Source organism: Mycolicibacterium brisbanense (assembly GCF_001570425.1).
GTDB lineage: Bacteria > Actinomycetota > Actinomycetes > Mycobacteriales > Mycobacteriaceae > Mycobacterium > Mycobacterium brisbanense.
On record NZ_BCSX01000006.1, the window covers coordinates 1 to 46,352 of the forward strand.

The following is a 46,352-nucleotide window of genomic DNA, read 5'->3' on the forward strand; positions in this document are numbered from 1 at the left end:
CGGCCTGCAGGTGCACCCACACCCCGGTGGCCTGCGAGATCAACTGAATCCAGATCCAACAAACCCGACTCTAAAACCGGGTGGACTCAGAAACGGGGACTCGCCATCGGCAACACACAGGTCACGGTCAATCCCCTTGATGAACTCGACCATGTCTAGAAGCAGAGCTGTCGGTATCTCGGTGTAGCTCATCGGGCAGCCCCGATTGCGGCCTTCTTGAGCAGCCTGCCCAGCTGATGGGCGCGAAGCGAAGAAAACTCAATGGTTGCTTCCTGTTTCCCGTCGCGGAAGAGGTGCAGGTAGACCTGGCCCTCATCGACGGCGTCGGCTTCAAACCGGATTTTGTCGCCGTACTTGAAGATCACAGGCTCTTCCAGCTCGATATAGCTGCCAGTGCATTCGATTTTCATAGCGTCCCTTACGGGTCGATACGGGCACAGTTCACCGGTCGGTGAATGTGGACCGCGTTCCCCGCGCGTGCCTCCCGAAGGGCCGTGACGTTAACGCCTGGACTGTTTGCCCTGTCAAGTGCGTGCCGAGTCGTCAGGCCGTTACTTGCAGAGCGCGCCGTTTCCTGCGCCTAGGTGCCGTGTCACCGGCACGCCGCCACGGTACACCGGGTTGACGGCTTTTGCCGTACCCGTGGAGCCCGGGGCAGCTGCCCGTGACAGCAGCGTGGCCCGACGTTCAGCCATCCCGTACCCGACCGAATATGGACGCGGGATGGACGTGGCGGCCTGCTGCGGTGGTTTGCCCGAGTCGCAGCTAGCGCCGGAATAGCCATCTAGCTGGGAAAACAGATGGTGGGGCGGGCGGGGCTCGAACCCGCGACCAATGGATTATGAGTCCACGGCTCTAACCGACTGAGCTACCGCCCCGGGCGCAGTTGCGCGGCCCCTATGGTCCCACACCGTCGGCAGACGGTGAGCGCAGGCCGGTGTGAATCGCCATTCGCCCTCGTCCGGCGCGACGACGCGCGACCATGATGCATGACGGTGTGGCGGCTCGTCCTGGCAGCGTGGCTGACCGTGGCAATGGCTGGGTGCTCGGCGGCCCACACCGCGGCGCTCAAGACCATCGACCCGGCCCAGTTCCAACGGGTCGTGCAAGACGCGGCGGCCAAGCTTCAGGTGCCCGGCGCACTGGTGCTGGCGCAGACTCCGCAGGGCACCTTCGCCGCGACGGTCGGCACCACCGAACTCGGCGCACAGAAACCACCGCAACCCGATACGCACTTCCGGATCGCCTCCAACACCAAGACCATGACGGCGGCACTGATCGTGCTGCTCGCGCAGGACGGGAAGCTCACCCTCGATGCCCCGATATCGGCCTACGTCGAGGGTGTGTCCTACGGCGAGAAGATCACGCTCGCAGACCTGTTGACCATGCGCAGCGGGCTCTACTGCTACACCGACGCGCCGGAGCTCTCGACGGCGCTCGACCAAGACCCGTCGAAGGCATGGACAACGCAGGAGGTGCTGGCGATCGCCTTCGCGCACCCACCGACCGCCTCGCCGGACAGCACGTACGAGTACTGCAACACCAACTACGCCCTGCTGGGTCTGGTTGCCGAGAAGGTCGGCGGGCGCCCGCTGGCCGAGCAATTGCGTGATCGCCTGTTCGCTCCACTCGGTATGCGGGGCACCACGCTGCCCGCGACGAACGACACGACGCTGCCCGAACCGTATGCGCACGGCTACATGTACGGCACGACGCGCTACGCCATGGTCGACGAGGCTTACCCGGCCGACATGGTCGCCGCGGCGCGAGCCGGCACCCTCAAGCCGATCGATTACACCCGCCAGAATCCGTCGTATGCCCAAGCGGCCGGCGGTGCCATCTCCACCGCCACCGATCTGGCCAGGTGGATGCGTGCTTTGGTCACCGGCAAGGTCTTCGACGTCGACCACCACCGGCAATGGCTGAACAGCCTGCGGCCCGAGGACCCGGCCAAGCCGGACGGTCAGCGATACGGCTACGGCATCAGCTACCAACGCTACGGGCCCCAGGCCGCGATGTACTACCACGGCGGGGAGATGCCCGGCTTCAACTCGTTCATGGGGTTCGACCCGGATAACGATGTGGCGCTGGTCATTTGGTCGAACCTGACACTGTCGCCGGACGGCAGGACGACGGCCAACGCACTGGTACCGACCGTACTGAACGAGATCTACCCGGGGCTGGATCTCGGCTGAACCCCCACCTGGCTGCGCCGACACTACGGTTTATGGCGCGGAATCGTCGAAATCACGCCATAAACCGTAGTGTCGGCCTTCAACCGTAGATCGGTTGTCCGTCGTCGCCGAGTCGATACTGCTCGGTGCCGTCGGTCACGCGGGCCCCGTCGGCTCCGAGCGCGACAGCCACCTTGTTGTATCCGTTGCGCATCACGTCGAGGGTGAGCTCGATGGCCTCCTCGCGGGAGAAGTGTTGCAGCAGTTCCTCTCCCGACACCTGAGACGGCGTCCAGATCAGCGCGTCGACATACCGCAACGCGGCCTTGTGCCGGGCCGACAGATCGGACTGCTCGTAGTGGTCGATCTCGTCGTACACCGACTCGCTGCCACCGGCCTGCAGCGCACCGCTATCGCGCAACGACTGGCACAGCCGGCAGTTGTGCTGACGGGCCCCACGCAGCCGAACGATCTCGGAGGTCACCGGATCGACCGCGCGCATGCGTCCCACCGCGGGCAGGAAGACGTTCATCACGAAGTCGGCCGGTTGGGTGTCGTGGTCCCAACTGGCCGGCTCAAGCGCCACGTCCACCCCGAATGAGCGCAGCCCGGCGTGCACGCGGGGCACGAAGTCCGCGATGTAGATCAGGGTGGACACGGTGAAGACGTCGGAGCCCAGCAGGTCCACGATCGCGGCGCGCTGGGCGTTGCTGATCCCGGTCACGTCCATGCTGAACTGCTCGGCGAACTCGCTCACCATGGGATCGACGGCACCGCCGGTGGTTTCGGCGGGCAAGGGCGCCAGCCCGGTGGTCGTGGCGCACACGTCGCGGATATCGGCGTTGATATCGGCCCATTTCGGCGGCGACAGCGCCACCAAACGTGTCAATTCAGTGCACACACCGGCAGTATCCACCACCGGTGCCGCCGCCACGGGGTATTTACTGAGCCTGGCTTACTGACGACATGTGGAAGTCGGGGATCCGCAGTGTCGGCATCGCTGCCCGAGTGGCCCAATCGCCCCATTCGCGTGGCAGTGTCACCTCGCTGACGCCGGCCTCGGTGGCCCGCCGCAGCAGGTCGAGCGGGCTCTCGTTGAAGCGGAAGTTGTTGACCGCCGCGGTGACCTCGCCGTCCTCGATCAGGTAGACGCCGTCGCGGGTCAGGCCCGTCAGCAGGAGCACGGTCGGATCCACCTCGCGGATGTACCACAGCGTGCTGAGCAAGAGTCCACGCTCGGTACCCGCGATCATGTCGGCCAGCTCCGCCGATCCACCGGTCATCAGCAGGTTGTCGGCGGGCGCGGTCACCGGGACGCCGTATTCGGCCGCGACGGCACGCGGGTACGCCAGCGCGTCGATCACGCCGTCGCGAACCCAGTCGACCCGGCCGATGTCCATCCCGTTGTCGAAGATCGACGTCCGTTCCGACGAGCTGGGGACCGCCACAAACGGTTGGCACGCCAGCAGTTCCGCATACGGATCGGAGTACAGCGTCAGTCCCAGGTCGGTGAGTCGCTCCCCCACCCGAGTGCCTCCCGGCGCCGAGAGTGCCGTGCGGCCCTCCTGCGCCCCGCGGCCGTCCATGGTCCAGTTCAGGTAGATCATCATGTCCGCCACCGTCGACGGCGGCATGATGGTCTCGTAGCGCCCGGCCGGAAGCTCGACGGTCCGGGACGCCCAGCCGAGCCGCAACGCCAGGTCGTCGAGTAGCGAATCGACCGGAACCGCAGTGAAATCCGGCGTGCTGAGGCCGGCCCAGGCACTGGCCCCGTCCCGCTTGGCGTTGATCTCCACCGAACCGGTCGGCTGGGTGTAGCGGCGGCGCAATCCCGCCGAGGTCGCGACGAATGTCGTCTCCACGATGTGCCGGGCGTAGCCGTAGAGCCGGTCGGATCTGCCGAAGCCGCGGGCCAGATCGGCGGCGACGCCGGCGAACACCTGCGCACCCGTGCCCGGCACGGGCTCATCCCAATCGGCTGGACCGCCGTCAGGCGGCAACGGCGGGGCCGCGTCGCGGGCGGGAGGCGCGGCCGCCGCGGCGGCTTTGGCCGCGGCCACCAGATCAGGGATCACCGCCGGATCCACCTCACTGGACTGCACCGAGCCGACGTGCGCCTTGTCTCCTTGGCGCACAATCGATATCACGGTGGTGGTGCGGCTGATCGACTCCCCGTTGGTGGTCATCGAATTGCCCGCCCAGCGCAATGCGGCATCGGCGCGGTCGGTGACCAGGACGATGGTCTCGCTGCCGGAACCCGCTGCGGCCAGCGCGATATCGACGACCTGTTGTGCGCCGATCATCGGCCTGCCTCCGTCCGGGTGTTGAGCACGTTGATGCCACGGAACAGCGCACTGGGGCAGCCGTGACTGACCGGCGCGACCTGACCGGGTTGAGCCTTGCCACAGTTGAACGCCCCGCCCAGACGCCAGGTCGACGGTCCCCCAACGGCTTCCATCGAACCCCAGAAGTCGGTCGTGGTCGCCTGATAGGCCACGTCACGCAGTTGTCCGTCCAGCCTGCCGTCGCGGATCCGGTAGAACCGCTGCCCGGTGAACTGGAAGTTGTACCGCTGCATGTCAATTGACCAGCTCTTGTCGCCAACGACGTAGATGCCGTCGGATACCCGGGAGATCAGGTCGGCTGTGCTGAGGTCCTCGGCGCCGGGCTGCAGTGACACGTTGGCCATCCGCTGGATCGGCACATGATGGGGTGAGTCGGCATACGAGCATCCGTTGGACCGGGCCTGGCCCAGCCGAGGCGCGAACACGCGGTCCAGCTGATAGCCGACGAAGATCCCGTCGCGCACCAGATCCCACGATTGCGCCCGCACGCCCTCGTCGTCGAAACCCACTGTCGCCAAGCCGAATTCCACGGTGCGGTCGGCCGTCACGGTCATCACCTCGGAGCCGTAGCGCATGGCGCCGAGCTTGTCCGGGGTGGCGAACGAGGTTCCGGCGTAGGCGGCCTCGTAGCCGATGGCCCGGTCGTATTCGGTGGCGTGCCCGATCGATTCGTGAATGGTCAGCCACAAGTTGGACGGATCGATCACCAGGTCGGTGGGACCGGCGGCAACCGACGGCGCCTCGGTCTTCTCGGCGAGCAGTTCCGGGAGCTCGGCCAGTTCGCCGGTCCAGTCCCACACCTCGTCGCCGGCCACCGCCTCCCACCCACGCGCGGTGGGCGGCGCCAGGGTGCGCATGGTCTCGAAGGAGCCGACGGCAGCGTCGACGGCGATGGCTTCCAGGGTGGGCAGCACCCGCACCCGCTGCTGGGTGATGGACGAGCCGAAGGTGTCCGCGTAGAAGGTCTGCTCCTTGACCGCGTGGACTCCCGCGGACACGTGGTCGACGCCGTCGGCGGCCAGCAACCTCCCGGAGTATTCGTCGAGCAGCGCGATCTTGTCGGCGGACGCCACGAGGAATGGGTCGACTCCGTAGCTGGACACCCACGTCACGTCGCTGTAAACGGGTTCGGGTGCCAGCTCGATGCGTTCGGCGTTCAGTGGCGCGAGCGTCGTCGCCACTGCCACCGCCCGCCGCGCCGTCTCGGCCGCCACCGCGGGATCCAATTCGGCGTGCGCGGCGAAGCCCCAGGTACCGTCCACGATCACCCGCACCGCCAGTCCGACCTCACGGTTGACCACCGCAGTCTCCAGCTCTCCATCGCGAAGCTGGATGATCTCTGTGGTGATGCGGTGGATCCGCAGATCCGCGTAGGTAGCACCGGCGGCCAGTGCCGCTGAGAGCGCGGCATCGGCCAGCGCGAACCGGGGCAACTCCAGGAAGTCGGCATCGACACGTCGCTGAGCTGTCACGTCTCCACGGTATCGACCCGCTCCGCCGTCCAGGATCGGCCCCTAATGTGGCCTCTATGGCAAAAGTCAGTCGGCGGGCGGTTCTGGGTGGCGCAGCGGTCGCCGGGGTGGCCGCAGCGGGATTGGGAGGATACGAACTGTTGCGCAGGCCGGACGCCGTCTCAGGCGGCCGGCCCAACATCTTGGTCATCGTGGTCGACCAGATGCGCGCACCGCAGTGGTTCCCCGACGTTGCGCAGCTCGCAGCGTTGCTGCCCAACCTCGATGACCTGCGAAGGCGCAGCACATCCTTCGGTTCACACTACAGCGCGTCCAATATGTGCACACCGTCGCGGGGCGTGCTGACCACGGGGCTGTACTCGCACCAGACCGGGTGTCTGTACACCGGAGAAGGTCCCACCGAGTCGACGCTGGCGGCCCGGTTCCCGACCTGGGGAACGATGTTGCGCGACGCGGGATACCGCACCTGGTGGTGGGGCAAGTGGCATCTCGGTCATGAAGCCGACAACACACCCGACGGGCTCGACGTTCACGGATTCTCCGGCGGCACATACCCGTCGCCCAACGGAGCGCCGAATCAAGGTCTACAGCAGGACCCTTCGATCGTCGACCAGTTCACGGGCTGGTTCGACGACCATGCCACCGACGGACCCTGGTGCACGACGGTGTCGCTGGTGAATCCGCACGACATCTGCTGGTGGCCGAAAAACCCTCTGCCCGCCGATATTCCGCACTACTTCAGTGCCAAGCCTGCCAATTTCGAGACCGCCGACGATCTGCGGCGCCGCGGCAAACCCCAATTGCAGATCGACTACATGAACTTCATGTCACCGTTGATGACCGGTGCTCTGGACTACACGGGGCCCGACGCCGCGGCGCAGTGGGCCCGGTGCCTCGACATGTACCTATGGCTGCACCAGCAGGTGGACATCCAGATCGGCCGGGTGCTCGACACGCTTGCGGCCCGGCCGGACATCGACAGCAACACCGTCGTCGTGTTCACCTCCGACCACGGGGAGTACGCCGGCTCACACGGTCTGCGCGGCAAAGGCGCCGCTGTCTATGACGAGAGCATCCGGGTGCCGCTCTACATCAGGGATCCGTACGGGCACCTCACTCCGAGTGCGGGCCAGGCACGGACGCAACTCACGTCCAGCGCGGACCTGGCTCCGCTGTTGCTGACCATCGCACACGGCGGGTCAGGCTGGCGTTCTGATTCCCGGTACTCGTACCTGGCGAGCCGTGCCGACATCGCACGCATCGCCGCCGACGCCACCGCACCCGGCCGGCCGTGGGTCGCGCACGCCACCGACGACATGTCTGTCGAGGAGATGGCGGCGCTGCTGAGATCCCCGCTGGCGCAGAAGGTTTTCGGCGCCAGCGGGCCCCCGACGAACATTCCCACCTCGGCGCCCAGCCACATCGTCGCCGTGCGCACGGCCGACGCCAAACTCGGCATGTACACGTACTGGAAGCCCGGCAGCATGGACATCGACACATCCCGGCCGATCCATCACGAGTTGTATGACTATGCAACACTTTCGGGGCTTCAGGAACTCGACAACCAGGCAGGCCGCAGCCCCAGACAGGCGGCGCTGCAAGGTCTGCTCGATCACGAGGTGCTCCCCGAACTCCGAGCCCCGTTGCCCGACTTTCTCGACGACGCGCAACAGCAAGGTTTGGCGAACATGAAAGAACTTGCTGCCCTGCGGGGAGGCTGACGCGCAAACCGCTTCCCGGCAGCGTCGGACGTACTAGCGTCGTTGCGGCAATCGTTGCTCGCTAGGAGGTTGGCGCATGCGCGTGTTGGTCACCGGCGGCACCGGTTTCGTGGGTGGATGGAGCGCGAAGGCGATCGCCGACGCCGGACACTCCGTGCGGTTTCTGGTACGCAAACCCGAGCGTCTGCACACCAGCGTCGCGCAACTCGGCGTCGACGTTTCCGACTACGCCGTCGGCGACATCACCGACCGCGAGTCGGTCCTGCGCGCTCTCGACGGCTGCGACGCCGTCCTGCACAGCGCCGCCCTGGTCGCGACCGACCCCAGCCAGACCGACCGCATGCTGACCACCAACATGGCCGGTGCACGCAACGTGCTGGGCGGGGCCGCCGAACTCGGCCTGGATCCGATCATCCACGTATCGAGCATCACCGCGCTGTTCAACCCCGACGTGGACACCCTGCATGCCGACCTACCCGTCTTCGGCGGAAGCGACGGCTACGGCCGGTCCAAGGCACAGGTCGAGATCTACGCCCGTGGAATGCAGGACGGTGGCGCACCGGTGAACATCACCTACCCCGGCATGGTGATGGGTCCACCGGTCGGCGATCAGTTCGGCGAAGCCGGTGAAGGGGTGGCCGCGGCCCTTCATCTCGGCGCGATCCCGGGCCGCAGTGCAGCCTGGACGATCGTCGACGGTCGAGATCTGGCCGCCCTGCACGCCGCGCTGTTGCAACCGGGGCACGGGCCACGCCGCTATATGGCCGGAGGCCATCGCATTCCGGTGGACCGACTCGCGAAACTGCTGACCGAGGTCAGCGGCAAGACCATGCTCGCCGTCCCGGTTCCCGACACGGTGCTGCGCGCCGCGGGCCAGGTGCTCGACCGGCTCGGCCCGTTCCTTCCGTTCGACACTCCCATCACCGAGGCAGGCATGCAGTACTACACCCAGATGCCGGCGTCCGACGACTCGCCGAGCGAGCGCGAGCTCGGCATCACCTACCGCGATCCACGTACCACCCTCGCCGATACGGTCGCCGGGTTGCGCAGCCTCAACCGGTGAGTCGTCCAGGAATTGTTGCTGAGCGTCCCGGTACGCAGATAGCGCGGCAGGCTGGGCACATGCGCTGCCGCGATCCGGCGTTTGCCACAGCACTTTGGACCGCGGGGCACCTCTGATCGGCGATTGGCGCTCGTTGCCTCGTCACAATATGTTTCTGGGGTGATTTCCTCTGCTGCCGGTTCAGTTGCGCGTTGGATAGTCCCCTCCCTGGCAGTTGCGGCCGTGGCGTGCGCGGGTATCGCGGCCGAGACGGCGCCGGTCAGCAGCCCGGCGGTACGCCTGGCGAGCGACGGCAACCCGCTGGCCGGGCAGACCTTCTACGTCAATCCCGACTCCAAGGCGATGCGCGCCGCCAAGGGCGCGGGCAGTCCCGAACTGGACGCCATCGCCAACACGCCGACGGCGTACTGGATGGACAACGTGTCGAGCCTGGCGGTCGACTCGAAGTACATCGCCACGGCGCAAGCGGCAGGCACCATGCCGATCCTGGCCCTCTACGGAATCCCGCACCGCGACTGCGGCAGCTACGCCGCGGGCGGGTTCGGCTCGGCGGATGCCTACAAGGGCTGGATCGACGGCGTCGCGGCCGCGATCGGCAGCGGGCCAGCCGCGGTCATCCTCGAACCCGATGCGCTGGCCATGGCCGACTGCCTGTCCGGCGCCCAGCGCCAGGAGCGCTTCGACCTGATGAGCTACGCCGTCGATACGCTGACCCGCAACCCGAACACCGCCCTGTACATCGACGCCGGCCACTCGCGCTGGGTGAGCGCTCCGGAGATGGCCAACCGGCTCAACCAGGTCGGTGTGGCCAAGGCCCGGGGCTTCAGCCTCAACACCGCGAACTTCTTCACCACCGATGAGGAAATCGGTTACGGCGACGCGATTTCCGGAGCCGTCGGGGGCAAGCCGTACGTCATCGACACCTCGCGCAACGGCGCCGGGCCCGCAGGCGGCGACATGTACTGGTGCAACCCCAGCGGTCGCGCGCTGGGTGTCGCGCCCACCACGGCGACCGGAAACGGAAACGTCGACGCCTTCCTGTGGGTGAAACGGCCCGGTGAGTCCGACGGCTCATGCGGCGCCGGAGAACCGTCCGCGGGCACCTTCGTCAACCAGTTCGCCGTCGACCTGGTGCGCAACGCGGGCCGCTGAGAACCTCGGCACGGCATGGCACCATCGATGAACGTGACGTCGATGGAGCGGCCCATGCCGCCACTGAATGCCGATGAACGCACCACGCTGGAGAGCTGGCTGGACTTCTACCGCGCGACGTTGGCCGCCAAATGCGAAGGCCTCGACGACGAGCAGTTGCGGGTCGCCTCGGCGCCACCGTCCGCGTTGACCCTCCTGGGCTTGGTGCAGCACGCCGCGGAAGTGGAACGGAATTGGTTTCGCCGGGTGCTCACCGGCGAGGACGCGCCTGGAATCTTCGGCCCGCGAGATCATCCCGAGGGGCATGACGGTGGTTTCGACGTATCTCCGGAGTCGTCCTACCGCGCGGCATTTGAGATCTGGCAGGACGAGATCCGGCATGCACGCGCCAACTGCGCGAGGCGTGCGCTCGATGACACCAGCCCGTTCATGGGCAGCGAGGTGAGCCTGCGCTGGATCTACACCCACATGATCGCCGAGTACGCCCGCCACTGCGGACACGCCGACCTGATCCGCGAACGTATCGACGGGGCGGCCGGAGTCTGAGGTTGGCCGCGCTCAGCCGATCGGCGGCTGCACCATCGCGCTGCACTCGCCGAAGCCGATGGTGACAAAACCCTGCCGGCGGGCGCGTGCGGTCAGCGTGATCTCGTCACCGTCCTCGAGGAAGGTGCGGGTCTCGCCGTTCGGCAGGGTGACCGGGTCTGCGCCCCCGTGGCTGAGCTCCATCAAGCTGCCCTCGGAGCCGGGGTGCGGACCGGACAGGGTGCCGCTGCCGAACAGGTCGCCGGGCCGCAGGTCGCATCCATTGCTGGTGTGATGGGTGATCATTTGCCCTACGGCCCAATACATGTGCCGGCTCGACGAACGTGCGAGCACGGCAGGCGCATCTCCGCTCTCACGCATCCGTGCGGTACGGATGCGGACCTCAAGGTCGACGTCGAGGCCGCCGTGGTCACGGTGCGCCGGACTGTCGAGATAGGCCAGCGGCGGCGGATCGTCAACGGGCCGGCGCATCGGAATCCGGAAGGGCGCCAACGCTTCCGGGGTGATCACCCACGGCGATACGGTGGTGCCGAAGCTCTTCGCCAGGAACGGGCCCAGCGGCTGGTATTCCCAAGCTTGGACGTCGCGCGCCGACCAGTCGTTGAGCAGACAGTAACCGGCGACATGGGTTTCGGCGCCATCGAGCGGCACCGGCTCGCCGAGCTGGTTGCCCGGTCCGATCCACACCCCCAGTTCCAGTTCGAAATCCAGCCGGCGGGTCGGAGCGAACACGGGTGTCTCTGACAGCTTGAGCTGACCGTGCGGGCGGACGACCGGCGTGCCGCTGACGCGGACACTGGATGCCCGCCCGTGATAGGCGATGGGGATCCACTTGTAGTTGGGCAACAGCGGCGCGTCGGGCCTGAACTGCGCGCCGACGTTGCGTGCGTGGTGGATACCGACGTAGAAGTCCGTGTAGTCCCCGATGCGGGCGGGTAGCAGGACGTCGACTTCCCTTACCGGAGTGAGGAACTCGGTGACGGTCCGCTGATATGGGGCACCGTCGACGAGCAGTGCCTGAAGGTCGTTGCGCAGCGCGATGCGCGGTGCGGCACCAAGGGCGAACAACTCGTTGAGTGTGCCGCCCGCCGCGGCGCGGGCGGCGTCGCGGGCCGGCTCGGTGAGCAGTCCCGACGCCGCGAGGGCGCGCAGGTCGAGGACGGCGTCGCCGATGCGGACCACACCGTGAGGTTCGTCGCCCGCGCTCACCACACCGAAAGGGAGGTTCTGCAAAGGGAAATCACTGTCGGGCCCCGCGGAGGGGACCCAGCTTCTCGGCGGTGTCACGGCCGGCTGGGATCGAATCGCTTGGTCAGCCCGCTCCAGCAGTCCGCATAGTCCAGCTGGCGCTGCGGAACGTCGGCGGCGTAACGCGTAACCCTCTGCGGGAAGCGGGTTTCGAACATGAACGCCAGCGTGTTCTCCTGTTTCACCGGCTTCAGCGTGGCGGTGCTGGCGGCTTCGAAGGCCTGGGCATCGGGCCCGTGCGGCATCATGCCGTTGTGCAGGCTGAAGCCGCCCGGCACAAAGCCGTCCGGTTTGGCGTCGTATACACCGTGGACGAGTCCCATGAACTCACTCATGACGTTCATGTGGTACCACGGCGGCCGGAACGTGTCCTCGGCAACCATCCACCGTTCCGGGAAACAGACGAAGTCGACGTTCGCGGTTCCCGGGGTCTCGCTCGGTGAGGTCAGGACGGTGAAGATGGACGGGTCGGCGTGATCGAACAGCACCGGACCAACGGGCGAGAATCGCCGCATGTCGTACTTGTACGGTGCGTAATTCCCGTGCCAGGCAACGACATCGAGCGGCGAATGGCCCAGTTCGGTCTGCCACAGCGTGCCGCCCCACTTGACGTACAGCGTCGTCGCCACGTCGCGGTCCTCGTAGGCCGCAACGGGGGTCAGAAAATCGCGGGAGTTGGCCAGGCAGTTCGCACCGATCGGGCCGCGCTCCGGCAGGGTGAACGACCCGCCGTAGTTCTCGCACAGGTAGCCCCGGGCCGGGCCGTCGGGCACCTCGACGCGCAGTTTGACGCCGCGCGGGATGACGACGATCTCGGCGGGCTCGGCATCGATGATGCCGAATTCGGTGCAGAACCGGACCGTCCCGTGTTCGAGGACGAACAGCATCTCCGCGTCGCCGTTGTAGAAGCAGCTGTCCACCATCGAGCCGGTGATGCAGTAGACGCTGCACGCGAAACCCGTGCGGGTGCCGACGTCGCCACCGGTACTGATGGTCCGAATACCGGTGATGAATGTGGTGGTGGTGTCATCGGGTATCGGCAGTGCGTTCCACCGCATTTGAGCGATGGGCACGGGCGGGGCGTCATCCGGCGCCGAACGCCAGTGCGCGACTCCCCCGGTGCGGCCACCGGGATCGGTGGCCACGGCCGTGAACCGGCCCGAGTGCGCCACGCTGGGCCGGATCCGATACAGCCAGGACCGCTCGTTGTGGGCCCGCGGCGCGGTGAACGGTGATCCGCTGAGCTGCTCGGCATAGAGCCCGTAGGCACAATGCTGCGGCGAGTTGCGGCCGACCGGCAGTGCCCCGGGCAGTGCTTCGCTTTCGAAGGCGTTACCAAAGCCGGACTGGTAGTCGGTCATCACAGATTGCCGCGCTTTTCCTGCTCACGCTCGATCGACTCGAACAGAGCCTTGAAGTTGCCCTTCCCGAAGCCGAGAGATCCGTGCCGCTCGATGAGTTCGAAGAAAACCGTCGGCCGGTCCCCCAGCGGCTTGGTGAAGATCTGCAGGAGATAGCCGTCCTCGTCCCGATCGACGAGGATGCCGCGCTTGTGCAGTTCTTCCACGGGGACCCGTACTTCGCCGATGCGGGCACGCAACTGCGGGTCCTCGTAGTAGGCGTCGGGCGTATCGAGGAATTGCACGCCTCGCTTGCGCAGTACGTCGACGCTGCGCACGATGTCGTCGGTCGCCAGCGCCAGGTGCTGCGCCCCGGGGCCGCGATAGAACTCCAGGTACTCATCGATCTGCGACTTGCGTTTGGCGACAGCCGGTTCGTTGAGCGGAAACTTGACCCGGTGGTTGCCGTTGGCGACGACCTTCGACATCAGCGCCGAGTACTCGGTGGCGATGTCATCGCCGATGAACTCCGCCATGTTCACAAAGCCCATGACCCGTCGGTAGAAGTCGACCCACTCGTCCATCTTGCCGAGCTCGACATTGCCGACGATGTGGTCCAGCGCCTGGAACAGCCGCTCGGATGCGGCGCTGCCCTCGACGTGGGTGCTGGTGGCCGGTTGGTATCCCGGCAGATACGGACCGCGGTACCAAGTCCCGTTCACCTCCCGCTGGACGAGGGTGTGCCGGGTTTCCCCGTACGCCGCGATGGCGGCAACCCGCACAGTGCCGTGTTCGTCGGACATGTCATGCGGCTCTTCGAGCACCGTCGCGCCGGCCCGGCGGGCCTGATTTATGCACTTGTCGACGTCCGGGACCTCGAGTGCGATGTCGACGACGCCGTCACCGTGCTTGGCCTGATGGGCCACCAGGGGGCTGTCGGGGCTCACCGCTCCCTTGAGCACAAACCGGATGGAACCCGACCGCAGGACGAACGCCTTGTGGTCGCGGTTGCCGTTCTCCGGGCCCGAATAGGCGACCAACTCCATGCCCCAGGTGGACTGGTAGTAGCTGGCGGCCTGAGTGGCGTTGCCGACGACGAAAACGATGGCGTCCCAGCCATTGACGGGGAAAGGGTCGTTGCTCTGGTCGTAATCGACGAGGCCCACGAGCTGTCTGAGCTGGTTGAGGTCGAGCTCAGCCTGCTTTTCCTGCTCACTCAAATCGATCTGGTCGGTCATGATGGCATCCGTTCCATGCACCATGGTAGTTCCGGAACTACCCGTGCGGGCGCAGGCGCGGCCGGGATGGACGGCACGCTGCCTCACCCGAGTGGCGGTCTCCACATCGGGTAGAGCACCGGGCAATCTGAGACGATCAATTCACCGATGGTTTGGTAGCCGTGCCGTTCGTAGAGCTTGCGGCTCTGCGGCGATGACGCCTCGAGATATGCGGGCATCCCGTCCCGATCCGCCTGCCCTAGTACCGATGCCAGCAGCGCAGACCCGAGCCCCTGTCCCTGCGCCGCGGGATCGATCCCCATGAAATTCAGATACCAGCAGGGTTCGGTGGGGTGGTGCGCGTCCAACGCCGCGAACACCTCGGCCATTCTCGCCATCGACGCTGCATCGCCCACCGTCGCCAGCAGTCGTGCGGTGTGTGCCTCGGCGTCAGCAGGGGGAACCAAGGACACGCCAGGAGGAAGCCACAGTGCCGCCCCTTTGCCGGCCCCGGCCACCCATATCTCTCCGTTACGCCAGAACGCCTCGACGACCGCCTCATAGAAGTTGTGACCGCAGCGGCGCCGTTGTTGGTCGTCGGGGACGATCCAGCGGAAGGTCCGGTCGGCGAAGAATGCGCCGGACATGACATCCACGACGGCTGGAAGCTGATCCTGCGTCGCCCGGTGCGGTTGGGGCGAATCCTTCGGCGTCACAGCTGATCCTCCGACCCACGCCCCCGGTCACGTGCACAATCAGCGTATCGACTGAGCGCGCTCAGGGGCGCGGATTCACCGCGGCTCCCTCCGATGCCGACGTGAGTTCGCCACTGATCGGGTCGGGTTCGACGAGGGGCGGTACTTCCTCGCCGGCGAGGACACGGCGCATCCGGTCCTTGTCCAGCTGGCCCTCCCAATTGGCGACGACGAAAGTGGCCACACAGTTGCCCAGCAGGTTCACCGATACGCGCATCGAGTCCATGATGCGGTCGGCGCCGAGCAGCAGCGCCACCGCGGCAACCGGGATGGCGCCGTGCCCGATCGCCGCGACGGTCGCTGACAGCGCCAGGAACGACGAACCAGGAACCCCCGCCATTCCCTTGGAGGTGAGCATCAGGACCAGAACCGCGGTGATCTGCTCACCCAGGCTCAGGTCTACGCCGAGCGCCTGAGCAAGGAACAGCACGCAGATCGACAGATACAGCGTCGCGCCGTCCAGATTGAACGAATATCCGGTCGGCACAACCAGACCCGTGGTGGTCCGCGAGCAACCGGCGTTCGTGAGCTTGGTCATGATCCGCGGTAACACCACCTCCGTCGAGGCGGTACCCAACGCGAGGAAGAACTCATCTTTGATATAGACGAGAAATCTCCACAGGTTCACGCCGGCAAAGACCTTCGCGATCACCGCGAGTATGACGATGAACAGCACCGCCGCCAGGTAGCAGGCGGCGATCAACTTGCCGTAGCTGGCCAGCGAAGCGATGCCGTATTGCCCGATGATGTAGGCCATCGCACCGAAGGCGCCGAGCGGGGCCAGCCGCATCACCCAACCGACGATGGTGAAGAAGATATGGCTCATGTGATCGACGAATTCGAGGATCACGGGTGGACCGGACTCTCCGAACTTGGCCAGTGCCAGGCCGAACAGCACTGCGAAGAAGAGCACCTGCAGCAGCGCGTTCTCGGCGAAGGCTGAAACGACCGAGGTCGGGATGATGTTGAGCAGGAATTCGACGGTGTGCGGCAGCTCGCCGTTACTCGTCTTCTTGGCGACCGCTTCGGCTCCGGTCACCAAGGTTTGCGGATCGATACTGAATCCGGCGCCCGGCTTGACGAGATTTCCGACAACCAAGCCGAATACAAGCGCGAAGGTCGTCACCGCCTCGAAGTAGACGAGCGCCTTCACTCCGATCCGGCCCACCGACTTGAGATCTCCGACGTGAGCGATACCGAGCACGACCGTGCAAAAGATGATCGGCGCGATGAGCATCTTGATCAGCTTGATGAATCCGTCGGCCAGTGGTTTCAGCGCGCCACCTGCTTCGGGCCACAACCAGCCCAGGAGGACACCTGCGACGATCGCTACCAGCAACTGGAAGAACAGCGACGTGTACCACGGCGGCTTGTTCGCCAGCCGGATCATCTCACTGCTCGGCGGATCGATCGTATGTGTCATTCGCGAAAAGCTAGGGCCGCGTTGTTATCCCGACGTTAAGCCGTCGCTACCCCGCTGTATCGATCAAGAGATACTCCGCCAGGGGCGGCGGCCAGACTGAAACGTCGGCGACCCCTTGCCGCAACATCGTGGAACTAGCCTCGCGATCAAGCGGCCTCGACGCCGTCATCTCGACCCTGCCGGCGAATACCGGGCTGCTGGCCTGAGTGCCGAATATATCTTTCCCGCAATTGCGGCATAGCGCAGTGGAAACAGCAGGGAAACAGTTCATTCCTACCGTCGGTCCATGACTGAAACCGCTGTACCTCAGATGACAGGCGCAGTACCGCCCGGCACTGCGGTGGGGTCCGGGGATCTCGTTGAGGCGGCCGGGCATCCGGTCGGCAGCGGTGAGATCAAACCGGGCTACGACCCACGGCTCACCAACGAGGACCTCGCACCGCTGCGCAAGCAGACCTGGGGTTCTTACAACATCTTCGCGTTCTGGATGTCCGACGTGCACAGCGTCGGTGGCTATGTGACCGCCGGCAGCCTGTTCGCGCTGGGTCTGGCCAGCTGGCAGGTCCTCGTGGCGCTGTTGATCGGCATCACGATCGTGTACTTCCTGTGCAACCTGGTCGCCAAACCCAGCCAAACCGCAGGCGTTCCGTACCCGGTCATCTGCCGGACGGTATTCGGTGTGCTGGGGGCCAACATCCCGGCCATCATTCGTGGCCTGATCGCCGTGGCCTGGTACGGCATTCAAACATTCCTGGCGTCAGCTGCGCTGGACATCGTTCTGATCAAGTTGTTCCCTGCGCTCGCGCCGTACGCCGTGGTCTCCGACTATGGATTCGCCGGACTGTCGTTGCTGGGCTGGGGCAGCTTCCTGCTGCTGTGGGTACTACAGGCCTGCGTGTTCTGGCGCGGCATGGAGGCGATCCGCAAGTTCATCGACTTCTGCGGCCCGGCAGTCTATGTCGTCATGTTCCTGCTGTGCGGGTACCTGATCTTCAAGGCCGGCTGGGGCGCCATCGATCTCAACCTCGGTGGGGTTTCCTACACCGGCTGGGCCTCGGTGCCGGTCATGCTCGGCGCCATTGCCCTGGTGGTGTCGTACTTCTCCGGCCCGATGCTCAATTTCGGTGACTTCTCCCGCTACGGCAAGTCGTTCGAGGCGGTGAAGAAAGGCAACCTGTTGGGGCTGCCGGTGAACTTCCTGGTGTTCTCGGTGCTGGTGGTGGTTACCGCGTCGCTGACGCTGCCGGTGTTCGGCGAGCTGATCACCGACCCGGTGCAAACCGTGGCCCGCATCGATTCCACGTTCGCAATCATCCTGGGCGCGTTGACGTTTACGATCGCCACTATCGGCATCAACATCGTCGCCAACTTCATCAGCCCCGCGTTCGACTTCTCCAACGTCAGCCCACAGCGCATCAGTTGGCGTGCCGGTGGCATGATCGCGGCGGTCGGTTCGGTGTTGATCACACCGTGGAACCTCTACAACAACCCCGAGGTCATCCACTACACGCTGGAAACCCTCGGCGCGTTCATCGGGCCGCTGTTCGGCGTCCTGATCGCCGACTACTACCTGGTGCGCAAGCAGAAGGTGGTTGTCGACGATCTGTTCACCATGGACTCGTCCGGAAAGTACTGGTACCGCAGCGGTTACAACAGAGCCGCAGTGATTGCGACCGTGGTGGGTGCCGTGTTGGCGGTCATCCCGGTGCTGCTCGGCGGGCACCTCGTCGGTATGCACACCGCCGCGCAGTACAGCTGGTTCATCGGCTGCGGTGTGGCGTTCGGGCCCTACTACCTGTTGGCCAAGCGGGATGCGGTGGTCGCCGCGTCGGTGTAGACGGTGACATTGCGCTCAGGGTCGTGAGTTCTCGAAAATCACAGCCCTGTGCGCAATCTCATCGTAGCTGCCGTCATACGATGCGGTTCTTGAGGTTTCGCAACACGTCGAGCGTGGCACCTGGCGCCAGGGCCACCACGTCGGCAGCGGCGAAGGCGCCGCAGTCCAGTCCGCGCAGCACCACTGCGGCCAGCGCCTCGGCGGTCGCCGGCTCGTCGACGATCGACCCGCCGCGTCGGTCCAGATAGGCCTGCAACCGCGGTGCCGCTGCTGTCATCGCGGCGCGGAAGAAGGCGAACGTCGCGAGCCAGCGGGTCACCAGGTGGCCGGGATGCATGTCCCAGCCCTGGTAGAAACCGCGCGCCAGCGAGCGGGTCACCAGGCGGTGATGACGCCGGATCGCCTCGGCCACTTGGTCGTCGGAACCCACCGGGGCGACCTGGGTCGAGCCGTCGCATACCCACACGCCGGTCTGTGCCGCCGCGACCTGCATGACGGCCTTGGCATGGTCGGCCACCGGATGGTCGAGCGCCTGATGCTGGGGCGCTATGCCACAGGCCGCGCTGTAGTCGTAGGTGCCGTAATGCAATGCGCTGCAACGGCCGTCGGCGCGCTGGATCGCCTGGGCCACAGTGGCGGCTCCGTCGGGGCCGAGTACTGCCTGGGGACTCTCGATCTGCAACTCGAAGCGCAGTGCGCGCTCGGGCAGACCATGCGCTGATTCCAGGGCCTCGCACAGCCATACCGCCGCGGTAACTTGCTCGGCCGCACGAAGTTTGGGAATCGTGAACACGAACCCGTCGGGCATGCCGCCGTCGAGCACGTGCTCCAGGGTGCGTACGGAACGCGGGCGCTCGCTGACGGTCAGCCCCTTGATCCGGATCCCGGCGCTGTCCAGGCCGAGCGCATGCAGCGTCTGACCGGCCCGCACCGCGTCGGCGTCCTCGGTGTCATCGGGGCGGCGGCCATAGCCGTCCTCGAAGTCCAGCCTCAGATCCGCGATCGGAGCCTCGGTGAGACGCTGCCGCACCAGTGCCAGTTCGTCGGGGTCGCCGAGGTCGGCGAACACCGTCGCATGACGGTCCATCAGGTCGAGCGCAGCCGCACCCCACTGACGCGAGGTGTCCGGTGAGGCATCCGCCGCGCTCACGTAGACGGTGTGCACCGGCTGGATGTCGCTCCGGTCACCGGGAAACCGGCTGGCCAGATCCGCGTCGACCGTGGTGAGCAGCTGGTCGACGCGGGACAGCGTGTCCTGGTCGATTCGTGGACGATGTTGTGCTGGCACCGTCATATCGTTGCGCTTAGACGCGTTTGGTGATGCGAGAAACGCCGTATCGCCCCTGACGCTGTCGGGTCGGTTACTGTACCTGGTGCCCGCCGACGCCGGCATGGTGGCGAAGTAGCTCGACAGCAAGGGAGCGTGAGACCGATGTCGTTCACCCATATCGTGACGTTCAAATGGCAGGCGGATCAGTTCGACGACCAACCGATTGCCGATGCACTCAACGCGCTCGTCCCCAGCCTCGCGGGAGTGCAACGCTACGTGTGCGGGGCGGATATCGGTCTCTCCCCCGGCAGCTACGACTTCGCGGTTGTCGGCACCTTCGACAGCCGCGATCACTTCATCGCCTACCGGGATCATCCGGAGCACCGGCGCATCATCGACGAACTGATCGCGCCGAATGTCGACACGAGAACCGTTGTGCAGCTGGAAGATTGACCCTTGAGGTAGCACGCCTGCCGGGTAACCGGGGCACCAGCATGGGCACCGTCTCACGGTAAGCCGCGTAACGCGCACCCAGCGTTGCCAGCAGGTCGCGTTCCTCCAGTTGTATCGCCAGGAGAATCCAGCCTGTCGTCACGGTGGCGAAGAGCAGATGCGCCAGCGTCATCGTGGGCGCCGCCCAGAACGCGACGATGAAGCCCAGGTTCAGCGGATGCCGGACGACGCGATAGAACAGCGTGGTGCGGAACCCGGTCTCTGAATGTGGCCGCGCGGTGTTGAAAACCTGTCGCAGCCCGAACAACTCGAAATGGCTGATCATGAACGTCGACGCCAGCACGATCCCCCAGCCCAGCCAGAACAGCGTCCACACTGTCATGCGGGCCGGCCGCCAGTCGATGTCCCACACCACGGCCGGTATCGACCGCCACTGCCACATCAGCAACGCCAGTGTCGAGCTCGCGCAGAGCACGTAGGTGCTGCGCTCCACCGCCGTGGGCACGTAGCGGCCCCACCACCGTTTGAACCCAGGACGTGCCATCACGCTGTGCTGGGCGGCGAACAGCGTCATCAGGAGCACATCGACGACGACCGCGACGCCCACCGGCGCTGAGGTGGCGTCATCGACACTGCGCGGGGTCAGGCCACCCACGAAGCCGATTGCGTAGACGAATACGGCCAGGAACAGGACGTAGCTGATCGCGCCGTAAGTGATTGCGAAATAACGGTTCATGGCCACAAGCGTGACGCCGGCAGCGCACCCCGAAATGGGGCATTTGCCTCAACTTTCGAGTCCGCCGACCAGACCGCGCTCCAGCGCATACATACTCGCGCCGATCCGGTTCGAGACGCCGATCTTGGCATATGTGCGCTCGACGTGATTGCGCGCCGTCTTTTCGCTGATCACCAGTTTCGCGGCGATCTCCTTGTTGCTCGCCCCTTGGGCGACCAGCCGCAGCACCTCGACCTCACGCGCGGTCAGCCCAGCGGGACGCAACGCGGTACGTCGTCCGCGATGCCCGGCTGCATGCAGGACCGCGTCGACGGCGACCTGGTCGAGTTCGCCGTCGCGCACCCGGGTGTGCAGTCGGCGGGCCGCGCCATGCGTCGACAGCGGCTCACGATACGGTCTGGGCTCGACCGCCGACTGATACGCGACCGCGGCGGCCACCAGCCGGTCGGGCATGGTCAGCTGCCGCGCGGTCAGCCCGCGCGGATAGCCGCGGCCGTTGAGGTACTCGTGATGGTTGGCGGCTACGGAGGCTACGCGCCGCAGACCGGGAATGCGGTGCAGGATCCGCTCGGTCAGGTACGGGTGCAGACGCACCCGCTCGAACTCGGCCAGCGTCAAAGCGCCTGGCTTGGACCAGATTTGATTGGACACGCCGATCCGGCCGATGTCGTGGATGTGCGCCGCCCGACGGGTGAGCGTGACCTCTTCGGCGCCGAGTCCCACGGTGGCGGCGGCATCCGCCGCCAGTTGCGCTGCGGCCCGCGAATGACCAAGCGTGAAAGGGCATTTCAGGTCGACGAAATCGCCGAGCGCCGTCAGCAGCGCGTCGAGCGCGGCCTCATCGAGCCGCGCGTTCCGATCCGGCGCCTGGTGCAGTGCCATTGCCCAGACATCCCCGTTCGCCGGGACGGCCAGCAGCGCATCCGGGTCCGCGACGAACGCGTCGACCACGGCCGGATCGAACTGGCCGCCGCGGCGGCTCCGGGCCATCGACACGGCTCCGCCGGCACCGTACTCGCGGTCGTGCACCTCCACCATGTCGGCCAACTGCGCGACCCGCATCTCGATCGGAATCGCCTCGCCCGATACGCCGCCGGGAAGGCCTCCGCCGTCGAACCGCTCGAAGGTGTACCGCAGTGCCGTCTGCACGTCGTCCGCCAGTCCGATCTGCTGCGCCAGCAGCGCAGCGGATGTGCAGTGCGAGTGGATCAGCTGCGAGATGTGGCCTCGGGCATGAAGATACAGCACAAATCAGCACGTGACTGCCGACGGTCCGGATGAGCTTCCGACGCGAGCCGCCGCCAACGTCTGCCGCATAGCTGCCCGTGGTCAGTCGTCGACAGTCGACAATGCCAATTGTAGAGTCACCAAGTCATGGCCGAGTTGGAGTGTGAGCTCTACGTCGAGTCCGGTATCGAGGATCGCATCGACGTCGGCCTGATCCTGAGAGGCGATCATGGAGACAAACTTTCCATCTGCATAAACAGCCAGCGGCTCGGGGGCGGCTCGCCGGCGACTGGCAAGAGCCTGAGCGGCATTCCGTGATCGGTCACGTTACTGGGATGAAGGGGAAAATCCACAGTGACACTGCCTTTTTCGAGGAGCATCTTGAGCAGGCTGCGACTACGTGGTCGCGTGAACTCAAGCAGATCAAGCACTTCTGCAGACGAGGCGCTGAAGTCGTCGCGCCACATCGAAATTGACATCAGCCCTGACCATTCGCGCAATCCACCCACTCCTGGAGCCAACCCTTCAGGGAGATGGGAGGTCACAACGTGGGCTAAACGACGAGAGCGTACGCCCGACGTCATCAACATCAAAGCTTGGGGATTGTTGACGCCGTGCCGTATGTATCCACCGAGTTCTGGGCACAACTCCACATGGCATTCGTCGTGCGCTAGGCGCGCGTTTACTAGCTCAACCAATGCGCCGACAGTCCAGGACAAGTAGTGCTCGAAATGGGTGGTGACCGCCGAGTGGAAGCGCGTACAACGCCCGCTCATCAAACCGTCAGATCGCTGAGCTTCAGCGCAGTAGCAGAGTATCCACCAGCACGTAGGCCGCGACCGCGAAGACCAGATAGGCGAACCAGTGTTGGAGTCGCCGGTGGTCGAGCCGGGTGCCGAGATGCCCTGCGATCAGGGACCCGACGATCGCGGTGCCGACAAACGCCGCGGCGATCGTCCAGTCGATGCTGGTGCCACTCAGGTGGGAGAGGATTCCCGCGGCCGAGTTCACGACGATGATCACCAACGATGTTCCGATGGCGACCGGCATCTCGACCCCGAGCATCAACACCAACGCAGGAATGATCAAGAAGCCGCCACCGACGCCGAAGAGGCCGGTGAGCAGGCCGACGAGGAATCCCGCCGGAATGGACCGCGTGGCGCAGCGGCGCCAGTTGATGCCCGAGTCGCCAACCCTGCATGCGGTCCCGGTCGACGCGTTCTCCTGCAGCATGCGCACACCGGCCAACACCATCACGGCGGCGAAACCCGACAGCAGCACCGATTGCGGCAGCTGCTTGCCGATGAGGCTGCCGATGAAGGTGGCGGGAATGCCGGCCAGTGCGAACACCGCGGCGAGTCGCCACTGCACCTGCCCGGCTCGGATCTTCGGCAGGACGCCGACCGCCGAGGCGGTTCCGACCACGATGAGCGACATCGGAATTGCCTGCTCGATGCCGAGTCCCAGCACGTACACCAGGGCGGGTACCGCCAGGATGGAACCGCCTCCCCCGAGCAGGCCCAGCAGCACCCCGATGACCGCTCCGAGGGCGAGGGCAAGGGCGATGTTCATCGAGTCCTACCCTGTTCCGTCGGGGCGGGACAGTGCGTCGGCGACGGCGTGCAACCGCGCCGCAGCCTCCTCCGCGACCGCGTGAAGTGCCGGCTGGTCGGCCAACTGCACCATCATCTGGGGGTCCGCGATATCGACGATCACGACGCCGTCGTTCTCCGGATCTGATCGCAGGACCACGTTGCACGGCAAGAACACTCCGACCCGGCGATCCGCGTCGAGCGCCCGGTGCGCCAGCTTCGGGTTACACGCTCCCAGGATCAGGTAGTCCTCCATGTCGGTGCCGAGCTTCGATTTCAGCGTCGCCCTGATGTCGATCTCCGTCAGCACACCGAATCCCTGATCGGACAGCGCGCGTCGCGTCCTGTCCACGGCGTCCTCGAAGGACGACGTGATCCTGGTGGAGATACTCGATGCCATCAGGCATTTCACCTTCTCGAATTGACCGTGACATGATTGGAATTCACTGGTCTGTATGGATTTCGGTCAGCGTCGCGCGGCAGCCTTGGCCCACACGTCGGCCATGTCCAACGCCTTGACCCTGGTGATGAGATCCTCGAGCGCCGCGGCCGGCATCGCGCCCGGTTGCCGGTAGACCAGGATGCCGTCGCGGAACGCCATGATGGTCGGAATGGCCTGGATCTCCAGGGCGGCAGCCAACTGCTGCTGCGCTTCGGTGTCCACCTTGGCGTGCAGGACGTCCGGGTGCGTCTGCGATGAGCGATCGAAGACCGGGGCGAACGCGCGGCACGGGCCGCACCACGACGCCCAGAAATCCACGATCACAATCGGGTTCGCCGAGATCGTCGCCTGGAAGTCGGCGGCGGTCAGGTTCTTGGTGGTCTTGTTGATGGTCATTGTTGTCTCCTTTCGGGTCGGGATGTTCAGGCCAGGCCCCGCAGCATGAGGTTCCAATACATGAACGGCAGTCCGTACTTCTTGAGGTACCAGTACGCGCGGTGCGGTGTGGTGGGGTTGAGCAGCGGGAACGTGGGCTCCAGGTTGAGGTCGTAGTCGAACTCGGCAAGCAGCATCGAGTGCGACGAGGTGACGATCGGGCACGACGAGTAGCCGTCGTAGGAGGCCGGAAGCGGCCTTCCGTTCAGGTACGCGTCGATGTTGTCGACCACCGCCGGCGCCTGCTTCCGGATGGCCGCACCGGTCTTGGAATTCGGTGACGAACCGGCGTCGCCCAGGCTGAACACGTTCGGATACCGGACGTGCTGCATGGTGTGTTTGTCGATGTCGACGTAGCCCGTGGCGTCGCCGGTGGACAGCGGACTGTGCTTCACCCAGTCGGGTGCGGATTGCCGTGGCACGGCGTGCACGATGTCGTACGGCAGCATGGTGTCGGTACCGCCCGGCCCCACACTGCTGATTCCGACCTTTTGGGCGGCCCCGTCGACCGAGGTTACTTCGGAGTTGGTGTGCAAGGTGATTCCGTAGTCGGCGATCACCTTGTCGAGGCTGTCCGCGATCGCCGGAATCCCGAACGGCCGGGCGCCGGGCATGACCAGATGGATGTCGATGTCCTTCAGCACACCTTCCGAACGCCAATGGTCGGCCGCCAAGTACGCGATCTTCTGTGGAGCGCCGGCACATTTGATGGCGCCCGAGGGGACCGTGAACACGGCGGTTCCGGAGCGGAGGCCGCGGATGAGGTCCCAGGTGCGGGGCGCGAGATCGAACCGGTAGTTCGATGAGACCCCATTGCGCCCAAGGGTTTCCTCCAGGCCTTCGGTGCGGTTCCAATCGAGTTGGATACCCGGGCAGACGACCAGCACCTCGTATTCATAGGTGGCGCCGTCCACACAGGTCACCGTGTTGGCGTCCGGATCGACCGTGGCTGCGGCCTTCTTGATCCAGGTGGCGGCCTTGGGCATGACCGATGATTCGGCGCGTTCGGTCGTCGATGCCTTTGCCTGACCACCGCCGACGAGCGTCCACAGCGGTTGGTAGTAGTGCTTGTCCGACGGCTCGATGACGGCGACGTCGGTGAGACCCTTGCGCAGCAACCGCGCCGCGACGGTGATGCCGGCGGTCCCGCCGCCGACGATCACGATCTGATGTTTGGCAGAGATGGTCATGGTGTGTCCTCGATTTCAGGCGTTCTGGACGGCTTCTTCCCAGGCGCCGTACCCGCCCAGGATGTCGCTCACGTCGATGAATCCGTTGTGCCGCAACAGGCTGGCGGCGACCGATGACCGGTAGCCACCCGCGCAGTACACGACGGTCGGCTTGGCGGAGTCCAACTCCCCCAACCGAGCCGGCAACTGGCCCACCGGAATCGGGATCGCGTTCGGAACGGCCCCGGCCTCGACCTCGCCCGGATTGCGGACGTCGACGATCTGCAGGTCTTTGATCCGGGCCGCGCGCTCGTTGAACGCCTTTGCCGTCAGCCGCGACGCGACGACGACCTCGTCCTGATGGGTGAACATCGTCCGGTACGGGTCGGCCAGGTAACCGACGACGCGGTCGAAGCCGATCCGGCCCAGCCGGTTCTTACCCTCCAGCTCCTGGCCGGGTTCGGTAAACAGGACGATGTCGACATCGGACCGCAGCACCGAACCGGCGAACTCGGCGTAGCGGCCTTCGAGCCCGATGTTGATCGCCTGGCGCAGGTGGCCCTGCGCGAACTCCTCAGGCGTGCGCCCGTCGACCAGGACGGCTCCTCGATCGATCGCTTGCCGGGCTTGCTCATAGGTCATCGCGGCCGGCATCTTGGTCTCGTCCAGCAGCGCACGGTCCTTGCGGTTGAGGATCGCGTCGTAGACGAAGTACCCAGGCGCTGGGGGTTGCCCTTCGGTGACGAGCTTCATGAAGGTCGCCTTGTCGGGGGCCCGCAGCGCGTAGTTGGTGGCCTTCTGATCGCCGATAGTCGACCACAGGTCCGTCGACAGGTTCTTGCCACAGGCCGAGCCCGCACCGTGCGCCGGGTACACCCGGGTCGCATCGGGCAAGGTCATCAACTTGTTGTGCAGCGAGTCGTAGAGTTTGTCCGCCAATTCCTCGCGGGTGAAGCCGATCGAGGCCAGCAGGTCCGGGCGGCCCACGTCACCGATGAACAACGTGTCCCCGGTCATCACCCCGTAGGGCACCTGGTCGTCGGCGTGCTCGTAGACGACCACGCTCATCGACTCGGGGGTGTGTCCCGGGGTGTGCCGGAATTCCAGCGTGACGTCACCGAGTGAGTAGCGTTCGCCGTCGCGGACGCCCATGGATTCGAATTCGGTCTCGGCGACGGAGGAGTAGACGATCTTCGCGCCGGTGGCCTTGGCGAGCTCGAGGTGGCCGGACAGGAAGTCGGCGTGGAAGTGGGTCTCGATGACCAACTCGATGGTCAGTCCCTGTTCTCTGGCATCGGCCACATATTCGGACACATCGCGCTGCGGGTCGATGACGACCGCGCGACCGGTGGTCTCGTCGCCGATCAGATAGGACGCGTGGGAAAGACAATCCAGGTAGTACTGATGCAGGATCATTGACGTCTTCTTTCTCGTTGGTAGTAATACCCCTACGGGTATCTACAAGTACCCCCCTGGGTAAATTATTCCGAGCTTTGGGCCATGCAAGAGGGGGCATCGCTCATATGCTGAACAATACCCCCTCCCGTATTTCTCGCTAGAGGCTTTGGTCCCCTGAGGAGGGGACAACCAGCCAGGATCCGCGCTAGGTCTTGTCTTGCGCAGTCTTACGTCGACCGAACCAGCCCCGCCGGACCGACTCAGTGGCGTCACCCGACGCGTGCCCGGCACACCACTGCCCGGCCGGCACCCCCCGCCGAACCGCGTCGACGTGCATCCCACAACCGGCCCAGGTGGTCTTTCCACATACCCGGCATGTGACAGCGCGACACATCGCATACTCCTTTCCTTGGCGAGCGGAACTCAGGCCAGACTCAAGAAAAGCTTCTCCAGCTCTTCGGCGGTGAGGGCGCCCGGACGGCCGCCCGGACCATCGGCGGAATCCATACAGTTGCGCAAACCTGACGCGATGATCGCGAAGCCGGCCCGGTCCAACGCCTTGGATGCGGCGGCGAGCTGAGTGACGACATCCTTGCAGCCACGACCCTGTTCGATCATCGAAATCACGCCGCCGAGTTGCCCTTGCGCGCGGCGCAGGCGATTGAGCACGGCGGTCATATCCGCCTCGTTCTCTGTGGTCATGTTGTCAACATACCATACCCCCTATAGTATCTATGGAGACGATTGCGCTAGGCTGCGATTCGAAAGACTGATACCGTACGGGGTATAAATCCGGACGGCGGTCCTGCGCGATGCGCGGGAACCGGTACACATCTGCGATAGGGCGAAACGATGAAGATGCCGTCGTTGTTCGGCTGGTTACAACGGTTTTGGGTGGTCGCGGTGGTGGTGCTGACCCTCATGGCCGCCGTGGCGGTGGTGAGCCGGCTGCGCACGTTCTTCGACTCGGATCTGCCATTCGTCGCCGGGTCGGAACGTGTGGACGCCATCGTGCCGTTCAACACCAAGCGCGTCACCTATGAGGTCGTCGGCCCTCCGGCCACGAGCGGCCAGGTGAGTTTCCTCGACGCCAACGGAAAGACCCGGGAAGCGACATTCACCGCACTGCCGTGGTCGGTCGACGTCGTCACCACAGCTCCCGGCATCTTGGCGAACGTGGTTGCCCAGGGCGACAGCACATCACTGGGCTGCCGCATCTTGGTCAATGACAAGGTGGTCGCCGAGCGCCATGCCGCGGGGCGCGACGCCCAGGCATTCTGTCTGGACAAAGCCGCATGAGCGACCGCGCCGCACGCCCGTTCATCGCCCGCACCATCCGCGCCGGCGCCGTCCCCATCATCGTGGTGTGGGTCGCGATCACCGCCGGGCTGAACCTTCTTCTCCCCCAGGTCGAATCGGTCAGCAAGCACAATGCGGTATCGATGTCCCCACAGGACGCCCCCTCGGTCATCGCGGCCAAGAAAATGGGCACGAAGTTCGCCGAATCGACCTCCGACAGCATCGCGATGGTGGTGCTCACCGGCGACGACCCGCTCGGCGAGACGGCACATCGCTACTACGACCAACTGATCGCCGGCCTCGAACGCGACAGCGTGCATGTCGAGCACGTGCAGAACTTCTGGGGTGATCTGATCACGGCGGCCGGCGTGCAGAGCGCCGACGGAAAGGCCGCCTACGTCCAGCTCAACCTTGCCGGGGACCAGGGCAGCACCCTGGGCAACGAATCGGTCGGAGCCGTACGCGACATCGTCGACCGCACCCCGGCACCGGCCGGATTGCACGTCTATGTCACCGGTCCCGCCCCGTTGACCACCGACTCGCTGGAAACCGGCGACAAGAGCATGGTCAAGATGACCGTGGTGACCATGGTCGTGATCACGATCATGCTGCTGCTCGTCTACCGTTCGATCAGCACCGTTCTGCTGATCCTCGCCATCGTCGGGATCGAGATGGGCTCCGCGCGAGGAGCCGTCGCCCTGCTGGGCCACTTCCGGGTGATCGACTTCTCGACCTTCTCCGTCCCCCTGCTGACGGCCCTGGCCATCGCGGCCGGGACCGACTACGCGATCTTCCTGATCGGCCGCTACCAGGAGGCCCGCCAGAATGACGAAGACCCGGAATCGGCCTATTACACCGCCTTCCACGGCGTCGCTCACGTGATTTTGGGCTCGGGCCTGACCATCGCGGGTGCGATGTTGTGTCTGCGCCTGACCCGCTTGGCCTATTTCAAGTCGCTGGCCTTTCCGTCGGCAGTCGCACTGATCGTCGCCGTCGCGGCGGCACTCACCGTCGCCCCTGCCATCCTGGTGCTGGCAAGCAGATTCGGCCTGCTGGACCCGAAGCGAAAAATGAAGACCAAAGGATGGCGCCGGATCGGCACCGCCACCGTCCGCTGGCCCAAACCGATTCTCGCCGTCGCGACCGCCGTCACCATTCTCGGCGTCCTCGCCGTGATCGGGTACCGGACAAGCTACAACGACCGGCACTACATTCCCGCCGACGTGCCGGCCAATATCGGTTACACGGCAGCCGAGAAGCACTTCAGCGCGGCACGGTTGAACCCCGACATCCTCATGGTCGAATCCGACCACGATATGCGAAATTCCACCGACATGATCGTCCTGGACCGAATCGCCAAGGCGCTGTTCCGAGTTCGTGGTATCGCCATGGTCCAGAGCATCACCCGGCCGCTGGGCTCGCCGATCGCGCACAGCTCCATTCCCTATCAGGTCAGCATGCAATCGGTACCGATCACCCAGAATCTGCAGTTCCTGAAACAACGAGTGGGCGACATCGACTCGATGTCGGTCAACCTGGGCACGATGATCGACGCGATGACCCGGATACAGAATCTGATGGTCAAGTTCTCCGACGCCATGCACCGCACCACGGCCTCGGCCGACCGCACGGTCGAGGACGCAAACACCCTCAAGGCGTCCGTCGACACGATGCGAGACCATCTTGCCGATTTCGATGACGAGGTTCGGCCGATCCGCAACTACTTCTACTGGGAGCCAAACTGCTTCAACATCCCGGCATGCTGGGGCGTGCGGTCGGCATTCGACGCCATCGACGGCGTTGCCACCCTCAGTGACAACATGGGCGTGCTGCTGAAGGACATGGACGCCATGACGAACGGGATGGGCGACATCGACGCGCTGGTCCCGCAGATGGTCAACCAACTCCCCCCGATCATCTCGACGGCAACCTCGATGCAGCAGACGCTGCAGACCATCCACAGCAGCTTCGCCGGGCTGATCGACCAGATGCAGCAGATGACCGACACTGCCACCGCGATGGGCGAGGCGTTCGACGCCTCCAAGAGCGACGACTACTTCTATCTGCCGCCCGAAGTCTTCGCCAACCCCGACTTCCAGAAGGGACTCGCGCTGTTCCTGTCCCCCGATGGCAAGGCCGCGCGTCTGATCATCACCCACGACGTCGATCCGGCCACCGAACAAGGGATCTCGACCGTCGACGACGAACTCGTCGCCGCACACGAAGCGGTGAAGGGCACCTCGCTGGCCGATTCGGAGATCACCCTGACCGGGACCGCCGCGACCTATCGGGACATCCAATCCGGCGCCAAATACGACACCATGATCGCCGCGTTCGCCGCGCTGACCCTCATCTTCCTGGTCATGATCGTGATCACCCGGGCATTGGTCGCATCGCTGGTGATCGTCGGCACCGTGGTGTTGTCGCTCGGCGCCGCGTTCGGACTGTCCGTACTGGTCTGGGAGCGGGTGGTCGGCATCGAACTGAACTGGATCGTGCTCGCGTTCGCCGTCATCATCCTGATGGCCGTGGGCAGCGACTACAACCTGCTGCTCGTCTCACGGTTCAAGGAAGAGATCGGTGCCGGTATCAAAACCGGGATCATCCTATCGATGGGCAGTACGGGCAGTGTCGTGACCGCCGCCGGGCTGGTCTTCGCGTTCACCATGGGCTCGATGGTGTCCGGCGACCTGCTGAATGTGGGGCAGGGTGGCACCACGATCGGGATCGGTCTGCTGCTCGACACCCTGATCGTGCGCTCGCTGATGACCCCGTCCATCGCGGCGCTCCTGGGCCCCTGGTTCTGGTGGCCGCTCAAAGTCCGCTGGCGCCCCGCGGTCCGCAACACACCACCGCCGGCACCGGACCCCGACGGAAACGAACAACGACACCAGGAGGTTTCGGCATGACCCGATCGGACAACTCAGGACACGGGGTGAAGGTCATCGATATCGATCCGGTGGCGGCGGCCGCGGTCGTCGCCGAATCCGGCGCCACCCTGCTCGACGTTCGCGAAGACGACGAATGGGCGGCCGGTCACGCGCCGGGCGCGGTGCACCGGCGGTTGCGTGATCTGGATGTACGCACCTTCGACGGCACGGCTCCCGTCGTCACCATCTGTAAGTCGGGACGCAGATCGGGTGCCGCGGCGAGCCAACTCGCGGCCGCCGGCGTGACGGTCTACAACGTCACCGGTGGCATGACGGCCTGGCAGCACGCCGGGCTGCGCGTCATCCGCGACGACGGCACGGCGGGTGCCGTTATCTGACGCGCGGCGCAGCTTCCGTCGGGGAATATACCCCCGCGGGTACGCTGTTGCGATGAAGCGAAAGTGAAGGACGTGAACCATGACCGGTGACCAGGAAAATATCACTGCGGTGCTGAACAGGCTGCGGCGTGCGCAGGGTCAGCTCGCCGGCGTGATCTCGATGATCGAGCAGGGCCGCGACTGCAAAGACGTGGTGACCCAGCTGGCCGCGGTGTCCCGGGCCTTGGACCGGGCCGGTTTCAAGATCGTCGCGACCGGCCTGCGGGAGTGCATCGCCGGCGAGACGGCCGACGGTTCGGACCCGATGACCGAAGCCGAACTGGAGAAGCTGTTTCTCGCGCTCGCGTGACCGCGCTCAGTCGGTGACCTCGACCCAACGGCCGCCGGAGTTCATCGACTCGATGAGAGCGTCGGCGACTAGCGCCGCGCGCAAGCCGTCCTCGGCGGTGGCCAACGCCGACGGACGGCGCTTCCGGTCCGAGTTGGACGTCACCAGCTGCTGGAACCGGTTCGCTGTCGACGGCGGCGATCTGCCCATCATCAACCCGCCTCCAGTTGTATCGAAGACGAATTCCCCGACCTGAACGCCGCCATCGAGCAGCGCCTGCCGTCGGTAGTGCTGGTGGCCTATAGCCGTGACGGATGGATCGCCCCGCCGGCCCAGATCAGTGTTGGCGACCATCACCGCCCGATCGAGCTGGTCGGTTTCGATAGTGACGAGCCTTGCGCGGTCATTGTCGTCGGGGAGGACGGCCACCATCTGGCGCTGCGTGTCATCGCCCCAGGTACTGCGCCGCATGAGGCCGAACTGGCGCTCGAACAGATACCGCAGCGGACCGCATCTGTGCGGCCTACCCCGGCGATGGCCCGATCGCTGGTCGGTGTAGCTACTAAGCTTGCCGATCACGAGGGACTCAACAATCCGCAGCGCAACGCTGAGATTCTGCAGTGGTGTGTTGAGGCCGCAGAGCGGTTCGACGATCACTGGTGCTGTGCACCGTGCCGCTGTGTTAGACGTCGGTGGGCGCAGTCGGTATTCGCGGACCAGTGATCGGTTGGATCCGCGCAGGATGTCGATGTCGTCGCGTAGTGAGGCGATGACGCGGTCGTTGTCGGTGCAGGTGATCTCCGATTGCGCGAGGCGTTGGCGCAGAATATGTCAAGAACCAGCATTTCCTGCGTAGAAATGAACCGATGGCGTGTCACACACCTATTTTTTAAGGTGGGCCCGAACCAACGGCCGTGGGCGCTTGGAAGGCACGTCACGGCCTACCAGCAGTGACGAGTGGAACTTGCTCGGCAATGCCTGCCGCAAGGCGCGCCGCTTTTCGATCGGCGTGGTCGATCGTGATCCGGAGCTGGTTGACGTCGCCTAGCCATTGATTGCGCTCCGCTTCCTCAACTTGAGTGCAGAGGTTGTTACGGATTTCATCCAGTCGAGCTGCCTGGGCGGGATCGACCTGGCAGAAGTCGCAGCGGATGCAGGCATGTTCATGGGCGCAATCGGAGCCATACGGACGGTGACAGTTGCCGAGGGCGATCTTGCGTTGCCCGAAGTGCTCCATGAATTCGTCCCATTCGGCCTGCGTGGGCTCACGGTACTCAGCGGAGGGCCGGGCTTGTCTGCGGCCCTCGATGAAGCGGTTGTACGCCTCGAAGACGTCCTGTTGGTACACCGCGGTGTAGCCACGGGTGACCTCGATATTGTTGTGGCCCACAATCTTTCCGGCAAGGTGAATCGGAAAGCCAGCGTTGACGATGTCGGTGATGAAGATCCGGCGGAAGTCATGCGGCGTGAAATGCAAGGGTGTACCGTCAGTGTCCTTCAAGGCCATACTGTTTGCGAGCTCTGATAGCCACTTTCGGATCGTGCAGTCGTTGATCACACGGGACCGTCCGCCCTCGCGGATTTGAATGAGGTGCGGCATCGGCGCAGACACGTGACGCTCATGTTTGTCGATGCGGCAGCACAGCGGAACCCGCCCGTCGATGCTGATGAACTCGACCAGTCGCGCCAAGGTGGTTGTCAGCTCAGGACTGCACGGGAATATCCGCTCTTGATCGTTCTTGCTCGGTGCGATCTGCAGGAGCGGGATGACCGTGCCGTCGGGCTTGCGATACTGCTTGATGCTCAGATGGGTCAGTTCCAGCATTTCTTCGATCCGGATACCGGTGTGGCGCAGGACCTGAACGATCGTCCATGTCATGAAGGCATGAAGGCACGCATGACGGCATACGGGATGTCGACCCGCATCTGCGATCCATCGCGCAGAACGTAGACACGAGACCGGTCAGACCCCTTGCCCGGTGTGTGCTTGATGTAGGTGTTCCCGTACACGGTGAATGGATCATCGAACGACGCTGATCTCGCGAGTGCTTGCAGCTCGGCCGCCTCCAGGTAGGCGCGCTCGGCCGCCGCAACGAGGGCGTCCATGTGCGGGGCGAGAGTGCGTCTGCGTGCCTGCATTCGGTGTGCGCGCTGGGCGCGGCGTTTCTGCTGGCCCCGCACGTCTCGAATGCTGACCGGACATGGGACCGCCCACTGACCCCACGTCGACGGATCTTCATGGGCGCAGGCAGCTACGTCAAGGTAGAAGCTGCGGACCGCTCCGAGAATGCTCTCGGCGTGCCTGCGCGGTGTTCCATCGGGTTTGGTACGCAACCATTCTTTCCAAGCGGATGCTTGGGCCTTCGTCAGGTTGATCGTGTCGATGCCGGGGTTGGCGTCCTCGATCGGCACCACCGCCTGCTCGTTGAACGCTGAACTGGCGCTGAATGTCAGTATGACGGTCGAGACGTAAGAGGTTGGCGGAACTGATGCTGGAGCTCCCGGCAGTGCTGCCGCGCCGGGCGTTCGTCGGCCATGAGGCAGCCGAAGGCTAGATAGAGAGTCCTGCGCTGTCCGACGTAGCGCGGCCTCGTCCAAACCGGCGGCCAGTTGCAAGACATACCGAGTGAACTTGATGAACAATTCACTCATGAGTCGACACTGAAAACCGAGACCGCAATCCTTGAGTATCGGTTTCGATCTGTCGCCTAGTCGCATAGGTTTGACGTGTGCTCATCCGGTCGCCCGGCACTCGAGAGTCAACGGACGGGTCGGCACGGCCGACGCCGCTCGGCCCCTGACGTGCCAATCGCATGCCCAATGTTGGGAGCAACGAGTTGTCTTTCACTCGCCAATCACGAGACTCGGCGATTCATATCTCTGCAAGCGACCGCCCTCGGCGCTTGCCACACCATCCCGACCGGCATTCACTGCCGAAACAGTTCAGATTTGACACTGCAGCCGATGCGGGAACGACAATCACAACCGACTTTACGTCGCCCGCAAGGTCCGCTCGACGATCACAGCGATGCACCTGAGTCTTCGCCGCGGTGCGCCTAGCGCAGCACCCGCTGATGCAGCATGCCTGGCACAACAACACGATTGCCTAATACTCGACCTTGATGGAACGGTGTTTCGCGGATCACAGCCGACCGAGGGCGCTGTGGAAGTACTCGACTCCGTTTCCAGCCGAACGATATTCGTTACCAACAATGCTTCCCGCAGTTCGGCCGCAGTGGCCGAGCACCTGCGCGGCTTGGGCCTGACCGTTGAGACTGGTGACATCATCACAAGTGGTCAGAGTGCCGCGCGGCTGTTGGCCACAGAATTGCCAACTGGGTCAGCAGTTCTGGTAGTCGGCACGGATGCACTAGCCGACGAGATTGTCAGAGTCGGCCTCCGGCCCGTGCGGACGTACTCCGACACACCCGTCGCTGTCGTTCAGGGACATTCCCCACAGACATGTTGGTCCGACTTGAACGAGGCAGCGTTAGCAATTCGCAACGGCGCGCGCTGGGTAGCCACAAACCTCGATGCAACCTTTCCGACCGGCCACGGGATAGCTCTCGGAAACGGGTCGATGGTCGCAGCATTGCAAAAAGGCACCGGCGCGACGCCGGAAGTCGCAGGTAAACCCGCGCCGAACATGCTGCGAGATGCCCTGAACCAAGGAGTATTTCGTTCGGCACTGGCAATCGGAGACCGGCTCGACACTGATATTGCGGGAGCGGCGGGCGCCGGACTATCGAGCCTGCTAGTGCTGACCGGAGTCACTGACGTCGTTGACCTGATTCAAGCGCCGCCAGGCCACCGGCCAACCTATGTTGCCCAAGACCTTCGCGGCCTCTACGAGAGTCCAGCGACGCTGCGCGTCGGTCCGCAAGAGCGATGGCACGTGCATATCGCGGCTGACACGGCGACAGTGAGTTCTTTCGCCAAGAGCGCCAACGAGTCCGCGCTGTCACTGGTTCGTGCGATCGCACATGCGGTCTGGACGGCCAACCTGCCCTGGGACACACTGACAATCGTCGCAGCCGACGATGTCGCCCGCAAGGCACTGCGGCTGTGGTCGCTAATTGACTGAGTACGGTCGACTCCGACAGATTGTCCAGCCACCACCGAGCGTCGACGTCTACCCCCCTCATCCCTGGCCGCAACCAGCGATCGAGCGGCCCGCACCATGTCGACCACGTCGCGGCCGTCCACTGGCCACAAACTTACCCATGGTCAGAAGGACAGCCGACATGAGTTCAAAGACGTACTGGCCCGAATTGAATTGCCCCGCTGTGGATATGGCGACTAAACTCTCAATGTATGCGAGAGCCCAAGGCGGTTGCGCCAGAGCCACACTCTGACTCCGCAATTCACCTTCACCCGGGAAGCCCACACTGGGCGGTCATGTGGGATATGGATGGCACTCTTGTCGATACGGAGCCCCACTGGATGAACGCACAGCGGCGGCTCGCGGCTACCCACGGAATTGTATGGACGGACGAAGACAATCTGAAAGTGGTCGGGCAGTCCATGGAGTTCGTCGCAAAAACGTTGCAACAGAGCGGAGTCGAACAACCGACGCTGGAGATCATCAGATCTCTCGTCGAGGATGTCGCTGCCACGATACAGACCAAGATCCCATGGCTGCCGTGCGCGGAATTGCTCCTCAGCGACCTCGCTCGTTCTGGCGTGCCGTGCGCACTGGTCACCATGGCTCACACACCGATTCCCCACCTTGTCGCTGCAGCGGCAATCCCCGGGGCCTTCGCGGCTGTCATTGCCGGTGACGATGTCGCCAGAGGAAAGCCGGACCCAGAACCCTACCTGACTGCCGCACGTAGGTTGAAGGTCGAACCGACACACTGTGTAGCAGTGGAGGACTCACTCAGTGGCACTTTGAGCGCGGAATCAGCCGGGATGGCCGTTGTCGTCGTTCCGGGCGTCGTGTCCGTACCGCCGTCACCGGGCCGGCACTTCGTACGGTCGCTCGCGGACCTATCCGTCGAAAAGCTACGCGAGATCGTGGATGTGTCCCGCCCCGCCGACAACTCGCGCTGAGCTTTTCGCAGTCAAGGTCTGGTAGCTCGAGCCGCCCACCACCGGTGGTGTGCTCGCCGGCAGCCTTTTGCCGTCAGAGGGGTACACCCGTCGTATCCGGTTCGCACCTCGGCAGCTTCGGCAAAATCTTCATCGGCGGTATAGAAGTTGCTCACGACAAGTGTTGCGATCCCGGCGGCCCGCGCTGCGGCTAGGCCCGATGAGGAATCCTCAACAGCCAGGGCACTTTCGGGTGTGATGCGAAGCCGATCCAGAGCCAGCAGGTAGACCTCTGGATCCGGCTTCAAGCGGCTGACGTCGTCTCCGGTCACGACCACCTCCGGTACGGCACCATCGAAAATCTGGCTGAGTAACGGTTCAACCCATCGTCGAGTCCCCGTTGTGGCCACCGCCATCTCGAGACCTTGTTCGGCAAGACTCGCCACAAGAGGCCGCAAACCGGGCCTGGCGATGACGTCACCGGCGAGAATCCGTTCCCGAAAGATCTGGGTCTTGGTCCGATGGATGTCGGCGGCGAGGGCATCGACTCCGTGCGCGAACCCCCGGTTTCGCAGATCAGCCGCGATCCGTCGCTGACCTCCGGTGATCTTGAGCAACCGCCTGTACTCGTCAACATCCCATTCGATATCCAACCCGTGCGCCACGAATGCGTCGTTGAATGCCGGCCGATGCCCGTCACGTTCGGTATCGGCCAAGGTTCCGTCGACATCGAAGACCACGGCTGCGAGACGGTGAGTGCTGCTAGCAGTCAATTGCAGGCTCCTGCTTCCCGGCGCTGGCCGAGTCCAAACATGAGAAGGCCGCCTCGGCGATCGCACTCGCCGTCAAACCCAGATGCGCAGCGACCTGTGGACCTGGGCCGCTCTCTCCGAACCGGGCGATGCCCACTACCGCGTCCCGGTCGCGCGCAACGGCACGCCAACCGGTGGGTATCCCGGCTTCGATCCACACCACCGGGAGGTCTGGGAGCACTTTCGGATCCCGCAGCAATGTCTCATGGAGGCGTTCTCGCCACATCACCGATAACACAGAGGCATGGATGTCACGATCGGCCAGTAGGTCGGCGGCCTCGACGGCAAGGGAAACCTCGGAACCGCTAGCGGCGAGCACAACATCGACCGCGTCTGGCCTGTTGCGAACAACCCTGAAGCCGTGTGTGCTGATATTGCCGCATGCGCCGTCTCCCAGGGTGGGCAGACTCTGCCTGCTGAGTATCAGCGCTGTCGGTCCGGCGAGGTTACGTGACGCGATGTCCCAAGCCTGCGCCGTTTCAGCCGCGTCGGCCGGGCGAAGGACCGTCAAACCCGGTATCAATCGCAGCGATTCGATGTGCTCGATCGGCTGATGTGTCGGTCCGTCCTCGCCTACATAGATCGAATCATGAGTGAAGACATAGATCACCGGTTGGCGCATGAGGGCGGACATTCTGAGAGCGGGACGCAGATAATCGGCAAACACCAGAAATGTGCTGCCGAAGGGTCGGAGACCACCATGGACTGACATTCCATTCATGACGGCAGCCATGGCGTGCTCTCGGATGCCGAAATGTATTGTGCGACCGCCATAATTGCCAGTCTTCACATCGCCACCTACTATTCCGGTATTCGTCGATCCGGCTAGATCGGCCGATCCGCCCACCAGTGCCGGATAGTGCGGAGCGAGGGCATTCAGTGCCATACCTGACGCCTGGCGTGTCGCGATCCGCTCCGTCGCGATATCGGCAGTCAGCGGCGTCAAGATGTCGGTCTCGGGCGGACCAGGCACCCTGCCCAGCGGAAAGTCCGCGGCAAGCTGCGGATGATCGGCGATCCAGTCGGCGTGATCGCGCTCCCACTGTTCTCTGACCTGAGCAGCCTGGCCTGCCAGCGCCGAGGTCGCCGCTCGTACGGCCTCCGGCACGTGAAAGGCCGCTGGCGGCCAGTCGAAGTTCGTGCGCATCGCTGCGAGGGCCTCAGCCCCCAACGGGCTGCCGTGGACTTTCGACGTTCCTTCCAGCCCCGGCGCACCGCAGCCGATGGTGGTTCGCAGTTTGATGAAGGTGGGTGTCGACACATTCTCGCGGGCTCGGGTGAGCGCCTGATCGATAGCAGCCACATCGTTGCCGTCCTCGACCGATATGGTCTGCCAGCCATAAGCGGCAAACCGCGCCAATGCGTCGTCCCTACAGCTGAGGTCCGCGGTGCCGTCAATCGTGATGTTGTTGTCATCGAAGATCACCGTCAGGCGGCCGAGGCCGAGTCGTCCTGCCAAAGAAGCGGCCTCGTGGCTGATCCCCTCCATCAGGTCGCCGTCGCCGGCGAGTACCCAGGTTCGATGGTCGACGACGCTTTCGTGTACCTCGTTGTTGCACCGAGCCGCCAGCATCCGCTCCGCGAGCGCCATCCCAACAGCATTGGCCAGTCCCTGGCCGAGTGGACCCGTCGTCGTCTCGACGCCCGCTGTGAGCCCGTACTCTGGGTGCCCCGGGGTACGCGAGCCGAGCTGGCGAAACTGCGCCAGCTCCGACGCAGGCAGGTCGTAGCCGAAGACGTGCAGCAGTGCGTACAGCAAGGCCGAACCATGGCCGGCCGATAGGACAAAGCGGTCCCTGTCGGGCCAACGCGGATCTGTCGGGTCGTGACGTAGGTGACGTGACCACAGGACCCAGGCCGCAGGCGCCGCACCAAGGGGCAGGCCTGGGTGTCCACTGTTGGCCGACTGCACGGCATCAGCTGCCAGGAAACGCAGCGTTGTGATGGCCAGCTGATCGATCTCGGGGGTGAGAGGCTCGCTCTGGGCGGACGTGCTCGCGGCGATGCTCATCGCGACTCGATTCCGGTGGTGGCCGCGTGGCGCAACACGGCCACCCGCTCCTCGATTGTCCCGGCCCCGGTGAACAACGCGGAGCCAGCGCAGAATACGTCGGCACCGGCGCGCGCGGCCGCACCGATAGTGGTCGCTGAGATACCGCCGTCCACCTCCAGCTCGATGTCGAGTTCCCTTGAGTCCAGATCCCTTCTTGCCCTTGCAATCTTGTTTTCCATCTCCGCGAGATACCGCTGGCCGCCGAACCCAGGGTTCACGGTCATGACAAGTAGCAGGTCGACGAGGCTGAGCACGTTGGTTACTGACTCCAGCGGCGTGGACGGGTTCAGTGCGACGCCTGCTCGAGCTCCGAGCTCCCTGATAGCGCAGAGTGTTCGGTGCAGATGCCTTGTCGCCTCGGCATGGACTATGACGATCTCGCATCCGGCTCCAATCCACCGCGGCAGCATGGGTTCCGGATCCTCCACCATGAGGTGTGCCTCGAATCCCATCGAGACATGCTCACGATTGGCAGCGATGACATCCGGCCCAAAAGTCAGGTTCGGTACGAACCGGCCGTCCATCACGTCCCACTGAATGCGGTCCACCCCCGCTTTCTCCAGGCGCCGGACTTCCTGGCCTAGTTCCGAATAATCCGCGGGCAGAACCGAAGCGACGAGCGTAGGCACACGCGTTACCATCCAGCCTCCTTCTAGGTTGCAGCGATGCTAAGAATCAGTTCAAGGCTCGGTTCCCCCTGCTCGGGGGATTGAACGGGTTATATCGGGCATCAGAGGCAAAAGTCGCGTGACTGTGAGCGTGCCCAGCCCTATGGTGTGTCGATGGTGACGTCAGCCACAAGCCCGGTTCGGCTTGTATTGGTGGATGACCACGAGATGGTCATCGAGGGTCTCAAAGCCATGCTCGCCGGGTTTGCGAGCAGAGTGCGGATCGTCGGCCAGTCCGTCGGCGCCGACAAGGCCGTGGATGTGGTGGAAAGTCTCGATCCCGATGTTGTGCTGTGTGACGTCCGAATGCACGGATCTAGCGGCCTAGATCTGTGTTTGGCTATGCGCCAACGTGATCCGGATCGCAAGGTCGTGATGCTGTCAGTCTATGACGATGAGCAGTACCTGTTTCAGGCATTGCGGGTCGGTGCATCTGGCTATCTGCTGAAGAGCATCAGCAGCAACGACCTGGTCCGGCAACTGGACTTGGTTCGCAGTGGTGGCAACGCGCTCGACCCGGGTCTCGCAGCACGGGCGGCCGACACCGCAGCCCGGCTGAAGCGCGACGAGTTCTGGCCCGGCGCCAGGCAAGGTCTGACCCAGAGGGAAAGCGAGATTCTGTCCTACATGGTTACCGGCCTGTCGAATCGCGGGATTGCCAACAAGCTGGTCATCGGGGACGAAACAGTCAAGAGCCATTTGCGTTCTATATATCGCAAACTCGGTGTCGCCGACCGCACCAGCGCCGTCGCCACCGCGCTCCGAGAAGGTATCTACCAGTGAGTAATCCGGCATTGGCGGCCACGGCGCTACAGTGGCGACGCACCAACGCAGTCCGTGACCTTGTGGAGGCTGATCGTGAGCTCGCGCTTCTTCGGCAGTTGATCCAAGCGGCCTCGAGCGGCCCTGGGGTCGAGCCGCTCGCCGCGGCTGCCGCGCGAATCATTACCGACGCCACCGGCACCGACGCGTGCTTGGTCCATGTTCTTGACGACACCGATCGGTCGTTGACGCTGGCGGGTGCAACACCGCCGTTCGACCATCAGGTCGGCCGGATCCGCATGCAGCTGGGGACAGGGATCTCCGGGTGGGTGGCCAATCATCGGCAGCCCGTCGTCATCACCGAGAACAAAGAAGGCGACTCGAGATACTTGGCTGTCGATTCGTTGCGCGACGCCGCCTTCACATCCTTGGTCTCGGTACCGATGGAGACCGACCCTGGCGGACTGGTCGGCGAACTGACCGTTTACACGATGGAAAGACGTGAATTCACCTCTGGTGACGTGGAATTGCTTTTGGTGATCGGCCGCCTCATCGCCGGCGCCCTGCACCAGGCCAGGCTGCATCGCCGACTCGTAGCCAGGGAACGCGCACACGAGAACTTCGTTGAGCAAGTTATCGAAGCGCAAGAGTTCGAGCGCCGCCGGTTGGCCGGTGATATTCATGACGGGATCTCGCAGCGGCTCGTCACGTTGGCGTATCGCCTCGACGCTGCCTCCCAAACAATGCGGGAACAACCCGACGAGGCCTTCGTGCAACTCGAGGCCGCGCGCGATCTTGTCGAGCTGACGCTACAAGAGGCGCGGGCAGCCATCGGCGGGCTGCGTCCGCCCGTACTCGATGATCTCGGGCTGGCCGGCGGATTGGCAAGTCTGGCCCGCTCGATCCCAGGCCTGCGGATCGATGCCGACCTAGCTGATACTCGTCTTCCTGAGCACATCGAGCTCGCCTTGTACCGTATCGCTCAGGAATGCTTGCAGAATGTCGTCAAGCATGCGGATGCCACAACCGCGCGGCTGACTTTCGCTGTCAACGACACGACCGCTCATCTCGAAATCAATGATGATGGAGTCGGTTTCGATACGCTCGAGCATCCATTGGGAGATGATGTAACGCACGGCTATGGGTTACTGTCGATGGCAGAACGCGCGGAACTCGTGGGCGGCCGGCTCAACATCCGGTCTCGGGTCGGCAGCGGAACCTGTGTGACGGCGACGATTCCGCTTCCGCACGCGCGAGATTAGAACCCCACGTGCTTGGCGTGTAGCTCGGCAAGAGCACTTTGCAACATGCAGACGTCATCCCTGCCTACACTCTCGACGAAGTGAAGCAAAGCAGCTCGACGACCACCTGGTTCCGGAACCTGGTACAGCGCATCCATCATCAAATCGGCCACCAGATGGTCGTGGCCCTGTGTGGCTGCGTAACGGTGCGCCCGGCTGAGCCGATCTTGGCTGACCAACCCTTTGGCTGTGAGTCGCCGCAGTACCGTCATTACTGTGGTGTAAGCAAGCTTGCGTCGCACCGACAACGCGGCGTGCACCTGTCGAACGGTCTGGGGTTCAGATATTGACCAGAGGTGGTCCATGACACGGCGCTCAAGGTCTCCCAACGCTCGCCAGTTGCCCATGGTCACGCTCCTGCCGATCGATCACAATCCGCGCGGTTGACAGTACCGACCGAACCGCAGCAGTGACGTCACCGATTAGGTGGACCCGCAGGGTGAGAAGCTGAACCGTTCACTTAATAGAATGGGGCCGATTGTCAATAGACGCCTTGACTTTCTAGTGGCACCATTCATGACATGTCAGACGCATCGAGCACTGCGGCGGTCGATCCTTCATGAGTATGCCTACGGCCGAAACACCTCGGAAGTCGTTTGGTTTCACACCGAGCCAATCCCTCGGCGGACAACTCGAAGACGAGTTGCCAGAGACGGAACACCAACACTGCCTGCCTCCCGATGCCACAGTGGATCTCGCGGAAGCCCGCAGCGATGCCGGCATCGATACCGTCATCGCCAACCTCGACACGGAACTGGTCGGCCTGGCACCGGTCAAGAGCCGGATCGCCGAAATCGCGGCGCTGTTGCTTGTTGACCGAATGCGTGCGCGATACGGCATAGCCGCGCCACAGCCCACGTTGCATATGTGCTTCACGGGCAATCCGGGGACAGGGAAGACGACCGTTGCGCTACGGATGGCCAACTTGCTCCACAGACTGGGCTATCTCCGACGAGGTCACCTGGTGAGCGTCACGCGCGACGACCTCGTCGGCGAATATATCGGGCACACCGCACCCAAGACGAAGGAAGTGATCAAGAGAGCGATGGGTGGTGTCCTGTTCATCGACGAGGCCTACTATTTGTACAAGGCCGAGAATGAACGGGACTACGGGGCTGAGGCAATAGAGATTCTGCTGCAGGTGATGGAAAACAACCGTGACGACCTTGTGGTCATACTCGCCGGATACGCGGACAAGATGGACCAGTTCTTTTCCGCAAACCCTGGAATGCAAAGCCGTGTCGCCCACCACATCTCGTTCCCGGATTACACGGTGTCCGAACTGGAGCGGATCGCTACTCTGATGACCGAACAGCTGGGGTACACGCTCTCCGTAGGCGGTCAAGACGCGCTACGTCGTTATCTTGAGCGTCGAGTCGACCAGCCATGGTTCGCGAATGCCCGCAGCGTGCGCAATGCAATGGAGCGAGCAAGGCTGCGTCACGCCTGGCGACTCGTCGAGGACTCGCACGCTCCAGTAGATCTCAAGGCCCTGACCACCATCGAAGCCGCGGACCTTCTGGCCAGTCGCGTATTCGATGACGGCCGAACGTCGAAGGCAGCCCCATGACGACCAACGCCCGCCTACGGGCACTGGTTGAACTCGCCGAAACCGGTTCCGTGCGTGGGGCGGCCGAGCGCCTGGTGGTGACTGAATCGGCGATCTCTTCGGCGCTGGCGAGCTTGAGCACCGAAGTCGGCGTCCCGTTGATAGACAGACAAGGGCGTGGAGTGCGGCTGACCCCGGCCGGGATTCGCTACGTCGAGTACGCACGGAAAATCCTCGGACTACATCATGAAGCTCTGCTCGCGGCGCGCGGCGAGGTCGACCCCGACCATGGGGCCATCCGCCTAGCAGCCGTGACCACTGCCGGCGAGCTGCTCCTTCCCGCACTACTCGCATCGTTCACGGCCAAGTATCCCGGCGTGGACTGCAAGCTCGAAGTAGCGTCCAGAACCGCGATCTGGCCGATGCTCGCCGATCATGAGGCCGACGTTGTTGTCGCTGGCCGTCCGCCGACAACCCTCGATCAGACCCGCGTACGCGCCGTCAGCCCCAATACGCTGGTTGTCGTCGGCCCGCCCGAATCCGCACAGCGATTCGACCCTGCACGGACGACATGGCTGCTACGGGAATCCGGTTCGGGTACCCGTGCGACCACGACAACGTTGTTGGACGAGCTCGAGGTCAGCCCACCTCAGATGGTGCTTGGGTCACATGGCGCTGTGGTCGCCGCAGCTGTCGCTGGTCTCGGCGTGACACTCGTATCGCGTCAAGCCGTCCGCCGGGAAGTGGACATGGGATCATTGGTCGAGCTCCCAGTGCCCGGAACACCATTGAACCGTCCCTGGCACATCGTGACGCAGGCAGCGAGTACAGGTTCCACCGAACTGCTCATCGCCCACCTACTCGCACATCGCGATCTCGGTTGGCGCGCTGTGCGCTGACGCCCCCCGGACCGTCCCCCAGAACGGGGATGGGCTACCGCGATTGCCGGATTACCTCTTCAAGTATCGGCAGAGGAGCAATCATGGCAAATACACGCGATCCCATCGACCACTTTCGGACTACACAACATCACGCGGGCGAATCGTTCATCGATATCTACTGCTGGCCTGGCCTGCTGTCCATCGCGCTCGGTGTCATATCACTGATCGGATCCGTCGCATCGGCGGCCTATCAGCACCATGAGTGGGTGTCGACCGCCGCAATCGTCGGAGCACTTGCAGTAACTGGCGGTGTCGCTTGGCTGGTAATCGAGCATCACAGAGTTCTCCGCATCGAAGAGCGTTGGCACGCAGAGCATCCCTGCCAGCACTTCGAACACCACCAGCTCTCGCAGTGATCGCTGTCAGACCACCGATCTGCCATGCATCAGTGCCATTGTCGTATCCCTGAGCACGACTGGATCGAAGACGCGGGGCACCACAGCGTCAGCACGCGACCAGCGAGCCAGCCACGCATCGACTGGCCGTGCGATGAGCACGACGAGTGACGGGCAATGCAACAGTTCGTCTTTCAGTTGTTTCGCCAACCCCATGCCCCCTAACGGCGCCGCCTCGGCATCGAGAATGGCCACATCGACTGAACCCGTACCTATTTGCTCAATGACACCGAATTGAGTTGCGGCGTGGTCGAATCGAAGGGCTGCACCACTGTGGTCGGGAACTGGTCCTAGAGCTTGCGCCGTTCTGCTTCGAAGCTCCGGATCGCTGCTGTAGATCAGTACACCGAGCGCAGCGTACCCGCTTGTCCGACCTGGTTGTTGTATCACCGTGCGAATTTTAGCGATTGAATCCTCCGGGGTGTATCCCCTTGTGCTTCACCCTAGTTGGGGTGGCCGTCCGTCGATTCATTGAGCAGTGTGGCCCTATGAGTCCGTATGTGCCCATTCTGGTTCTTGGTGCGATTGCGGCTGTGTTCGCGGTCGGTTCGGTGGGGATCGCCCTGCTGATCGGGCCGCGGCGTTACAACCGGTCCAAACTCGAAGCGTACGAATGCGGTATCGAGCCGATGCCCCCGGGCGCGGCGGGCACCAGTGGTCAGCGGATGCCGATCCGGTACTACCTGACCGCGATGTTGTTCATCGTGTTCGACATCGAGATCGTGTTCCTCTACCCGTGGGCGGTCGCCTTTGACAGTCTGGGCCTGTTTGCGCTGGTGGAGATGTTGTTGTTCATGCTCACGGTGTTCGTGGCGTACGCGTATGTATGGCGGCGAGGGGGCCTGAATTGGGACTAGAGGAACGGCTGCCCGGCGGCATCCTGCTCTCGACGGTCGAAGTGGTGGCCGGGTATGTGCGCAAGGGATCGCT

General features: G+C 64.2%; 46 protein-coding genes, 1 tRNA gene and 2 pseudogenes. 22 read left to right on the top strand and 27 right to left on the bottom strand.

Features of this window, described 5'->3' with window-relative positions:
* Positions 1-188 precede the first annotated feature (188 nt).
* Both RMCB_RS02215 and RMCB_RS02220 read right to left on the bottom strand, forming a co-directional pair.
* Positions 189-410: a P-loop NTPase family protein gene (locus RMCB_RS02215; protein ID WP_062827449.1), complete on the bottom strand. Its 222-nt coding sequence runs from the start codon at positions 408-410 to the stop codon at positions 189-191.
* Positions 411-801: 391 nt separating this feature from the next.
* Positions 802-878 (bottom strand) — tRNA-Ile (locus tag RMCB_RS02220).
* Between the two features lie 111 nt (positions 879-989).
* Here RMCB_RS02220 and RMCB_RS02225 point away from each other — a divergent pair.
* Complete coding sequence (locus tag RMCB_RS02225; RefSeq protein WP_062827450.1) at positions 990-2,195, top strand: serine hydrolase domain-containing protein; 1,206 nt, start codon at positions 990-992, stop codon at positions 2,193-2,195.
* Positions 2,196-2,274: 79 nt separating this feature from the next.
* On the opposite strand, the gene RMCB_RS02230 is transcribed toward RMCB_RS02225, so the two are convergent.
* From RMCB_RS02230 to RMCB_RS02240, 3 genes are read right to left on the bottom strand one after another with little or no spacing between them, the layout of a single operon-like run.
* Positions 2,275-3,075, bottom strand: coding sequence for a carboxymuconolactone decarboxylase family protein (locus RMCB_RS02230; RefSeq protein WP_109784148.1), 801 nt, complete (start codon positions 3,073-3,075; stop codon positions 2,275-2,277).
* A 40-nt stretch (positions 3,076-3,115) separates the two neighbouring features.
* Positions 3,116-4,477, bottom strand: coding sequence for a metallopeptidase TldD-related protein (locus RMCB_RS02235; protein WP_062827452.1), 1,362 nt, complete (start codon positions 4,475-4,477; stop codon positions 3,116-3,118).
* Entirely contained in the window at positions 4,474-5,991 is a 1,518-nt protein-coding gene (locus RMCB_RS02240) for a TldD/PmbA family protein (RefSeq protein WP_062827453.1), read from the bottom strand. The genes RMCB_RS02235 and RMCB_RS02240 overlap by 4 nt, the downstream gene beginning before the upstream one ends.
* Before the next feature lie 56 nt (positions 5,992-6,047).
* Here RMCB_RS02240 and RMCB_RS02245 point away from each other — a divergent pair, with 56 nt between their 5' ends.
* From RMCB_RS02245 to RMCB_RS02260, 4 genes are all read left to right on the top strand, one after another.
* Entirely contained in the window at positions 6,048-7,712 is a 1,665-nt protein-coding gene (locus RMCB_RS02245; RefSeq protein ID WP_062827454.1) for a sulfatase-like hydrolase/transferase, read from the top strand.
* Positions 7,713-7,788: 76 nt separating this feature from the next.
* Positions 7,789-8,775, top strand: a complete 987-nt coding sequence (locus RMCB_RS02250; protein ID WP_062827455.1) for an NAD-dependent epimerase/dehydratase family protein — start codon at positions 7,789-7,791, stop codon at positions 8,773-8,775.
* A 162-nt stretch (positions 8,776-8,937) separates the two neighbouring features.
* Positions 8,938-9,927 carry a glycoside hydrolase family 6 protein gene (locus tag RMCB_RS02255; protein ID WP_407662098.1) on the top strand — a complete coding sequence of 330 codons (990 nt, stop codon included), beginning with the start codon at positions 8,938-8,940 and terminating at the stop codon, positions 9,925-9,927.
* 54 nt (positions 9,928-9,981) lie between these two features.
* Positions 9,982-10,473 carry a DinB family protein gene (locus tag RMCB_RS02260; protein ID WP_062827457.1) on the top strand — a complete coding sequence of 164 codons (492 nt, stop codon included), beginning with the start codon at positions 9,982-9,984 and terminating at the stop codon, positions 10,471-10,473.
* A 12-nt stretch (positions 10,474-10,485) separates the two neighbouring features.
* Here RMCB_RS02260 and fahA read toward each other — a convergent pair whose 3' ends face one another.
* The 5 genes from fahA to dctA all read right to left on the bottom strand — a co-directional run bounded on the left by fahA (position 10,486) and on the right by dctA (position 16,456).
* The gene (gene fahA / locus RMCB_RS02265; protein WP_264028603.1) at positions 10,486-11,760 is read right to left on the bottom strand and encodes a fumarylacetoacetase; all 1,275 of its coding nucleotides are present in this window, start codon (positions 11,758-11,760) and stop codon (positions 10,486-10,488) included.
* Positions 11,757-13,082, bottom strand: coding sequence for a homogentisate 1,2-dioxygenase (gene hmgA / locus RMCB_RS02270; protein ID WP_062827459.1), 1,326 nt, complete (start codon positions 13,080-13,082; stop codon positions 11,757-11,759). Before hmgA ends, fahA begins: the two co-directional genes overlap by 4 nt.
* Positions 13,082-14,299 (bottom strand): 4-hydroxyphenylpyruvate dioxygenase, encoded by a 1,218-nt coding sequence (gene hppD, locus RMCB_RS02275; RefSeq protein WP_201028215.1) that lies wholly within the window; start codon positions 14,297-14,299, stop codon positions 13,082-13,084. Before hppD ends, hmgA begins: the two co-directional genes overlap by 1 nt.
* 83 nt (positions 14,300-14,382) lie before the next feature.
* Positions 14,383-14,994, bottom strand: coding sequence for a GNAT family N-acetyltransferase (locus RMCB_RS02280; RefSeq protein WP_062827461.1), 612 nt, complete (start codon positions 14,992-14,994; stop codon positions 14,383-14,385).
* 61 nt (positions 14,995-15,055) lie between these two features.
* A complete protein-coding gene (gene dctA, locus RMCB_RS02285; RefSeq protein WP_062827462.1) occupies positions 15,056-16,456 on the bottom strand; it encodes a C4-dicarboxylate transporter DctA in 1,401 nt (466 codons plus the stop codon).
* A gap of 286 nt (positions 16,457-16,742) precedes the next feature.
* Between dctA and RMCB_RS02290 the strand changes: the two genes are divergently transcribed.
* Positions 16,743-18,293, top strand: a complete 1,551-nt coding sequence (locus RMCB_RS02290) for an NCS1 family nucleobase:cation symporter-1 (RefSeq protein ID WP_062827463.1) — start codon at positions 16,743-16,745, stop codon at positions 18,291-18,293.
* Between the two features lie 73 nt (positions 18,294-18,366).
* On the opposite strand, the gene RMCB_RS02295 is transcribed toward RMCB_RS02290, so the two are convergent.
* Entirely contained in the window at positions 18,367-19,587 is a 1,221-nt protein-coding gene (locus RMCB_RS02295) for a DUF6986 family protein (protein ID WP_109784147.1), read from the bottom strand.
* Between the two features lie 138 nt (positions 19,588-19,725).
* Between RMCB_RS02295 and RMCB_RS02300 the strand changes: the two genes are divergently transcribed.
* The gene (locus RMCB_RS02300) at positions 19,726-20,016 is read left to right on the top strand and encodes a Dabb family protein (RefSeq protein WP_062827464.1); all 291 of its coding nucleotides are present in this window, start codon (positions 19,726-19,728) and stop codon (positions 20,014-20,016) included.
* Here the strand turns inward: RMCB_RS02300 and mddA are convergent.
* Together mddA and RMCB_RS02310 are read right to left on the bottom strand one after the other, a co-directional pair.
* A complete protein-coding gene (gene mddA, locus RMCB_RS02305) occupies positions 19,955-20,752 on the bottom strand; it encodes a methanethiol S-methyltransferase (RefSeq protein ID WP_062827465.1) in 798 nt (265 codons plus the stop codon). The genes RMCB_RS02300 and mddA overlap by 62 nt on opposite strands.
* A gap of 48 nt (positions 20,753-20,800) precedes the next feature.
* Positions 20,801-21,997: pseudogene (locus RMCB_RS02310) on the bottom strand (HD domain-containing phosphohydrolase); the annotation flags it as partial.
* A gap of 129 nt (positions 21,998-22,126) precedes the next feature.
* Between RMCB_RS02310 and RMCB_RS35960 the strand changes: the two are divergent.
* Positions 22,127-22,297 carry a hypothetical protein gene (locus RMCB_RS35960; RefSeq protein ID WP_165606243.1) on the top strand — a complete coding sequence of 57 codons (171 nt, stop codon included), beginning with the start codon at positions 22,127-22,129 and terminating at the stop codon, positions 22,295-22,297.
* Between the two features lie 480 nt (positions 22,298-22,777).
* Here RMCB_RS35960 and RMCB_RS02315 read toward each other — a convergent pair whose 3' ends face one another.
* From RMCB_RS02315 to RMCB_RS02345, 7 genes are all read right to left on the bottom strand, one after another.
* The gene (locus RMCB_RS02315) at positions 22,778-23,551 is read right to left on the bottom strand and encodes a sulfite exporter TauE/SafE family protein (protein WP_062827466.1); all 774 of its coding nucleotides are present in this window, start codon (positions 23,549-23,551) and stop codon (positions 22,778-22,780) included.
* A gap of 6 nt (positions 23,552-23,557) precedes the next feature.
* Complete coding sequence (locus RMCB_RS02320) at positions 23,558-23,971, bottom strand: DUF302 domain-containing protein (protein WP_062827484.1); 414 nt, start codon at positions 23,969-23,971, stop codon at positions 23,558-23,560.
* 66 nt (positions 23,972-24,037) lie between these two features.
* Positions 24,038-24,409, bottom strand: coding sequence for a thioredoxin (gene trxA / locus RMCB_RS02325; protein WP_062827467.1), 372 nt, complete (start codon positions 24,407-24,409; stop codon positions 24,038-24,040).
* Between the two features lie 26 nt (positions 24,410-24,435).
* Positions 24,436-25,638: an NAD(P)/FAD-dependent oxidoreductase gene (locus RMCB_RS02330; protein ID WP_062827468.1), complete on the bottom strand. Its 1,203-nt coding sequence runs from the start codon at positions 25,636-25,638 to the stop codon at positions 24,436-24,438.
* A gap of 15 nt (positions 25,639-25,653) precedes the next feature.
* On the bottom strand, positions 25,654-27,033 hold the full coding sequence (locus RMCB_RS02335; RefSeq protein ID WP_062827469.1) for an MBL fold metallo-hydrolase: 1,380 nt from the start codon (positions 27,031-27,033) through the stop codon (positions 25,654-25,656).
* Between the two features lie 187 nt (positions 27,034-27,220).
* Complete coding sequence (locus RMCB_RS36395) at positions 27,221-27,409, bottom strand: DUF8730 family Cys-rich protein (protein ID WP_072278394.1); 189 nt, start codon at positions 27,407-27,409, stop codon at positions 27,221-27,223.
* A gap of 29 nt (positions 27,410-27,438) precedes the next feature.
* Positions 27,439-27,717, bottom strand: a complete 279-nt coding sequence (locus tag RMCB_RS02345; RefSeq protein WP_062827470.1) for a metal-sensitive transcriptional regulator — start codon at positions 27,715-27,717, stop codon at positions 27,439-27,441.
* Between the two features lie 150 nt (positions 27,718-27,867).
* Between RMCB_RS02345 and RMCB_RS02350 the strand changes: the two genes are divergently transcribed.
* The 5 genes from RMCB_RS02350 to RMCB_RS36400 all read left to right on the top strand — a co-directional run bounded on the left by RMCB_RS02350 (position 27,868) and on the right by RMCB_RS36400 (position 32,633).
* Positions 27,868-28,314 carry an MmpS family transport accessory protein gene (locus RMCB_RS02350; protein WP_062827471.1) on the top strand — a complete coding sequence of 149 codons (447 nt, stop codon included), beginning with the start codon at positions 27,868-27,870 and terminating at the stop codon, positions 28,312-28,314.
* On the top strand, positions 28,311-31,223 hold the full coding sequence (locus RMCB_RS02355; RefSeq protein ID WP_084388341.1) for an MMPL/RND family transporter: 2,913 nt from the start codon (positions 28,311-28,313) through the stop codon (positions 31,221-31,223). The genes RMCB_RS02350 and RMCB_RS02355 overlap by 4 nt, the downstream gene beginning before the upstream one ends.
* Positions 31,220-31,582, top strand: a complete 363-nt coding sequence (locus tag RMCB_RS02360; RefSeq protein ID WP_062827472.1) for a rhodanese-like domain-containing protein — start codon at positions 31,220-31,222, stop codon at positions 31,580-31,582. Before RMCB_RS02355 ends, RMCB_RS02360 begins: the two co-directional genes overlap by 4 nt.
* A 79-nt stretch (positions 31,583-31,661) precedes the next feature.
* On the top strand, positions 31,662-31,931 hold the full coding sequence (locus RMCB_RS02365; protein ID WP_024452282.1) for a metal-sensitive transcriptional regulator: 270 nt from the start codon (positions 31,662-31,664) through the stop codon (positions 31,929-31,931).
* 255 nt (positions 31,932-32,186) lie between these two features.
* Entirely contained in the window at positions 32,187-32,633 is a 447-nt protein-coding gene (locus tag RMCB_RS36400) for a DUF5994 family protein (protein WP_234791966.1), read from the top strand.
* Between the two features lie 211 nt (positions 32,634-32,844).
* Here the strand turns inward: RMCB_RS36400 and RMCB_RS36405 are convergent, their stop codons facing one another.
* Together RMCB_RS36405 and RMCB_RS36410 are read right to left on the bottom strand one after the other, a co-directional pair.
* Positions 32,845-33,789 (bottom strand): tyrosine-type recombinase/integrase, encoded by a 945-nt coding sequence (locus RMCB_RS36405; protein WP_234791963.1) that lies wholly within the window; start codon positions 33,787-33,789, stop codon positions 32,845-32,847.
* Positions 33,786-34,325 (bottom strand): hypothetical protein, encoded by a 540-nt coding sequence (locus RMCB_RS36410; protein WP_234791964.1) that lies wholly within the window; start codon positions 34,323-34,325, stop codon positions 33,786-33,788. Before RMCB_RS36410 ends, RMCB_RS36405 begins: the two co-directional genes overlap by 4 nt.
* Positions 34,326-34,938: 613 nt before the next feature.
* Here RMCB_RS36410 and RMCB_RS02385 point away from each other — a divergent pair.
* Positions 34,939-35,994, top strand: a complete 1,056-nt coding sequence (locus RMCB_RS02385) for an HAD-IIA family hydrolase (protein WP_062827474.1) — start codon at positions 34,939-34,941, stop codon at positions 35,992-35,994.
* A gap of 314 nt (positions 35,995-36,308) precedes the next feature.
* The gene (locus tag RMCB_RS02390; protein WP_063979564.1) at positions 36,309-36,962 is read left to right on the top strand and encodes an HAD family hydrolase; all 654 of its coding nucleotides are present in this window, start codon (positions 36,309-36,311) and stop codon (positions 36,960-36,962) included.
* An 11-nt stretch (positions 36,963-36,973) separates the two neighbouring features.
* Here RMCB_RS02390 and RMCB_RS02395 read toward each other — a convergent pair whose 3' ends face one another.
* The 3 genes from RMCB_RS02395 to rpe are packed head-to-tail and all read right to left on the bottom strand — an operon-like array spanning position 36,974 to position 40,447.
* A complete protein-coding gene (locus RMCB_RS02395) occupies positions 36,974-37,714 on the bottom strand; it encodes an HAD-IA family hydrolase (RefSeq protein WP_234791965.1) in 741 nt (246 codons plus the stop codon).
* The gene (tkt, locus tag RMCB_RS02400) at positions 37,704-39,764 is read right to left on the bottom strand and encodes a transketolase (RefSeq protein ID WP_062827477.1); all 2,061 of its coding nucleotides are present in this window, start codon (positions 39,762-39,764) and stop codon (positions 37,704-37,706) included. Before tkt ends, RMCB_RS02395 begins: the two co-directional genes overlap by 11 nt.
* Positions 39,761-40,447: a ribulose-phosphate 3-epimerase gene (rpe, locus tag RMCB_RS02405; RefSeq protein ID WP_072278396.1), complete on the bottom strand. Its 687-nt coding sequence runs from the start codon at positions 40,445-40,447 to the stop codon at positions 39,761-39,763. Before rpe ends, tkt begins: the two co-directional genes overlap by 4 nt.
* A gap of 141 nt (positions 40,448-40,588) precedes the next feature.
* Between rpe and RMCB_RS02410 the strand changes: the two genes are divergently transcribed.
* Both RMCB_RS02410 and RMCB_RS02415 read left to right on the top strand, forming a co-directional pair.
* Complete coding sequence (locus RMCB_RS02410; protein WP_062827486.1) at positions 40,589-41,257, top strand: response regulator; 669 nt, start codon at positions 40,589-40,591, stop codon at positions 41,255-41,257.
* Positions 41,254-42,498: a GAF domain-containing sensor histidine kinase gene (locus tag RMCB_RS02415; protein ID WP_407662097.1), complete on the top strand. Its 1,245-nt coding sequence runs from the start codon at positions 41,254-41,256 to the stop codon at positions 42,496-42,498. The genes RMCB_RS02410 and RMCB_RS02415 overlap by 4 nt, the downstream gene beginning before the upstream one ends.
* Here RMCB_RS02415 and RMCB_RS02420 read toward each other — a convergent pair.
* The gene (locus tag RMCB_RS02420) at positions 42,495-42,884 is read right to left on the bottom strand and encodes a BlaI/MecI/CopY family transcriptional regulator (RefSeq protein ID WP_062827478.1); all 390 of its coding nucleotides are present in this window, start codon (positions 42,882-42,884) and stop codon (positions 42,495-42,497) included. The two genes, RMCB_RS02415 and RMCB_RS02420, sit on opposite strands and share 4 nt — an antisense overlap.
* 218 nt (positions 42,885-43,102) lie before the next feature.
* Here RMCB_RS02420 and cbbX point away from each other — a divergent pair, with 218 nt between their 5' ends.
* From cbbX to usfY, 3 genes are all read left to right on the top strand, one after another.
* Positions 43,103-44,107, top strand: a complete 1,005-nt coding sequence (gene cbbX / locus RMCB_RS02425; protein ID WP_084388343.1) for a CbbX protein — start codon at positions 43,103-43,105, stop codon at positions 44,105-44,107.
* Positions 44,104-44,985 carry a LysR substrate-binding domain-containing protein gene (locus RMCB_RS02430; protein ID WP_062827479.1) on the top strand — a complete coding sequence of 294 codons (882 nt, stop codon included), beginning with the start codon at positions 44,104-44,106 and terminating at the stop codon, positions 44,983-44,985. The genes cbbX and RMCB_RS02430 overlap by 4 nt, the downstream gene beginning before the upstream one ends.
* Before the next feature lie 83 nt (positions 44,986-45,068).
* Positions 45,069-45,383 carry a protein UsfY gene (gene usfY / locus RMCB_RS02435; RefSeq protein WP_062827480.1) on the top strand — a complete coding sequence of 105 codons (315 nt, stop codon included), beginning with the start codon at positions 45,069-45,071 and terminating at the stop codon, positions 45,381-45,383.
* 6 nt (positions 45,384-45,389) lie between these two features.
* Here the strand turns inward: usfY and RMCB_RS02440 are convergent, their stop codons facing one another.
* Complete coding sequence (locus RMCB_RS02440; RefSeq protein ID WP_062827481.1) at positions 45,390-45,812, bottom strand: hypothetical protein; 423 nt, start codon at positions 45,810-45,812, stop codon at positions 45,390-45,392.
* A gap of 98 nt (positions 45,813-45,910) precedes the next feature.
* Here RMCB_RS02440 and RMCB_RS02445 point away from each other — a divergent pair, with 98 nt between their 5' ends.
* Both RMCB_RS02445 and RMCB_RS02450 read left to right on the top strand, forming a co-directional pair.
* Positions 45,911-46,279, top strand: a complete 369-nt coding sequence (locus tag RMCB_RS02445; RefSeq protein WP_062827482.1) for an NADH-quinone oxidoreductase subunit A — start codon at positions 45,911-45,913, stop codon at positions 46,277-46,279.
* A pseudogene (locus RMCB_RS02450) lies at positions 46,270-46,352 on the top strand (NADH-quinone oxidoreductase subunit B); the annotation flags it as partial. The gene RMCB_RS02445 and the pseudogene RMCB_RS02450, both read left to right, overlap by 10 nt.

What these genes read in the sequence shown, in the direction of transcription:
- RMCB_RS02215 (WP_062827449.1), bottom strand. Translation starts at nt 410, where the DNA reads ATGAAAATCGAATGCACTGGCAGCTATATCGAGCTGGAAGAGCCTGTG.
- RMCB_RS02225 (WP_062827450.1), top strand. Translation starts at nt 990, where the DNA reads ATGACGGTGTGGCGGCTCGTCCTGGCAGCGTGGCTGACCGTGGCAATG.
- RMCB_RS02235 (WP_062827452.1), bottom strand. Translation starts at nt 4,477, where the DNA reads ATGATCGGCGCACAACAGGTCGTCGATATCGCGCTGGCCGCAGCGGGT.
- RMCB_RS02245 (WP_062827454.1), top strand. Translation starts at nt 6,048, where the DNA reads ATGGCAAAAGTCAGTCGGCGGGCGGTTCTGGGTGGCGCAGCGGTCGCC.
- RMCB_RS02250 (WP_062827455.1), top strand. Translation starts at nt 7,789, where the DNA reads ATGCGCGTGTTGGTCACCGGCGGCACCGGTTTCGTGGGTGGATGGAGC.
- RMCB_RS02260 (WP_062827457.1), top strand. Translation starts at nt 9,982, where the DNA reads ATGCCGCCACTGAATGCCGATGAACGCACCACGCTGGAGAGCTGGCTG.
- hmgA (WP_062827459.1), bottom strand. Translation starts at nt 13,082, where the DNA reads ATGACCGACTACCAGTCCGGCTTTGGTAACGCCTTCGAAAGCGAAGCA.
- hppD (WP_201028215.1), bottom strand. Translation starts at nt 14,299, where the DNA reads ATGACCGACCAGATCGATTTGAGTGAGCAGGAAAAGCAGGCTGAGCTC.
- dctA (WP_062827462.1), bottom strand. Translation starts at nt 16,456, where the DNA reads ATGACACATACGATCGATCCGCCGAGCAGTGAGATGATCCGGCTGGCG.
- RMCB_RS02290 (WP_062827463.1), top strand. Translation starts at nt 16,743, where the DNA reads ATGACTGAAACCGCTGTACCTCAGATGACAGGCGCAGTACCGCCCGGC.
- RMCB_RS02295 (WP_109784147.1), bottom strand. Translation starts at nt 19,587, where the DNA reads ATGACGGTGCCAGCACAACATCGTCCACGAATCGACCAGGACACGCTG.
- RMCB_RS02300 (WP_062827464.1), top strand. Translation starts at nt 19,726, where the DNA reads ATGTCGTTCACCCATATCGTGACGTTCAAATGGCAGGCGGATCAGTTC.
- mddA (WP_062827465.1), bottom strand. Translation starts at nt 20,752, where the DNA reads ATGAACCGTTATTTCGCAATCACTTACGGCGCGATCAGCTACGTCCTG.
- RMCB_RS35960 (WP_165606243.1), top strand. Translation starts at nt 22,127, where the DNA reads ATGGCCGAGTTGGAGTGTGAGCTCTACGTCGAGTCCGGTATCGAGGAT.
- RMCB_RS02315 (WP_062827466.1), bottom strand. Translation starts at nt 23,551, where the DNA reads ATGAACATCGCCCTTGCCCTCGCCCTCGGAGCGGTCATCGGGGTGCTG.
- RMCB_RS02320 (WP_062827484.1), bottom strand. Translation starts at nt 23,971, where the DNA reads ATGGCATCGAGTATCTCCACCAGGATCACGTCGTCCTTCGAGGACGCC.
- trxA (WP_062827467.1), bottom strand. Translation starts at nt 24,409, where the DNA reads ATGACCATCAACAAGACCACCAAGAACCTGACCGCCGCCGACTTCCAG.
- RMCB_RS02330 (WP_062827468.1), bottom strand. Translation starts at nt 25,638, where the DNA reads ATGACCATCTCTGCCAAACATCAGATCGTGATCGTCGGCGGCGGGACC.
- RMCB_RS02335 (WP_062827469.1), bottom strand. Translation starts at nt 27,033, where the DNA reads ATGATCCTGCATCAGTACTACCTGGATTGTCTTTCCCACGCGTCCTAT.
- RMCB_RS36395 (WP_072278394.1), bottom strand. Translation starts at nt 27,409, where the DNA reads ATGTGTCGCGCTGTCACATGCCGGGTATGTGGAAAGACCACCTGGGCC.
- RMCB_RS02345 (WP_062827470.1), bottom strand. Translation starts at nt 27,717, where the DNA reads ATGACCACAGAGAACGAGGCGGATATGACCGCCGTGCTCAATCGCCTG.
- RMCB_RS02350 (WP_062827471.1), top strand. Translation starts at nt 27,868, where the DNA reads ATGAAGATGCCGTCGTTGTTCGGCTGGTTACAACGGTTTTGGGTGGTC.
- RMCB_RS02355 (WP_084388341.1), top strand. Translation starts at nt 28,311, where the DNA reads ATGAGCGACCGCGCCGCACGCCCGTTCATCGCCCGCACCATCCGCGCC.
- RMCB_RS02360 (WP_062827472.1), top strand. Translation starts at nt 31,220, where the DNA reads ATGACCCGATCGGACAACTCAGGACACGGGGTGAAGGTCATCGATATC.
- RMCB_RS02365 (WP_024452282.1), top strand. Translation starts at nt 31,662, where the DNA reads ATGACCGGTGACCAGGAAAATATCACTGCGGTGCTGAACAGGCTGCGG.
- RMCB_RS36405 (WP_234791963.1), bottom strand. Translation starts at nt 33,789, where the DNA reads ATGACATGGACGATCGTTCAGGTCCTGCGCCACACCGGTATCCGGATC.
- RMCB_RS02385 (WP_062827474.1), top strand. Translation starts at nt 34,939, where the DNA reads ATGCACCTGAGTCTTCGCCGCGGTGCGCCTAGCGCAGCACCCGCTGAT.
- RMCB_RS02390 (WP_063979564.1), top strand. Translation starts at nt 36,309, where the DNA reads ATGTGGGATATGGATGGCACTCTTGTCGATACGGAGCCCCACTGGATG.
- tkt (WP_062827477.1), bottom strand. Translation starts at nt 39,764, where the DNA reads ATGAGCATCGCCGCGAGCACGTCCGCCCAGAGCGAGCCTCTCACCCCC.
- rpe (WP_072278396.1), bottom strand. Translation starts at nt 40,447, where the DNA reads ATGGTAACGCGTGTGCCTACGCTCGTCGCTTCGGTTCTGCCCGCGGAT.
- RMCB_RS02410 (WP_062827486.1), top strand. Translation starts at nt 40,589, where the DNA reads ATGGTGACGTCAGCCACAAGCCCGGTTCGGCTTGTATTGGTGGATGAC.
- RMCB_RS02420 (WP_062827478.1), bottom strand. Translation starts at nt 42,884, where the DNA reads ATGGGCAACTGGCGAGCGTTGGGAGACCTTGAGCGCCGTGTCATGGAC.
- cbbX (WP_084388343.1), top strand. Translation starts at nt 43,103, where the DNA reads ATGCCTACGGCCGAAACACCTCGGAAGTCGTTTGGTTTCACACCGAGC.
- RMCB_RS02430 (WP_062827479.1), top strand. Translation starts at nt 44,104, where the DNA reads ATGACGACCAACGCCCGCCTACGGGCACTGGTTGAACTCGCCGAAACC.
- usfY (WP_062827480.1), top strand. Translation starts at nt 45,069, where the DNA reads ATGGCAAATACACGCGATCCCATCGACCACTTTCGGACTACACAACAT.
- RMCB_RS02445 (WP_062827482.1), top strand. Translation starts at nt 45,911, where the DNA reads ATGAGTCCGTATGTGCCCATTCTGGTTCTTGGTGCGATTGCGGCTGTG.